57 protein-coding genes (2 of these 57 running past the window's edge) are annotated in these 55,425 nt (G+C 72.3%); 30 read left to right on the plus strand and 27 right to left on the minus strand.

Annotation, left to right across the window (positions count from 1 at the left end):
* Positions 1-860: the 3' portion of an acetate kinase gene (locus STBA_RS09130; RefSeq protein ID WP_077058760.1), read on the plus strand. 367 nt of this gene lie to the left of the window's left edge; the window shows 860 of its 1,227 coding nt (coding positions 368-1,227); its start codon lies off the left edge, out of view; the stop codon is at positions 858-860.
* 95 nt (positions 861-955) lie between these two features.
* Positions 956-2,386: a pyruvate kinase gene (pyk, locus tag STBA_RS09135; RefSeq protein ID WP_077058761.1), complete on the plus strand. Its 1,431-nt coding sequence runs from the start codon at positions 956-958 to the stop codon at positions 2,384-2,386.
* Between the two features lie 65 nt (positions 2,387-2,451).
* On the opposite strand, the gene STBA_RS37690 is transcribed toward pyk, so the two are convergent.
* From STBA_RS37690 to STBA_RS09170, 7 genes are all read right to left on the minus strand, one after another.
* A complete protein-coding gene (locus STBA_RS37690) occupies positions 2,452-3,810 on the minus strand; it encodes a hypothetical protein (protein ID WP_077058762.1) in 1,359 nt (452 codons plus the stop codon).
* Positions 3,800-4,345 carry a DUF6114 domain-containing protein gene (locus STBA_RS09145; protein ID WP_077058763.1) on the minus strand — a complete coding sequence of 182 codons (546 nt, stop codon included), beginning with the start codon at positions 4,343-4,345 and terminating at the stop codon, positions 3,800-3,802. The genes STBA_RS37690 and STBA_RS09145 overlap by 11 nt, the downstream gene beginning before the upstream one ends.
* 105 nt (positions 4,346-4,450) lie before the next feature.
* Positions 4,451-5,065 carry a DUF6230 family protein gene (locus STBA_RS09150; RefSeq protein ID WP_077058764.1) on the minus strand — a complete coding sequence of 205 codons (615 nt, stop codon included), beginning with the start codon at positions 5,063-5,065 and terminating at the stop codon, positions 4,451-4,453.
* A 462-nt stretch (positions 5,066-5,527) separates the two neighbouring features.
* Entirely contained in the window at positions 5,528-6,511 is a 984-nt protein-coding gene (locus STBA_RS09155) for a tetratricopeptide repeat protein (RefSeq protein WP_077058765.1), read from the minus strand.
* A 67-nt stretch (positions 6,512-6,578) separates the two neighbouring features.
* Positions 6,579-8,279, minus strand: a complete 1,701-nt coding sequence (locus tag STBA_RS09160; protein WP_077058766.1) for a methylmalonyl-CoA mutase family protein — start codon at positions 8,277-8,279, stop codon at positions 6,579-6,581.
* Positions 8,280-8,391: 112 nt separating this feature from the next.
* On the minus strand, positions 8,392-8,727 hold the full coding sequence (locus STBA_RS09165) for a DUF3817 domain-containing protein (RefSeq protein WP_077058767.1): 336 nt from the start codon (positions 8,725-8,727) through the stop codon (positions 8,392-8,394).
* Positions 8,728-8,745: 18 nt separating this feature from the next.
* Positions 8,746-9,291 carry a MarR family transcriptional regulator gene (locus STBA_RS09170; protein WP_077058768.1) on the minus strand — a complete coding sequence of 182 codons (546 nt, stop codon included), beginning with the start codon at positions 9,289-9,291 and terminating at the stop codon, positions 8,746-8,748.
* Positions 9,292-9,383: 92 nt separating this feature from the next.
* Between STBA_RS09170 and STBA_RS09175 the strand changes: the two genes are divergently transcribed.
* On the plus strand, positions 9,384-10,406 hold the full coding sequence (locus STBA_RS09175; protein WP_077058769.1) for a glycoside hydrolase family 6 protein: 1,023 nt from the start codon (positions 9,384-9,386) through the stop codon (positions 10,404-10,406).
* Between the two features lie 29 nt (positions 10,407-10,435).
* Here STBA_RS09175 and STBA_RS09180 read toward each other — a convergent pair whose 3' ends face one another.
* The 3 genes from STBA_RS09180 to STBA_RS09190 form a co-directional block, all read right to left on the minus strand.
* Positions 10,436-12,367, minus strand: a complete 1,932-nt coding sequence (locus STBA_RS09180) for a kelch motif-containing protein (protein WP_077058770.1) — start codon at positions 12,365-12,367, stop codon at positions 10,436-10,438.
* Entirely contained in the window at positions 12,364-14,139 is a 1,776-nt protein-coding gene (locus STBA_RS09185; RefSeq protein WP_077058771.1) for a cellulose synthase catalytic subunit, read from the minus strand. Before STBA_RS09185 ends, STBA_RS09180 begins: the two co-directional genes overlap by 4 nt.
* Positions 14,140-14,235: 96 nt before the next feature.
* On the minus strand, positions 14,236-14,580 hold the full coding sequence (locus tag STBA_RS09190) for a DUF3817 domain-containing protein (RefSeq protein WP_077058772.1): 345 nt from the start codon (positions 14,578-14,580) through the stop codon (positions 14,236-14,238).
* Positions 14,581-14,727: 147 nt separating this feature from the next.
* Here STBA_RS09190 and STBA_RS09195 point away from each other — a divergent pair, with 147 nt between their 5' ends.
* A complete protein-coding gene (locus STBA_RS09195; RefSeq protein WP_077058773.1) occupies positions 14,728-15,201 on the plus strand; it encodes a MarR family transcriptional regulator in 474 nt (157 codons plus the stop codon).
* Positions 15,202-15,222: 21 nt separating this feature from the next.
* Here STBA_RS09195 and STBA_RS09200 read toward each other — a convergent pair whose 3' ends face one another.
* Both STBA_RS09200 and STBA_RS09205 read right to left on the minus strand, forming a co-directional pair.
* Positions 15,223-16,701 carry an ATP-binding protein gene (locus tag STBA_RS09200; protein ID WP_077058774.1) on the minus strand — a complete coding sequence of 493 codons (1,479 nt, stop codon included), beginning with the start codon at positions 16,699-16,701 and terminating at the stop codon, positions 15,223-15,225.
* Positions 16,694-17,362: a response regulator transcription factor gene (locus STBA_RS09205; RefSeq protein WP_077058775.1), complete on the minus strand. Its 669-nt coding sequence runs from the start codon at positions 17,360-17,362 to the stop codon at positions 16,694-16,696. Before STBA_RS09205 ends, STBA_RS09200 begins: the two co-directional genes overlap by 8 nt.
* A gap of 120 nt (positions 17,363-17,482) precedes the next feature.
* Here STBA_RS09205 and STBA_RS37695 point away from each other — a divergent pair, with 120 nt between their 5' ends.
* Positions 17,483-18,298, plus strand: coding sequence for a hypothetical protein (locus STBA_RS37695; RefSeq protein ID WP_077058776.1), 816 nt, complete (start codon positions 17,483-17,485; stop codon positions 18,296-18,298).
* Between the two features lie 89 nt (positions 18,299-18,387).
* Here STBA_RS37695 and meaB read toward each other — a convergent pair whose 3' ends face one another.
* Both meaB and STBA_RS09220 read right to left on the minus strand, forming a co-directional pair.
* Positions 18,388-19,362 (minus strand): methylmalonyl Co-A mutase-associated GTPase MeaB, encoded by a 975-nt coding sequence (gene meaB, locus STBA_RS09215; RefSeq protein ID WP_077058777.1) that lies wholly within the window; start codon positions 19,360-19,362, stop codon positions 18,388-18,390.
* A gap of 107 nt (positions 19,363-19,469) precedes the next feature.
* The gene (locus tag STBA_RS09220) at positions 19,470-20,678 is read right to left on the minus strand and encodes an acetyl-CoA C-acetyltransferase (RefSeq protein ID WP_077058778.1); all 1,209 of its coding nucleotides are present in this window, start codon (positions 20,676-20,678) and stop codon (positions 19,470-19,472) included.
* A gap of 137 nt (positions 20,679-20,815) precedes the next feature.
* On the opposite strand from STBA_RS09220, the gene mce reads away from it, so the two are divergent.
* The 7 genes from mce (at position 20,816) to STBA_RS09255 (ending at position 30,015) form a co-directional block, all read left to right on the plus strand.
* The gene (mce, locus tag STBA_RS09225) at positions 20,816-21,268 is read left to right on the plus strand and encodes a methylmalonyl-CoA epimerase (RefSeq protein WP_077058779.1); all 453 of its coding nucleotides are present in this window, start codon (positions 20,816-20,818) and stop codon (positions 21,266-21,268) included.
* Between the two features lie 122 nt (positions 21,269-21,390).
* On the plus strand, positions 21,391-24,699 hold the full coding sequence (locus tag STBA_RS09230; RefSeq protein WP_077058780.1) for a hypothetical protein: 3,309 nt from the start codon (positions 21,391-21,393) through the stop codon (positions 24,697-24,699).
* Positions 24,700-24,925: 226 nt separating this feature from the next.
* Entirely contained in the window at positions 24,926-25,870 is a 945-nt protein-coding gene (locus STBA_RS09235; RefSeq protein ID WP_077058781.1) for a cellulose-binding protein, read from the plus strand.
* A gap of 111 nt (positions 25,871-25,981) precedes the next feature.
* Positions 25,982-26,890: an ATP-binding cassette domain-containing protein gene (locus tag STBA_RS09240; protein WP_077058782.1), complete on the plus strand. Its 909-nt coding sequence runs from the start codon at positions 25,982-25,984 to the stop codon at positions 26,888-26,890.
* A gap of 3 nt (positions 26,891-26,893) precedes the next feature.
* On the plus strand, positions 26,894-27,661 hold the full coding sequence (locus tag STBA_RS09245; protein WP_077058783.1) for an ABC transporter permease: 768 nt from the start codon (positions 26,894-26,896) through the stop codon (positions 27,659-27,661).
* A 108-nt stretch (positions 27,662-27,769) separates the two neighbouring features.
* Entirely contained in the window at positions 27,770-29,128 is a 1,359-nt protein-coding gene (locus tag STBA_RS09250; RefSeq protein ID WP_077058784.1) for an ATP-binding cassette domain-containing protein, read from the plus strand.
* Positions 29,125-30,015: an ABC transporter permease subunit gene (locus tag STBA_RS09255; RefSeq protein WP_077058785.1), complete on the plus strand. Its 891-nt coding sequence runs from the start codon at positions 29,125-29,127 to the stop codon at positions 30,013-30,015. The genes STBA_RS09250 and STBA_RS09255 overlap by 4 nt, the downstream gene beginning before the upstream one ends.
* A gap of 6 nt (positions 30,016-30,021) precedes the next feature.
* On the opposite strand, the gene STBA_RS09260 is transcribed toward STBA_RS09255, so the two are convergent.
* Positions 30,022-30,336: an ATP/GTP-binding protein gene (locus STBA_RS09260; protein WP_077058786.1), complete on the minus strand. Its 315-nt coding sequence runs from the start codon at positions 30,334-30,336 to the stop codon at positions 30,022-30,024.
* 195 nt (positions 30,337-30,531) lie between these two features.
* Here STBA_RS09260 and STBA_RS09265 point away from each other — a divergent pair, with 195 nt between their 5' ends.
* A complete protein-coding gene (locus STBA_RS09265) occupies positions 30,532-31,596 on the plus strand; it encodes an LLM class flavin-dependent oxidoreductase (RefSeq protein ID WP_077063205.1) in 1,065 nt (354 codons plus the stop codon).
* Here the strand turns inward: STBA_RS09265 and STBA_RS09270 are convergent.
* The gene (locus STBA_RS09270) at positions 31,565-31,963 is read right to left on the minus strand and encodes an SCO5389 family protein (protein ID WP_077058787.1); all 399 of its coding nucleotides are present in this window, start codon (positions 31,961-31,963) and stop codon (positions 31,565-31,567) included. The genes STBA_RS09265 and STBA_RS09270 overlap by 32 nt on opposite strands.
* Positions 31,964-32,423: 460 nt before the next feature.
* Between STBA_RS09270 and STBA_RS09275 the strand changes: the two genes are divergently transcribed.
* Positions 32,424-33,194 (plus strand): DUF5753 domain-containing protein, encoded by a 771-nt coding sequence (locus tag STBA_RS09275; RefSeq protein ID WP_079251819.1) that lies wholly within the window; start codon positions 32,424-32,426, stop codon positions 33,192-33,194.
* A 9-nt stretch (positions 33,195-33,203) separates the two neighbouring features.
* Positions 33,204-33,878, plus strand: a complete 675-nt coding sequence (nucS, locus tag STBA_RS09280) for an endonuclease NucS (RefSeq protein ID WP_077058788.1) — start codon at positions 33,204-33,206, stop codon at positions 33,876-33,878.
* 22 nt (positions 33,879-33,900) lie between these two features.
* On the opposite strand, the gene STBA_RS09285 is transcribed toward nucS, so the two are convergent.
* The 3 genes from STBA_RS09285 to STBA_RS09295 form a co-directional block, all read right to left on the minus strand.
* Positions 33,901-36,213, minus strand: coding sequence for a hypothetical protein (locus STBA_RS09285; RefSeq protein WP_077058789.1), 2,313 nt, complete (start codon positions 36,211-36,213; stop codon positions 33,901-33,903).
* Positions 36,214-36,326: 113 nt separating this feature from the next.
* Positions 36,327-36,620: an STAS domain-containing protein gene (locus STBA_RS09290; RefSeq protein ID WP_077058790.1), complete on the minus strand. Its 294-nt coding sequence runs from the start codon at positions 36,618-36,620 to the stop codon at positions 36,327-36,329.
* A 170-nt stretch (positions 36,621-36,790) separates the two neighbouring features.
* Positions 36,791-37,639: a 3-hydroxyacyl-CoA dehydrogenase family protein gene (locus tag STBA_RS09295; protein ID WP_077058791.1), complete on the minus strand. Its 849-nt coding sequence runs from the start codon at positions 37,637-37,639 to the stop codon at positions 36,791-36,793.
* Positions 37,640-37,882: 243 nt separating this feature from the next.
* On the opposite strand from STBA_RS09295, the gene STBA_RS09300 reads away from it, so the two are divergent.
* Complete coding sequence (locus STBA_RS09300; protein ID WP_077058792.1) at positions 37,883-38,908, plus strand: acetylxylan esterase; 1,026 nt, start codon at positions 37,883-37,885, stop codon at positions 38,906-38,908.
* Between the two features lie 403 nt (positions 38,909-39,311).
* Positions 39,312-39,884: a cob(I)yrinic acid a,c-diamide adenosyltransferase gene (locus STBA_RS09305; RefSeq protein WP_077058793.1), complete on the plus strand. Its 573-nt coding sequence runs from the start codon at positions 39,312-39,314 to the stop codon at positions 39,882-39,884.
* 48 nt (positions 39,885-39,932) lie between these two features.
* Here STBA_RS09305 and STBA_RS09310 read toward each other — a convergent pair whose 3' ends face one another.
* The gene (locus STBA_RS09310; RefSeq protein WP_077058794.1) at positions 39,933-40,505 is read right to left on the minus strand and encodes a hypothetical protein; all 573 of its coding nucleotides are present in this window, start codon (positions 40,503-40,505) and stop codon (positions 39,933-39,935) included.
* Positions 40,506-40,659: 154 nt separating this feature from the next.
* On the opposite strand from STBA_RS09310, the gene STBA_RS09315 reads away from it, so the two are divergent.
* The 13 genes from STBA_RS09315 to STBA_RS09375 all read left to right on the plus strand — a co-directional run bounded on the left by STBA_RS09315 (position 40,660) and on the right by STBA_RS09375 (position 48,962).
* Complete coding sequence (locus tag STBA_RS09315) at positions 40,660-41,844, plus strand: histidine kinase (RefSeq protein WP_077058795.1); 1,185 nt, start codon at positions 40,660-40,662, stop codon at positions 41,842-41,844.
* Positions 41,841-42,506 carry a response regulator transcription factor gene (locus STBA_RS09320; protein ID WP_077058796.1) on the plus strand — a complete coding sequence of 222 codons (666 nt, stop codon included), beginning with the start codon at positions 41,841-41,843 and terminating at the stop codon, positions 42,504-42,506. The genes STBA_RS09315 and STBA_RS09320 overlap by 4 nt, the downstream gene beginning before the upstream one ends.
* A gap of 79 nt (positions 42,507-42,585) precedes the next feature.
* The gene (gene gvpO / locus STBA_RS09325; protein ID WP_077058797.1) at positions 42,586-42,870 is read left to right on the plus strand and encodes a gas vesicle protein GvpO; all 285 of its coding nucleotides are present in this window, start codon (positions 42,586-42,588) and stop codon (positions 42,868-42,870) included.
* A gap of 36 nt (positions 42,871-42,906) precedes the next feature.
* Positions 42,907-43,413: a gas vesicle protein GvpJ gene (gene gvpJ, locus STBA_RS09330; RefSeq protein WP_107485010.1), complete on the plus strand. Its 507-nt coding sequence runs from the start codon at positions 42,907-42,909 to the stop codon at positions 43,411-43,413.
* Positions 43,414-43,420: 7 nt separating this feature from the next.
* Positions 43,421-44,173: a GvpL/GvpF family gas vesicle protein gene (locus STBA_RS09335; protein WP_077058798.1), complete on the plus strand. Its 753-nt coding sequence runs from the start codon at positions 43,421-43,423 to the stop codon at positions 44,171-44,173.
* Position 44,174: 1 nt separating this feature from the next.
* Positions 44,175-44,429 carry a gas vesicle protein GvpG gene (locus STBA_RS09340; protein ID WP_077058799.1) on the plus strand — a complete coding sequence of 85 codons (255 nt, stop codon included), beginning with the start codon at positions 44,175-44,177 and terminating at the stop codon, positions 44,427-44,429.
* Positions 44,429-44,845 carry a hypothetical protein gene (locus STBA_RS09345; protein WP_077058800.1) on the plus strand — a complete coding sequence of 139 codons (417 nt, stop codon included), beginning with the start codon at positions 44,429-44,431 and terminating at the stop codon, positions 44,843-44,845. Before STBA_RS09340 ends, STBA_RS09345 begins: the two co-directional genes overlap by 1 nt.
* A 5-nt stretch (positions 44,846-44,850) precedes the next feature.
* Positions 44,851-45,771: an SRPBCC family protein gene (locus STBA_RS09350; protein WP_077058801.1), complete on the plus strand. Its 921-nt coding sequence runs from the start codon at positions 44,851-44,853 to the stop codon at positions 45,769-45,771.
* A gap of 17 nt (positions 45,772-45,788) precedes the next feature.
* Positions 45,789-46,112 (plus strand): gas vesicle protein, encoded by a 324-nt coding sequence (locus STBA_RS09355; RefSeq protein WP_077063206.1) that lies wholly within the window; start codon positions 45,789-45,791, stop codon positions 46,110-46,112.
* Positions 46,109-46,945 (plus strand): GvpL/GvpF family gas vesicle protein, encoded by an 837-nt coding sequence (locus STBA_RS09360; RefSeq protein ID WP_077058802.1) that lies wholly within the window; start codon positions 46,109-46,111, stop codon positions 46,943-46,945. Before STBA_RS09355 ends, STBA_RS09360 begins: the two co-directional genes overlap by 4 nt.
* Positions 46,935-47,162 carry a gas vesicle protein gene (locus STBA_RS09365; RefSeq protein WP_077058803.1) on the plus strand — a complete coding sequence of 76 codons (228 nt, stop codon included), beginning with the start codon at positions 46,935-46,937 and terminating at the stop codon, positions 47,160-47,162. Before STBA_RS09360 ends, STBA_RS09365 begins: the two co-directional genes overlap by 11 nt.
* Positions 47,159-47,440, plus strand: coding sequence for a gas vesicle protein K (locus tag STBA_RS09370; protein ID WP_077058804.1), 282 nt, complete (start codon positions 47,159-47,161; stop codon positions 47,438-47,440). Before STBA_RS09365 ends, STBA_RS09370 begins: the two co-directional genes overlap by 4 nt.
* Positions 47,441-47,705: 265 nt before the next feature.
* On the plus strand, positions 47,706-48,962 hold the full coding sequence (locus STBA_RS09375) for a glycoside hydrolase family 18 protein (RefSeq protein ID WP_077063207.1): 1,257 nt from the start codon (positions 47,706-47,708) through the stop codon (positions 48,960-48,962).
* A gap of 100 nt (positions 48,963-49,062) precedes the next feature.
* Here the strand turns inward: STBA_RS09375 and STBA_RS09380 are convergent, their stop codons facing one another.
* From STBA_RS09380 to STBA_RS09410, 7 genes are all read right to left on the minus strand, one after another.
* Positions 49,063-49,512: a DUF2550 domain-containing protein gene (locus STBA_RS09380; RefSeq protein ID WP_077058805.1), complete on the minus strand. Its 450-nt coding sequence runs from the start codon at positions 49,510-49,512 to the stop codon at positions 49,063-49,065.
* Between the two features lie 71 nt (positions 49,513-49,583).
* Complete coding sequence (locus STBA_RS09385) at positions 49,584-49,967, minus strand: F0F1 ATP synthase subunit epsilon (RefSeq protein WP_077058806.1); 384 nt, start codon at positions 49,965-49,967, stop codon at positions 49,584-49,586.
* Between the two features lie 114 nt (positions 49,968-50,081).
* Positions 50,082-51,524 carry a F0F1 ATP synthase subunit beta gene (gene atpD / locus STBA_RS09390; protein WP_077058807.1) on the minus strand — a complete coding sequence of 481 codons (1,443 nt, stop codon included), beginning with the start codon at positions 51,522-51,524 and terminating at the stop codon, positions 50,082-50,084.
* 2 nt (positions 51,525-51,526) lie between these two features.
* On the minus strand, positions 51,527-52,456 hold the full coding sequence (locus STBA_RS09395) for a F0F1 ATP synthase subunit gamma (RefSeq protein ID WP_077058808.1): 930 nt from the start codon (positions 52,454-52,456) through the stop codon (positions 51,527-51,529).
* Between the two features lie 3 nt (positions 52,457-52,459).
* A complete protein-coding gene (atpA, locus tag STBA_RS09400; protein ID WP_077058809.1) occupies positions 52,460-54,031 on the minus strand; it encodes a F0F1 ATP synthase subunit alpha in 1,572 nt (523 codons plus the stop codon).
* Between the two features lie 95 nt (positions 54,032-54,126).
* Positions 54,127-54,951 (minus strand): F0F1 ATP synthase subunit delta, encoded by an 825-nt coding sequence (locus STBA_RS09405; protein WP_077058810.1) that lies wholly within the window; start codon positions 54,949-54,951, stop codon positions 54,127-54,129.
* Positions 54,952-54,990: 39 nt separating this feature from the next.
* Positions 54,991-55,425, minus strand: partial view of a F0F1 ATP synthase subunit B gene (locus STBA_RS09410; protein WP_171987869.1) — the 3' portion only. It continues 129 nt past the right edge of the window; only the last 435 of its 564 coding nucleotides appear in the window; its start codon lies beyond the right edge, outside the window; the stop codon is at positions 54,991-54,993.

Raw genomic sequence — 55,425 nt, forward strand, 5'->3', positions numbered from 1 at the left:
TCGAACGTCTGGTGCCGCTGGCGCCGCTGCACAACCCGGCGAACATCGCCGGGATCAGGACGGCCATGGCGCTGAACGGGGACGTGCCGCAGGTCGCGGTCTTCGACACGGCGTTCCACACGACGATCCCGGAGCACGCGGCGCGCTACGCGCTCGACGCCAAGACGGCCGAGGAGCACCGCATCCGCAAGTACGGCTTCCACGGCACCTCGCACGCGTACGTGGCGCGGCGCACGGCCGCGCTGCTGGGGCGCGAGCCGTCGGCGGTGAACGTGATCGTGCTGCACCTGGGCAACGGCGCGTCGGCCTCGGCGGTGGCGGGCGGCCGGTGCGTGGAGACGTCGATGGGCCTGACCCCGTTGGAAGGGCTCGTGATGGGTACCCGCTCGGGCGACATCGATCCGGCGGTGGTCTTCCACCTGTCGCGGGTCGCCGGCCTGGCCATGGAGGACATCGACGTGCTGCTGAACCAGCGCTCGGGCCTGATGGGGCTGTGCGGCGACAACGACATGCGGGAAGTGCTGCGGCGCAGGGCGGAGGGGGACGAGGACGCGCGGCTCGCCTTCGACGTCTACATCCACCGGCTGAAGAAGTACATCGGCGCCTACTGCGCGGTGCTCGGCCGGGTCGACGCGGTCGCGTTCACCGCCGGGGTCGGGGAGAACGCGGCACCGGTCAGGTCCGCGGCCGTGGCGGGCCTGGACGGGCTGGGCATCGAGGTGGACGAGTCGGCGAACACCGCGCGGGAGAGCGGCCCCCGGCTGATCTCCCCGGAGTACGCTCGGGTCGCGGTCGCCGTGGTGCCCACGGACGAGGAACTGGAGATCGCGACCCAGGTGTTCGCCCTGGTCGGATCGTGAGGGTCCGGGAGCGTTCGTGGATGCGCGCGAGCACGCTCGGATAGCCTGACCCCGCCGATAATTCAGCTACGGAACAAATCGATAGGATCGCCACCATGCGCCGTTCCAAAATCGTCTGCACCCTGGGCCCCGCCGTCGATTCCTTCGAGCAGCTCAAGGCCCTGATCGACGCGGGCATGAACGTGGCCCGTTTCAACTTCAGCCACGGGTCCCACGAGGAGCACGAGGAGCGGTACCACCGGCTGCGCAAGGCCAGCGAGGACACGGGCCGGCCGGTGGGCGTGCTGGCCGACCTCCAGGGGCCGAAGATCCGGCTGGAAACGTTTGCCAACGGGCCGGTGGAGCTCCAGCGCGGCGACGAGTTCACCATCACCACCGAGGATGTCGCCGGCGACCGGTCGATCTGCGGCACCACCTACAAGGGGCTGCCGGGCGACGTCGCCAAGGGCGAGACCATCCTGATCAACGACGGGAACGTGTCGCTCCAGGTCACCGAGGTCGACGGGCCGCGCGTGCGGACCATCGTCATCGAGGGCGGCGTGATCTCCGACCACAAGGGCATCAACCTGCCGGGCGTCGCGGTGAACGTGCCCGCGCTGTCCGAGAAGGACGTGGAGGACCTGGAGTTCGCGCTGCGGCTCGGCGCCGACATGGTGGCGCTGTCGTTCGTGCGGAACGCGGGCGACGTGCGGGACGTGCACCGCGTGATGGACCGGGTGGGCCGCCGCGTCCCGGTGATCGCCAAGGTGGAGAAGCCGCAGGCGGTCGACAACATGGAGGAGGTCGTCCTGGCCTTCGACGGGGTGATGGTGGCGCGCGGCGACCTCGCGGTCGAATACCCGCTTGAGCGCGTGCCGATGGTGCAGAAGCGGCTGATCGGCCTGTGCCGCAGGAACGCCAAGCCGGTGATCGTGGCGACCCAGATGATGGAGTCGATGATCACCAACTCCCGCCCGACGCGCGCCGAGGCGTCCGACGTGGCGAACGCGATCCTCGACGGCGCCGACGCGGTCATGCTGTCCGCCGAGTCGTCCGTGGGCCGCTATCCGATCGAGACGGTCAAGACCATGTCGAAGATCGTGGTGGCCGCGGAGAGCGAGCTGCTCTCGCGCGGCCTGCTGCCGCTGGTGCCGGGCAAGAAGCCGCGCACCCAGGGCGGGTCCGTGGCCCGCGCCGCGGCCGAGATGGCGGACTTCCTCGACGCGAAGGCGCTGGTGGCGTTCACCCAGTCCGGGGACACCGCGCGGCGCCTTTCGCGGTACCGCGCGGTGCAGCCGATCCTGGCGTTCACCTCCGACATCGGGACCCGCAACCAGCTGACGCTGAGCTGGGGCGTCGAGACGTTCGTCGTGCGGCACGCCAACCACACGGACGAAATGGTGGAGTTGTGCGACGCCCAACTGTCGCGCCTCAACCGCTTCTCCCAGGGCGACACCATGATCATCACGGCCGGTTCCCCTCCCGGCGTGCCGGGCACGACCAACATGGTGCGCGTCCACCACCTCGGTGGACACGGCGGCGTTTAAGGCCGTCGCGCGGCCGGCGCCGGGGGCGGGGACCGGGGGACGCGCGGCTCCCCGGTCCGTGCCCGTCAGGCCGGGGGAACGGTCGGGCCGTCGTGGGTGTGATAGATCTTCATGCCCTGCATGGTCAGCGTGCCGCCGAACTGCCCCGCCTGCGTGACGAACACGTCGGTGAAGTGGACCACCGGCAGATCCAGCGGCGGCTGGTGCTCCGGGTCGAACACGATGGGGATGACGCCGAACAGGTTTCCTTCGAGCCGCTCGGTGTACATGGTGACGGTGCCGTTCCTGAAGGTGGAGTTGGAGCCCTCGGCGGTGCCCACGTGCGTGCGCACGCCCCCCTGGCCGTCCACGATCTGGTGCAGGTTGCCGATGTCCACCTTCTCCGCGGTGAACTTGAGCACCTGCTTGGTGGTGCCGTCCGCGGTGGTGACGTTGACGACGCCGTGGTACTGGAGGCCCGCCAGGGTGAGGTAGGTCGCCTCCAGGTACCAGGGGTCGTTCGGCAGCGTGCGGGGCGTCTGCTCGTCCGTCCCGGCCACGGACTCCTCGACGGGACAGGGGAACGGCTCGCGGCCCGCCGCGTCCGGCGCGAACAGGTCCGCACCCGCCTCTTCGTCGTTCTCGGCTTCGTCCTCGCCCGCCGCGTCCTCCGCGGGCTCCTCCGCGGGCTCCTCCGCGGGCTCCTCCTCGGCCGCCGGCTCTTCCGCGGCCTCTTCCTGCCGCGCCCCGGGGTCCTCGGACGGCTCCTCCGCGGGCTCCGCGGGCTCTTCCGGCTCCTCCGGCTCCTCCGGCTCCTCCGGGGCGACGGGCTCCTCGGGCGGCTCCGTGTCCTCGGGCCGCTCCTCGTCCCGGCGGCCCGGCGTGAGCAGGTCCTCCAGACCGTTGCCCAGGTCCTCAAGGCCCTGCCCGAGCCCGAGCGGGTCCCTGGGGTCGAACTCCCCCGCGGCGGGCTCCTCTTCCGGCTCCGCTTCGGGCTCCTCGGCCGCTTCCTCCGGCTCTGCGGCCCCGTCGGCGGCTCCCGCGTCCCCCACGGCGCCCTCGGCCTCCGCGGTGTCCTGCGCCTCCTCCGGCTCCGGATCAGGCTCCGGTTCCCCGGCCGGCTCCTCCTCGGACTCGGGCTCGGGCTCCTCCGCCGGTTCCTCCGCGGGCTGTTCCGGCTCCTCCGGCTCCTCGCCCGGCTGCTCGCCGTCGGGAACGGCCACGCACGGCCCGCTCTGGAACGGGTTCTCCGGGGGCTGCGGGTCGGCCTTGGCCAACGGCGAGGTGAACCCCATCCCCATCAGCGCCGCCGAGGGCATCGCCGCCAGAGCGATCGCTTTCCCCACCGGCATGTGCAGACGTTGCAGCAGCGTCTTGCGGGGGGCGGCGTGCCGCGGGCCCTCCTCGGCCGCCGCGTCGGCCGGTGCTATGTCGTCAGTCGGCACGGTGTTTCCCCTTCCCCGGGTCCTTCCCGCGCTCGGGTGCGGCCCCCTCGAAACCGGCCAGCGCGCTGCCGGTGCCGGGAGTCGTGGCCGGCGGCTCCCGGTCCCCTGTGTCTTGCTCGTCAGCCGCGGAACGCTGCTCGCCCGGCAGCCACGCGACGCTCATCGCCCCGCCGATCATCCCGAAGAGGAATCCGACGAGAAATCCGCCGAAGTTCGAGACGATCAGGGACACCAGCGCCAGCAGAATCGCCGCGACGCCCGCGAATATCCGCACGTGCGGCTGGAACCATATGGTGAGCCCGAGCAGCATCAGCAGAATCCCGATCACCAGCGACCCCGCACCCGCCGTGGTGGCCATGCGGACGGTGAGATCGCCGAAGGTGACGTTCCGGTACGGGAAGTAGGCGATCGGCAGTCCCGCGATCAGGACGAACAGGCCGGCCCAGAAGGGCCGCCGCCACCGGAAGTACCGGAACGCAAGGCGTCCGCGGGAGAAAAAGGAAACAATGGGCTGACCCTCGGTGTTGATGCTCACGGCACGTACTCCCCAGTGGCGCGATTCAGTGGCGGGACGCACGATACGGCGTTTTCCCTGGGGCAGAGACGGGAGTCCGCTCTGCCCCAGGCACGGCTCATGCCGTCAGAAGCACTCGTCCTTGCCCGCATGCAGACTCAAGCTCAGATCGGTGAGCTCGAACGTGCCTGCGGACGTGGCCCACGCGGTCTGCTCGACATCGGTGAGCACGACGGACTCTGCCTGCTGCCCGAACGAGCCGGGGGTGAACTCCCCTGTCGGGTCGGGTCCTCTCGACTGATCGTCGACGCTGACACCGATGTCGATGTTCGTGAACACGGCCTGCGCGTCCAGTTGCGAGATATCGATGAACAGGTTGTCGGCGATGACCGGGTTGCTCGGGTCGCTGCCCGCCCCGATCTTCAGGGTGACGTCCCCGATGAAGGGCACCGGGACAACGACCGACTGGCAGAGGTTGTTGATCTCGGCGCGCTCGAACGCCGAGACCGCGACCGGCTCCCGTCCGGGTCCCGGCGGATTGACGCTCGCGCCGTACTGTACGAATCCTTCGCCGTACAGCCGGTCGACACTCACTTTGAACTCCTGCCCGGAAACGCTGAACGAAGCGGCCAGCGCGCCCTGGGCCAGGGCGACGCCTATGGCTGCGGTTGCGGCCACGCTCGGCACCATGACCAGACCGAATCGCCGCCATCTGGTGCCGCCGCGAGCCTGTGACTCCATGACTTTCCTCCTTCACGGACGAACATCTCCACACGACCCGGCGACTGTGGTCAGCAGGCGTCCGGCGCCTGGAGAGGAGAAGCGCGTTATCCCCGGACTGCACCCCGGCGACAGCCACTGGCCGCGGTGTACGCGGCTCACTGCGGAACAGGTCCCGCCCGACGGGCGGGAACCCCCCTGCCCCGAGGCCGACACGTGACTCCATCGGCTTGGCCGATCGTGGTGCATCTCACGGGATGACACAAGGGGTTCATTACTTGCCAGTAATACCGATGTGGGAAATCCGTGGAGAACGCCCGGACTTCCGCACGCACGGTGCACACAACAGGTCACCCCACACGCGCACCAAATAGGACGTAACACGCCCGAAATCACCAACAGGAACTACACAATGTGACAGCGGCCGCGTTTACCAAGTTTTGGTAAAGCGCGGCCGCTGTCGCTGGATGAGAGGGCCGCGGCTCAAAAGAGCACGCGCGCGAGCGCGCCGCGGGCGGCGATCACGCGCGGGTCGTCGGGGCCGACGACCTCGAACAGTTCAAGCAGCCGGACCCGCGCCGCGTCCCGGTCCTCACCGAACGTGCGCTGCACCGTGCCGACCAGCCGGCCGAACGCGTCCTCGACGTGCCCGCCGACCAGGTCGAGGTCGGCGACGGCCAGTTGCGCGGCGACGTCCTCGGGGCGGTCCGCGGCGGCCTTGCGCGCCCGGTCCGGGTCCGTGCCCTGAATCCGGTTCAGGAGCTGGGCCTGGGCGAGGCCGAGCTTGGCCTCCACGTTCGCCGGCTCCTCGGCCAGCACGTTCTCGTAGGCCTGGATCGCCCCGCCCAGGTCTCCCCCGTCCAGCGCGGCGTGCGCCGCGGCCAGCGCCGGGTTGGACGGCGGCTCGGGCTCGACCGGCTCCTGGACCTGGCGGTCCGCGGCGGCCTGCGCCGGGTCGACCTGCGTGCCGACGATGCCGAAGCGCTGCTCCGCCGCCTCGATCAGCTGGTCGAGTACCTGCCGCACCTGCGGCTCGGGCGCGGCCCCCTGGAACAGCGGCAGCGCCTGGCCCGCGATCACGGCGAACACCGCGGGGATGCCCTGCACCCCGAATTGCTGGAACAACATCTGGTTGGAGTCGACATCGATCTTGGCAAGGACGAACTGCCCGGCGTACTCCTCGGCCAGCCGCTCCAGGATCGGGCTGAGCTGCTTGCAGGGACCGCACCACTCGGCCCAGAAGTCGATGACGACCGGGACCTCGGTGCTGCGCTGGAGCACCTCCTGCTCGAAGGTCGACTCGTCGACATCGATGACCAGCTGGACGTGGGCTTCCGGCTGCTGCCCGCCCGCCTGGGCCGTGGCCCGCTGAGCGCGGGCCTGCTCCGCCTTCTGCTTGGCCTCTGCGGCCGCCTTCACCGCGGAGAGGTCAACGGCTCCGCTCATGGACATATTGCGTGGCTGCATGAGACCAGTCTCCCCCCTTCCGTGACCGTTCGGGTACGGGCCCCGCGGTGGCGGGGCCCGGAGGGGGCTAAAAGCCGGGCGGCTCGGTCCAAGTGCCCCACTCGTCCCGCAACGTTCCGCAGATTTCCCCCAGGGTCGCCTCCGCGCGCGCCGCACGCAGCATGGGCTCGATCATGTTCCGCCCGGAGCCAGCGGCGTCGAGCAGGCCGCCGAGTGCCGCCCGGACGTCCGCCTCGTCGCGCGCCGCCCGGCGGGCGGCCAGGGCGCGCACCTGCTCCCGTTCGACCTCGTGTCCGACGCGCAGGATCTCCAGCTCACCGGTGACCGAGCCGGTGTGGCAGTTGACGCCGACGACGCGCTTCTCGCCCTTTTCCAGCGCCTGCTGGTAGCGGAACGCGGCCTCGGCGATATGTCCCGTGAACCAGCCCTCCTCGATGCCGCGCAGCAGCCCGGAGGTGACCGGCCCGATCGGGTGCTGCCCGTCGGGCACCGCGCGCCTGCCGCGCTCCAGGATCTGCTCGAAGATCTTTTCGGCCTCGGCCTCGATCCGGTCGGTCAGCTGCTCGACGAACCAGGAGCCGCCGAGCGGATCGGCGACGTTGGTGACGCCGGTCTCCTCCATCAGCACCTGCTGCGTGCGCAACGCGATCTCGGCGGCCCGCTCGCTGGGGAGGGCCAGCGTCTCGTCCAGCGCGTTGGTGTGCAGCGAATTGGTGCCGCCGAGCACCGCGGCCAGCGCCTCCACGGCGGTGCGCACCACATTGTTGTACGGCTGCTGGGCGGTCAGCGAGACGCCCGCGGTCTGGGTGTGGAAGCGCAGCCACTGGGCGCGCTCGCTCGTGGCGCCGTAGACGTCGCGCAGCCAGCGCGCCCAGATGCGGCGGGCGGCGCGGAACTTGGCGATCTCCTCGAAGAAGTCGAGGTGGGCGTCGAAGAAGAACGACAGTCCTGGCGCGAACGTGTCCACGTCCAGGCCGCGACTGAGGCCGAGCTCCACGTAGCCGAAGCCGTCGGCGAGCGTGTAGGCCAGCTCCTGCGCGGCGGTGGACCCGGCCTCGCGGATGTGGTAGCCGGAGACGGACAGCGGCTTGTAGTCGGGGATGCGCGCGGAGCAGAACTCCATCAGGTCGCCGATGAGCCGCAGGTGCGGCTCGGGTGCGAAGAGCCACTCCTTCTGCGCGATGTACTCCTTGAAGATGTCGGTCTGGAGCGTCCCGTTGAGCGTGCCGAGGTCCACCCCCTGCCGCTCCGCGGCCACGACGTACATGCAGAAGACGGGCACGGCCGGCCCGCTGATCGTCATGGAGGTGGTGACCTCGCCGAGCGGAATGCCGCGGAAGAGGACCTCCATGTCGGCCGCGGAGTCGATGGCGACGCCGCAGTGGCCGACCTCGCCGAGCGAGCGCGGGTCGTCCGAGTCGCGGCCCATGAGCGTGGGCATGTCGAACGCGACCGAGAGGCCGCCGCCCCCGGCGTCCAGGATCATGCGGTAGCGCTCGTTGGTCTGCTCCGCGTTCCCGAAGCCGGCGAACTGGCGGATCGTCCACGTCCTGCCCCGGTAGCCGGTGGGGTACAGGCCGCGCGTGAAGGGGAACTCGCCGGGCCAGCCGATGCGCTCGAAGCCCTCGTAGGTGTCGCCGGGACGGGGTCCGTACACGGGCTCAACGGGATCGCCGGAGAGCGTGGAGAAGTCGGCGTCCCGGGTACGGGACGCGTCGAAGCGAGCCTGCCAGCGTAGGCGGCCCGCGGTGATGGCGTCGGAGTCCATACCGCCCAATTTACTTGGACGTCCTAGTAACTGTCGAGTGCAGAGCCCTCCGGAGCCGGAGGGCTGTAGGACTCCGCATTGCGCCGCGGACCGCGGCCTGCGGTCCGCGGCGTTATGCGCCGACGGGCTCGGACTGCTCCTCGTCCTCCAGCAGCGGCTGCACCTCCGCGCTGATCCGCCGCTCGACGACGAACGCGGCGAACGGGATCGTCCCCGACACCAGGACCCACAGCAGCTTGCCGAAGGGCCAGCGGGCCTTGTGGCCGAGGTCGAAGGCGAAGACCAGGTAGATCATGAACAGCAGGCCGTGGGCCTGCGAGACCATGAAGGTGACGTCGTCGCCCGTGTCGAAGCCGTACTTGAAGACCATGCAGGTGCAAAGGACCAGCAGCATCACGGCGGTGACGTAGGCCATGACGCGGTATCGCGTGAGCACACTCCGCTTCATGCGGCCGAGCCTATCCGGTCATTCGGGGCGATCTTCCCCGGCCCCCTCGAAGCCCGCACCGCCCTCGAAGTCGCGGGCCGCGATCCGCAGCGGGCGCAGCAGCGCGAAGATCTCCTCGCACTCCTCGTCGTCGTAGGCGCCGAGTCCGAAGTCGACCGCCATCAGGTCGCGGGTCGCGGCGTCGCACACCGCCCGGCCCTCCTCGGTGATCGACGCCAGGGTGCCGCGGCCGTCGTTGGGGTTCGGCCGCTTGGTCACCAGGCCGGAGCGCACCAGGCGGTCCACCGTGTTGGTGACGGAGGTGGGGTGGACCATCAGCCGCTCGCCGATCTTGGACATCGGCAGCTCGCCCGCCTTGCTGAAGGTGAGCAGGACCAGCGCCTCGTAGCGGGCGAACGTGAGCCCGTAGGGCTTGACCACCGCGTCCACCTCGGCCAGCAGGATCTGGTGGGCCCGCATGATCGAGGTGATCGCCGCCATGGACGGCGCCGGTCCCCAGCGGCGTTTCCAGAGGTCGTCGGCACGGGCGATCGGATCAAAAGGAAGGCTGAGCGGTTTCGGCACGCGGCGACCCTATCGGCCCAGCCGCGGCGAGTGCCGCCGAGCGGTCGGTGGCGCTGCCGGGCGGGCACGTTCCGTCATGACACGATGACGCCATGTACGGCAGTCTTCGCATCCGGCGCCTCGCCGCGGCCGTGATCTGCGCCCTCCTCGCCCTCGGCTGCACCTCCGGCTCCGGCGGCTCCTCCGGCCCCGGCGGGCCCGAGGAGGAGGACCCGTCGCAGGCGGCGGACGCGGGCGCGGAGTTCTGGGTGGACCCCGAGAGCCCGGCCGCGCGGCAGGTGCGGGAGTGGGAGGCGGCGGGCCGGGCCGAGGACGCGGAGCTCCTGCGGCGCATCGCCGACCGCCCGGTGGCGACGTGGCCGCCGGGCGAGGAGGACCCCGCGCCGCGGGTCCGGGCGGTGACCGGGGCGGCCACGGCGCAGGACCGGATGGCGGTGCTGGTGGCCTACAACATTCCGCACCGCGACTGCGGCCAGTACTCGCAGGGCGGCGCGGCGGGCGCGGGGGCCTACCACGGGTGGATCGACTCCTTCGCCGCGGCCATCGGGGACACGTCGGCCACCGTGATCCTGGAGCCGGACGCGGTGCCGCACACGGCGGACGGCTGCACCGACGCGTCGTACGTGCCCGAGCGTTTCGCGCTGCTGGCGCACGCGGTGGACCGGTTGAAGCAGCAGCCGAACACCCGGGTCTACCTCGACGCGGGCAATCCGAGCTGGATCACCGAGCCGGCCCGCCTCGCCGACCCGCTCAGGCAGTCCGGCGTCGAACGGGCGGACGGTTTCGCCGTGAACGTCGCCAACTTCCAGACGCTCCGGGACAGCGCGGCGTACGGGCACCAGCTGTCGGAGCTGCTCGGCGGGGCCCACTTCGTGATCGACACCAGCCGCAACGGGAACGGTCCTTACGAGGGCGGCGAGGAGGCGTGGTGCAACCCGCCGGGCCGGGCGCTCGGCACCCCGCCCACGACGGACACCGGCGACCCCCTGATCGACGCCTACCTGTGGATCAAGCGCCCCGGCGAGTCCGACGGCGAGTGCCGCGGTGGCCCCGCCGCGGGCCGCTGGTGGCCCGACTACGCGCTCGCGCTGGCCCGGGAGTCGGGCACCGGCTGACCGCGCTTCACGCGGTCAGTGGCACGCGGTCACTCGACGACGTGAATCCACGTCGCCTCGGACGGCGTGCCCGCCTCGTCCGTCACGAACAGCATGTACCAGCCGGGCGGGACGAGGGACGTGTCGTCCGGGATGGTGAACGACGCCTCGCCCTCGCCGCGTTCGATCTCCAGCTCGATGGAACGCTGCTCCACGTCGGTGGTGTGGGTGACGGCGCTGGGGCGCATCAGGCGGGCCGTCTCGATCCGGCCCGGCCGCTCGGTGCGGAACGTGACGGTGTCGCCGGGCGCGGCCCGCCGCGGGCCCTCGCCGAGTACGGGGCGCGTCTCCTCCTTGCCGTCGAAGAGGTAAGGCGGGGTGTAGATCTCGATGCGCTTCTCGAACTCGCCCATGCGCGTGTTGTCCGCGTCGCCGAACAGCGGGTCGGAGCCGAACGTCGCGACCCGGCCGTCGGGCAGGAGCAGCGCCTCGGAGTGGTAGTTGCGGCCCACCTTCGGGTCGGCGGCCTGCCGGAACTCGTTCGTCGCCGGGTCGAAGAACTGGGCCCGCAGGATGTCGCTCTCGCCGCGCCCGCGGTAGTCCTCCGAGCCGCCGGAGGTGAAGACGGTGTCGTCCGGCAGGATCACGCTGTTGAGATAGCGGGTGCCCTGCGGCAGGGACGGGCCCTCGCGGTAGCGGGGGTCGTCCTCGGTGAGATCGACGATCGCGGTGCGCTCCGTCGACTTCTCCGACTCGCCCACGCCCCCGCCGCCGAGCACCATGAACCGCTGGTCCTGGGCCGGGGGCAGCAGCAGAGAGGCGGAGGTCTCCAGCTGGTCGGGGTCGCCGATCCCGCCGACCTCCGTGAACGTGTTGTCCTCCAGGTCCCACAGGCCGGGCTCGCGGCCTTCGTCCGCCGGGCCGTAGCCGGCGTTGGAGCCGGTGTAGAAGATCTTGCCGCCCTGGGTGAGGAAGAGGGCGGGGTAGGTGGGGAAGTAGCGTTCCGGGCCTTCGGACCAGGTCTTCGACTCCGGGTCGTAGATCTCGTTGATGCCCGGCACGACCTCGCCGACCTCGTCGAGCCCGGAGACGGTGAGCACCCGGCCGTCGGGCAGCGCGGTGAGCGTCGGGTACCAGCGGGCCTCCGCCATGGACGGCACGGGCACGTAGCGCTCGGCCTCCGGGTCGAACTCGTAAGCCGCGTCGATGCCCTGGAAGTCCTGGTCATCCAGGGTCAGTTCGCCGGCCAGGCCGTAGAAGTTGTCCGCGTCGCGCCCCTTGAGGCCGACGATCTCGTACTGCGCGGAACCGTTGGCGACGCCCTCCTCGCCCTCCTCGGCGGCGACCACGAACACCCGGATCTCGCCCGCTGTGATCCGCACCTCGCCGTCCACGACCTCCTTCCCGGCCCGCGGCACGGTCACCGTGGCCTCGGTGACGTACTCCTGCCCAGAGGGGGAACGCAGCCGCGTGCCCTTCTCGAACTTCCGCTCGACGTCCGGGTTCTCGTTCTTGAGCAGCATCGGGCCGCCCGCGTGCGTCACGGCGTCGCCGAGCACCTCGTAGCGCGCGGTGCCGCCGGCCACCAGCAGGCGGCCGTCCGGCAGTTGGGCGTGCCCGGCGCAGAACAGGTCCTCGGGGGTGGGCACCTCGGAGAACTCGTTCGTCTCCGGGTCCCACAGGACCGTCTGGAAGGTCCCGGCGTCGAACTCCTCCTCGACGTTGCCCGAGCCCGCGATCAGCAGCACCTTGCCGGTGCGCAGCAGCGCGGCGTGGATGGCGTTCGTGCGGAACTCCTCGGGCACGTCCACGACGTCCCAGGAGCCGTACTGCGCCTGGTACTCGGGCCTGGATATGCGGTACTCGTGCAGGCGGTCCTGCGCGAAGCTCAGCGCGGCCGGCACGTTGAACGCGGCGAGCAGCAGGGTGGCGCCGGTGCCGACGGCGGTCTTCTTCATCCGGTCGCTGGGGCGGTACCTCATGCGTCAACTCCCACGGGTCGTTGCGGAGCGGTGTCGTCGGTGGGTTCGGGGGCGCCGGGCTCGCCTGCGCCCGGTGGCCCGGCCGCGGCGGGCCGCGCGGAGCCGGCGGCGCGGCGCAGCTCCAGGCGCCAGACGGCCACGGGGGCCAGACAGATGACGAGGGCGAGCAGCGCCCAGGTGCGCATCGCGGCGTGGGTGTGCCCCTCGGCGAAGGAGAAGAGGAACGCGCAGGCGATGACGCCTGCCCAGAAGAAGTGCAGCCGGAACGTGGCCGGCCGGTCGGGGCTCACCTCGCCGCCCTTGGGGGTGACGACGAAGGAGGAGCGGCGGCGCAGCAGGGCGTCGAGCAGGGAACGGGCGTAGACCGGCGCGGAGAGCGCGGACATGAGCATGCCTGCGGCACCCGAGGAGCCGGCCGGTTCGTGCGGGGAGACGTTGTGCCGCCGGTTCCACATGTACAGGCCGATCTGGAGGGCGGCGACGTCGCTGTAGAGCATCATCCACACCGAGGAGGCGACCTGCGTACCGGAGGCGCCGAGGGTGAGGTAGAGGGCGCAGCCGAGCGCGCCGAGGACCCAGGTGATCGCGGCCATCGGGTAGAAGGCCAGCATCAGCGAGTAGGCGAACGTGGCGCCGGCCGGGTGGCGGCGCGGGCCGCGGCCGTACTGGCGCAGGATGGTGTCGTAGGTGCCGCGGGACCAGCGCAGTTGCTGGGAGAAGAAGTCGGTCCAGCTGGAGGGGCCCTCGCCGACGGCGAGCACGTCGGGGGTGTAGACCGAGCGCCAGCGGTTGCCGGTGTCGGGGTTGACGGCGCGGTGGAGTTCGAAGCCGGTGGCCATGTCCTCGGTGACGGAGTCGACGAGGCCGCCGATGCCGCGGAGGGCCGAGATGCGGACGGCGTTGTTGGTACCGACGAACATGGCGGAGCCGTAGCGGTTGCCCGCGCGCTGGATCAGGGCGTGGAAGAGGAACTGCTGGCTCTCGGCGGCCTTGGTGACGGGGGTCAGGTAGTTCCCGTACACCTGCGGCCCGACGACGAACGCGACCTCGGGATCGCGGAAGTAGCCCAGCATCCGTTCCAGGTAGCCGGGCAGCGGCACGTGGTCGGTGTCCACGGAGGCGAAGAAGTCGTACTCGTCGCCGTGGGCGGCCAGCCAGGCGTTGTAGTTGCCGTGTTTGGTGCGGGCCCGGTGGGGACCGCTCGGCCGGTTCCACTCGGGGACGCCGTGCCGGGTGAAGTGCCGCACGCCCAGCTCCGCGCACAGCTCGCGGGCGGCGGGGTCGTCACCCTCGTCGAGCAGCCAGACGTCCAGCGGTCCTGGGTGCCTGAGCCGGGCGGCCCCCTCCAGGGTCGCCCGCACCATGGCCAGCGGCTCCTTGCCGGGCACGAAGGTGGTGAGGAACGCGACGCGGGTGCCGGTCTCGGCGACGACGGGCACGGGGTCGCGGGCGACCAGGGTGGCGTGCGCGATGGAGACGACGTTGACGAGGCGGAACAGCTCGATGAGCCCGATGCAGCCGAGCATGACGGCGTCCGCGGCGAGCAGCCACCAGGGCGCGTGGTCGCGGTCGGTCCAGTGGCTCGGCCAGACCAGCCAGATCAGCAGCACCGCGGACAGCAGCGGCGCGAGCGTCATCAGCAGGGTGGCGCGTATTCGGTGCGGCTCACGGGAGATCAGCGTCCGGTAGCGGACCCGGTAGCCGGGCTCCGGCTCGGCGAGGGGCCCGGCAAGGCAGCTGAACGTCTCGTAGTCGTACGCCGCAAGCCGCACGGCACCCTCCTCAGGACGAAAGCCTCAAAGCCGACATATCAACGACACGTCAGGCCACAGGCCCTGTCGACCCGAGGGGGGCCGAGTGAGGGAAGGTCAGGCGTTGATGACGCCCTCGCGCCGCGCCCGGTCGGCGATCACCGCGTCGTCCTGCGCCCGGCGCAGGCTCCGCTCGGCGAAGAAACCGCCGGCGGGCAGCACGGACATCAGGAAGTACCAGGCGGCGGTCTTCAGCGGCCACTTCGTGCGGTTCCAGGCGTCGGCCCAGAACAGCACGTACACGACGAAGAGGAGGCCGTGCACCGCACCCATGACGGGCACGGCGTTAAAGTCCGTGGTCCGCTTCAGCACGGAGCAGAGCAGCAGCACCAGGAAGGAGACCGCTTCTGGGGCGGACACCAGACGGAGCCGGCGCAGGGCGGAGACGGTCTTGAGGTCCATGGGAATCCGCTTTCCGGGAACGGGAACGGGAACGGGAACGGGAACGGGAACGGGGTGAACGTGAATGAATGCACAACCCCCGCCATTGTCGCAAGCCGTGAAACGATCATTCCGGCCGGGTCACCGCGGTTGGTTACAGTTCACCGCATGGACACCGACACCGGGACCCGCTGGCTCACGGACGCGGAACAGCGTGCGTGGCGCACGCATCTTGAGGTCACCAAGCTCCTCATGCACCAGCTCGAACGGGACCTCCAGCCGTTCGGACTGACCATGAACGATTACGAGATTCTGGTGAACCTCTCGGAGTCCGACGACCGCCGCATGCGGATGAGCGACCTGGCGGCGGCCACCCTCCAGTCCAAGAGCAGACTGTCCCACCAGATCACCCGCATGGAGAAGGCCGGCCTCGTGCGCCGGGAGAACTGCGACTCCGACAAGCGCGGCCTGTTCGCCGTGCTCACCGAGCAGGGCTGGACCACCATGCTCGAGGTCGCCCCGCACCACGTGGCGTCCGTGCGCCGCCACCTCCTCGACCTGCTCGGCGCCGAGGACCTGGCCACCCTGCACCGTCTCCTCGCACCCGTCGCCGAGCACCTGCACGCCCAGCGCGGGCGGTAGCGCCCGGCGTCCGGGCACGCGTCAGGCCATGGCGGGCAGGCGCAGCACGAACAGCGCCCCGCCCTCCGGCGCGTCCCCGACCGTCAGCGAACCGCCGTGCCGCGCGGCCACGTCCCGCGCGATGGCCAGGCCGAGCCCGGCCCCGCCGTCGTCGCGGCTGCGCGCGTCGTCCAGACGTACGAACCGCTGGAAGATCCGCTCGCGGTCGCCGGCGGGCACCCCCGCCCCGTCGTCCGCGACCTCCACCACGGCGTCCCCGCCCTCGCGCCGCACCGACACCCGCACCAGACCGGCCGCGTGACGCTGCGCATTGTCCACCAGGTTGCCCAGCACCCGGGCCAGCTGGCCGCGCGAGCCCTGGACGTCCACCTCCGCCAGCTCGGCCGGGCGCACCGGGTGCGGGTCGGCGGCGGGCCGCTGCTCCAGCTCCTCGGTGACCAGGCCCGCCAGGCCCACCTCGCCCGGCTGCGGCCGTTCGCCCGCGTCCAGCCTGGCCAGCAGCAGCAGGTCGGCGGCCAGGGCCTGGAGCCGGACGGTGTCCTTCACCGCGCCGGGGACGTCCAGCAGTTCGGGGTGGGCCTCCCCCACCTCCAGCTGGGTGCGCAGGCTGGCGATGGGGCTGCGCAGCTCGTGCGAGGCGTCGGCGACGAAGCGCCGCTGCCGCTCGACCGCCGTCTCCAGCGCGGCGAGCGTCTCGTTCGTCGTCACGGCCAGGCGGCCGATCTCGTCCTGCGCCGGCGGCTCCGGAACGCGGCGGGACAGGTCCGTGGAGCGCGTGATCGCCGCCATCTCCCGGCGGATGCCCTCGACCGGGCCGAGCGCGCGGCGCGTGACCAACCAGGTGACGACGCCGACGACGCCGAGCAGCAGCGGCACCGCCACCAGCATGGAGGTGCGGATGCTGTCGATGGCCGCCTGCTCCACGTCGAGCGGCGAGCCCGCGTAGACGATGGCCTCCTCGCCGCGCGGGGTGGTCACCTCGACCTCGGCGAACAGGTAGTCGCGGCGCTCGCCGTTCATCACCGCCCAGCCGTTGCCGTGCTGGACGTCGTTGTCGACCTCGCTGGGCCGGAGGCCGTCCTGGTCCTCCGGCTCCTCGGTGTCGTCGTCATCGTCATCGTCGTCATCGTCGTCGTCGCGGTCGCCTTCCTCGCCCTGCGGGGCGGACGGCGTGGGCTCCGGCGACGGCGGGTGCGACACGTCGAGCCGGTCGCTGCCGGTACCGCCGATCTCCTCCAGGCCATCGCTTTTCGCACGGGTCAGGCCGGTGCCCCGGTCCACGACCTGCACCGGCTCGGGACTGTCCAGGTCGAGGTCCCTGAAATCGGTGTCCGTGGCCAGCTGCTCGGCGACCATGCGGCCGGTCAGCTCGGCATCGTCGGCGACCTGCTCGTCCAGATTCTCCCGGAGCAGCGCGAGCATCATCAGCCCCGCCGCCACCAGCGCCACGGCCACGACCGCGGTGGCGCCGAACGCCGCCTTCGACCTGACGCTAGCCACGGGGAGCCACCAGCCGGTACCCGGCGCCGCGCACGGTGACGATCAGCCCGGGGCCGATCTTCCTGCGCAGGGCGCTGATGTAGACCTCGACGATGTTCGGATCGCCGTCGTAGGCGAAGTCCCAGCCGTGCTCCAGGATCTCGGCCTTGGAGACGACCTCCCCCTGGCGGCCCGCCAGATACTCGAGCACCGTGAACTCCTTCGCCGTCAGGGCCACTTCAAGACCCGCCCGGGACACGCGCCGGGCGGCGCGGTCCACGACGAGATCGCCCACGCGCAGCTCGGGCGAGGCGCCCCGGCCGCCGCGCCGCCGCAGCAGCGCGCGGACCCTGGCCACCAGGACCACGTAGGAGAACGGCTTGGTCAGGTAGTCGTCGGCGCCCGTGTCCAGACCCTCCGCCTCGTCGTACTCGCCGTCCTTGGCGGTGAGCATCAGGATCGGCGTCTCGTCTCCCATGGCCCGCAGGGCGGCACAGATGCGGTAGCCGTTCATGCCGGGCAGCATGATGTCGAGAATGAGCAGGTCGTAGGACCCCTCGGTGGCCCGGTGCAGGCCGTCGGTGCCCGTGTGGGCCACATCCACGGCGAAGCCCTCGGCCGTCAGCCCCTGGGCGAGCGACCTGGCCAGTCGCTTCTCGTCCTCCACAATCAGCACGCGCATGGAGCAAGCTTGGCAAACCGTTCCTGAAGAAGTCTTCAGGTGCCTTCAGGTCCCCTTCAGCAAGGATCAGGCATCGTCGTTCCCGTTGGCAGGAACCAGGACCACGGGGAGGAAACCCTCATGAAGCGCAACATTCTCATCGCCATCGTCGCCGCCGGTGCAGTCGTCGGCGGGGGCACCCTGGCCGGCGCCGCGATGGGCGGGGGCGGGGACGACAGCGAGCAGACGTCCAACACGCTGGAGGAGATCTCGGTCGCGGACGCCGGCAGCGACACCACCGCGGGCGGCGCGGGCAGCGACGATGACGGCAGCGCGGGCGGCGGCTCGGCCGCCGAGCGGGCGGTCGGCACCGCCGTCGCCGAGCGGCCCGGCGTGGTGACCGAGATCGAGCTGGACGACGATGACGACGACGACCGGGACCGCGGCTGGGAGGTCGAGATCTTCGGCGAGGACGACCAGTGGTACAAGGTCCTGGTCAGCGAGGACGGCGCAGAGGTCCTCGGCAGCCGCGCCACGGACGGCGACGACGACGACGATGACGACGATGACCAGGCGGCGGCCACGAGCCTGCGTTCGGGCAACGCCGAGGTCGACGCGCTGGCCGCGATCCGCCTGGCCGAGGAGCAGACCTCGGGCGCCCTGCGCGAGGCGAACGTCGACGACGGCCACTGGGAGCTGGAGCTGCGCGGCGACGACGGCGCGGAGCACGAGCTGAGCATCAACCTCGCGACGGGCGACATCACCGACCGCGAGCGGGACGATGACGACGACCGCGACGACCGGGACGACGACCGCGGTGACGACGACCGCGATGACCGGGACGACGACAACGACGACCGCGACGACCGCGACGACCGCGATGACCGGGACGACGACAACGACGACCGCGACGACCGCGACGACGACCGCGGTGACGACGACGCGGACGACCGCTGAGGCCACCCGCCGCCCCGTGCGGCGGGACGGCGAACGCCCCCTGGAGGCCCCGGCCCTTCAGGGGGCGTTCGTCCGTGCGGGGGCGCCCCTCACGCCTCGCCGGTGAGGCCCGCCACCAGCTCGTCCGCCGCCGCGTAGGGATCGAGGGCGCCCGCGGTGATCCGTTCCGCGAGGGCGGTCAGGCGCCGGTCGCCGCGCAGATCGGCCATCCGCTCCCGCAGGGCGGCGACCGCGATCGCCTCCACCTCGCGCGCCGCCCGGCGCACGCGGCGCTCGGCGAGGGCGCCGCCCGCGGACAGCCAGGCACGGTGTTTCTCCAGCGCCTCGACGACCTCGTCCAGGCCCTCGCCGCGCGCCGCGACCGTGCGGACCACCGGCGGGCGCCAGTCGCCGGGGGCGCGGGCCTCGCCGAGACCGAGCATGTGATTGAGCTCGCGGACGGTGGCCGCGGCGCCGTCCCGGTCCGCCTTGTTGACGACGAAGACGTCGCCGACCTCCAGGATGCCCGCCTTCGCGGCCTGCACCCCGTCGCCCATCCCGGGCGCGACCAGCACCGCCGTCGTGTCGGCCTGGGCGGCGATCTCCACCTCCGACTGGCCCACGCCGACCGTCTCCACCAGCACCACGTCGCAGCCCGCGGCGTCCAGCACGCGCACCGCCTGCGGTGCGGCCCTCGCCAGGCCGCCCAGGTGGCCGCGGGTCGCCATCGAACGGATGTAGACGCCGGGATCGCAGGCGTGCTCGCCCATCCGGATGCGGTCGCCGAGCAGCGCGCCCCCGGAGAACGGCGAGGACGGGTCGACCGCGAGCACCCCGACCCGCTTCCCCGCCCGCCGGAAGGCGGAGACCAGGGCCGAGGTGGACGTCGACTTGCCGACACCGGGCGAGCCGGTGATGCCCACGACGTAGGCATGGCCGGTGTGCGGCGCCAGCGCGGCCATGACCTCCCGCAGCTGCGGCGAGCCGCCCTCCACCAGGGAGATCAGCCGGGCCACCGCCCGCGGCCCGCCCGCCCTGGCCCGCGCCACCAGCTCACCCACGTCGGCGGTCGTCGCCCTCGCCACACGTGCTCCCTTCCCGTGTTCCTCGTCGCCGGGCCCGTCCGCTCCGCTCGCGCCCCGCTCGGGGCGCGCTCGGGCCCGGCAGGCGGCCGGTCACCGAGCGGAGCCGGTCAGGCCGCCGGCACCCGCAGAATCAGCGCGTCGCCCTGGCCGCCGCCGCCGCACAGCGCCGCCGCGCCCGTCCCGCCGCCGCGGCGCCGCAGCTCCAGGGCCAGATGCAGCGCGAGCCGGGCGCCCGACATACCGATCGGGTGACCGAGCGCGATGGCCCCACCGTTCACATTCACTCGTTCGTGGCTTACCCCGAGGTCCTTCATTGACTGCACGGCCACCGCGGCGAACGCCTCGTTGATCTCGATGAGGTCCAGGTCCGCGACCGTCAGGCCGGCCTTGCCGAGGGCCTGCCCGATCGCGTTGGCCGGCTGGGACTGGAGCGAGTTGTCCGGGCCGGCCACATTCCCGTGGGGGCCGATTTCGGCCAGCCAGGAAAGCCCGAGCTGCTCCGCCCTGGCCCGCGACATGACCACCACGGCCGCCGCGCCGTCGGAGATCTGCGAGGACGAACCGGCGGTGATGGTCCCGTCCTTGTCGAACGCGGGGCGCAGCGCGGCCAGGGACTCCACGGTGGTCTCCGGCCGGATGCCCTCGTCCAGGGCGAACGGCACCGGGTCGCCCTTGCGCTGCGGGATCGCCACCGGGGCGATCTCGGCGTCGAAGATCCCGTTCTTCTGAGCGGCGGCGGCCCGCTGGTGGGACAGGGCGGCGACGGCGTCCTGCTCCTCGCGCGTGATGGCCAGGCGGGTGTTGTACCGCTCGGTGGAAGCACCCATCGCGATGCCCTCGAACGGGTCGGTCAGCCCGTCGTGCGCCATGGCGTCCAGCATCTCGATCGCGCCGTACTTGAACCCGGCGCGCGACTTCGGCAGCAGGTGGGGCGCGTTCGTCATGGACTCCTGGCCGCCGGCCACCACCACGTCGAACTCCCCGGCCCTGATCAGCTGGTCGGCCAGCGCGATGGCGTCCAGGCCGGAGAGACAGACCTTGTTCACGGTCAGCGCGGGCACGGTCATCGGGATGCCCGCCCGCACGGCGGCCTGCCGCGCGGGGATCTGCCCGGTGCCCGCCTGGATCACCTGCCCCATGATCACGTACTGCACCTGCTCACCGGTGACCCCGGCCCGCTCCAGAGCGGCCCGGATGGCGAAGCCGCCGAGCTCGGCGCCGGAAAAGGGCTTGAGCGCGCCGAGCAGGCGGCCCATCGGCGTTCTCGCACCGGCGACGATCACGGACGTGGCGCCGCTGCCGCTGCTGGATGTCATGGTGCGCTCCTCGGAAATATGGGGAGTGAACGATGGTTCACACACAATGTACAGAGCGTGACGCACCGGGTCACCGGCGCGTGTCTGTGACGGTGCGCACGTTGCGTGCGTCACGTCAAAGGCGGTGGGATGGGGGAATGTTGACGCGCATCGATCACATCGGGATCGCCTGTACCGACCTTGACGCCACCGTCGAGTTCTATCGCGCCACCTACGGCTTCGAGGTCTTCCACACCGAGATCAACGAGGAGCAGGGCGTGCGTGAGGCCATGCTCAGGATCAACGGCACCGACGACGGGGGCTCGTCCTACCTCCAGCTGATCGAGCCGACCAGGGAGGATTCGGCCGTCGGCAAATGGCTGAAGAAGAACGGTGAGGGCGTGCACCACATCGCGTTCGGCACCGCCGACGTGGACGCCGACTCCGAAGCGATCCGCGGCAAGGGCATCCGGGTGCTCTACGACGAGCCGCGCCGCGGTTCCATGGACTCGCGGATCACATTCCTCCACCCGAAGGACTGTCACGGCGTCCTCACCGAACTCGTCACCTCCGCCGCCCCGCACGCCCAGGGGGAGCCCGAGGGCCACTGACGCACGCTGCCCCGGCCGGTAGAGTGGCCGAGCCGGGGCTGTGGGCGCATTCACTCGTCCCGTCGTTCGGCCGATGACCGGATCTTGCAGTGCCACGACCAGGGGACGGATGGGACCGCGCAGTGCGGGGCTACGACGCCTACCAGGCTTCAGACCACCTCTCGCAATTCGAAGCCGAGATGGAGCGGCTGAAGAAGGAGCGGGAGAAGGCCGTCGACCATGCCGACGATCTCGGCTACCAGGTCGAGGTGTTGCGCGCGAAGCTGCACGAGGTGCGCCGGGCGCTCTCCCTGCGCCCCGTCTACGGTGACGCCACCGCCCACGCCGAACAGATCCTGCGGTCCGCCCAGCACCAGGCGGACCAGATGCGCGTCGAGGCCGAACGCGAGCTGAGGGAGGCCCGCGCCAGGTCCCAGCGGGTCCTTCAGGAGCAGTCCGAGCAGCGCGCCCGCATGGAGGCGGAGCTGCACGCCGAGGCCGTCGGCCGCCGGCGGCGCCTCGACGAGGAGCTGGCCCAGCGCCGTTCCACCGTCGAGTCCCACGTCAACGAGAACGTCGCCTGGGCCGAGCAGGTCCGCGCCCGCAGCGAGTCGCAGGCCCGCCGGCTGATCGAGGAGACCAGGGCCGAGGCCGAGCGGACCGTCGGCCAGGCCAGGGCCGAGGCGCTGCGCCTGACCGAGGAGGCTCGGCAGCGGAGCGCCGCGGAGGCCGAGGCCGCCAGGGCCGAGGCGGACGAGCTGCTGCGCCGCGCCAGGGCGGACGCCGAGCGGCTGCTCGGCGCCGCGTCCGCGCAGGCGCAGGAGGCCACCGAGCACGCGGAGCGGCTGCGCAGCTCCACGGCGCAGGACGCGGAGACCGGGCGCAAGGAGGCCGCCGCGCTGGTCCGCAAGGCCGAGGAGCGCGCCGAGGAGGCCCAGGCCGGGCTGCGCACGGCGCGCGAGGAGGCCGAGCGGCTGGTCACCGAGGCCACCGCGGAGGCCGAGAAGCGGCGCGGCGCCGCCGAGTCGGAGTACGAGCAGCGCACCGCGACCGCCAAGGCCGAGGTCGCCCGCATGGTCGGCGAGGCCACCCGCGACGCGGACAGCCGCAGGGCCGAGGCGCGGCACGCGCTCGAAGAAGCCCGTGCCGAGGCCGAACGGGTGGTCGCGGAGGCCGCAGAGGAGGCCCGTTCCAAATCGGCCGAGGAGTACGCGGCCCAGCTGGCCGAGGCGGCGCGGACCGCAGAGGAAGTGCTGAGCAAGGCCGCCGAGGAGGCGCAGGCCACGAAGAAGGCCGCCACCGAGGAGGCCGAGCGGCTGCGCGCCGAGGCGGAGGCCGAGGCGGACCGGCTGCGCGCCGAGGCGCACGACGTGGCGGAGCAGCTCAAGGGCACCGCGCAGGACGACACCAAGGAGTACCGCGCCAAGACCGTCGAGCTCCAGGAGGAGGCGCGGCGGCTGCGCAGCGAGGCGGAGCAGCTGCGCGCCGAGGCCGCGGAGGAGGGCGAGCGGGTTCGCGCGGACGCGCGGCGGGAGTCCGTTGCCCAGATCGAGCAGGCCGCGGCCAGCGCGGAGGAGCTGCTCGCGCAGGCGAGGAGCGACGCGGAGGAGCTGCGCTCGGCGGCGACGGCCGAGAGCGAACGGGTCCGCACCGAGGCGATCGAGCGCGCCACCACCCTGCGGAACCAGGCGGAGCAGGCGCTGCGCAAGGCCCGCACCGACGCCGAGGCGCAGCGCGAGGAGGCGGCCGGCCAGGCGGAGCGGGTCACGCAGGAGGCCGAGGACGCCGGGCGGCGGCTGCGCACGGAGGCCAGGGAGGCGGCGCGGGCCGAGCGCGAGGCCGCGGCGGCCGATCTGGAGCGGCTGCGCGCGGAGGCCGAGCAGCGGGTCACGGCGGCCGAGGAGGCGCTGGCCGAGGCGCGCGAGGAGGCGGGCCGCCTGCGCACGGAGGCCGCCGCGGAGACGGACCGGCTGCGCGCGGAGTCCGCGGAGCGGATCAGGGCGCTCACCGAGCAGGCCGAGCAGGCCGCGGTGCAGTTGCGGGACGAGGCCGTCACGGATGCGGCCAGGGCCAGGGCCGAGGGCGAGGAGGTCGCGGTCCGGCTGCGGGGCGAGGCCATCGCGGAAGGCGACCGGCTGCGCGACGAGGCACGGCAGGCCGCGGACCGGGTGCGCGCCGACGCGGAAGCGGCGGCCGAGCGCACCGCGGCCGAGGCCGCGCAGGCGCTGTCGGCGGCGCGCGAGGAGGCGGCGCGGCTGCACGCCGAGGCCGATACCACGCTCACGGAGGCACGGGACGCGGCGCACCGGGAGCGGGCCCAGGCGCGGGAGCGGAGCGAGGAGTTGCTCGCCTCGGCGCAGGCGCGCGTCGACGACGCGGAGCGGCGGGCGGAGACGCTGGTCGCGGCGGCCGAGCACAAGGCGCAGCAGGTGCGGGACTCGGTGGCCGGGCTGCGCGAGACGGCCGAGGCGGAGATCGCGACGCACCGCGCGGAGGCGGAGCGGGAGGCGGCCCGGGTGCTGCGGGAGTCCGCCGAAGAGAAGGAGGCGGCCTCCGCGCTGGCCGAACGGACGGTCAAGGAGGCCATCGCCGAGGCCGATCGGCTGCGGTCGGGCGCGGAGGAGGCGGCCGAGCGCACGCGGTCGGAGGCCGACACCGTCCTGGACCGGGCGCGCCGGGAGGCGTCGCGCAAGCGCAGCGACGCGGCGGCGCAGGCGGACGAGTTGCTGGCGAAGGCTCAGGAGGAGGCGCTGCGCATGGCGTCGGCCTCGGAGGAGCAGTCGGACCGGATGGTCGCCGCGGCCCGCAAGGAGTCGAGCCGGCTGATCGCGGAGGCGCAGGAGACCGGCAGCGAGCTGGTGGAGACCTCCCGCAGGGACGCCAACCAGCTGCTCGAGGAGGCCCGCCGGGACGCCACGGCCGTCAGGGAACGGTCCGAGGAGCTGCGGACGCGCGTCGAGTCCGAGGTCGAGGAGCTGCACGACCGGGCCAGGCGGGAGTCCGCCGAGCTGGCGCGCGCCGCCGGTGAGCGGGTCGACAAGCTGATGAAGGCGGCGGAGGAGCAGCGCGCCGAGGCCAGGTCGGCGGCGGAGAAGCTGTCCGCCGAGGCCAACGCGGAAGCGAGCAAGGTGCGGATCGCCGCGGTGAAGAAGGCGGAGGCTCTGCTCAAGGACGCCGAGCAGCAGCGTACGAAGGTGCTGCGCGAGACCCAGTCGATGCGTTCCGAGGCCGAGCGGGAGGCCAAGCGCCTGGTGGACGAGGGCAAGCGGGAGTTGGAGAAGCTCTCCCGCCGCCGTGCGGACATCAATGCCGAAATCTCCCGCGTGCAGGATGTGTTGGAGGCCCTGGAGTCCTTCGAGGCGCCCAAGCCCGGTGGCAAGGGCGGCGGCAAGGGTGCGGTCTCCGCCGGCGCCGGCGGATCACGTTCCGGCGGCAAACGGCCCGGCGGCTAACGGAGTCGGGCCAATCACCTGAACACTCGATTGAGCGGAAGGGGCGAACATTCTCCACGGAGAAGGCGCATCCGCTCGAAGACACGCCGGTTCGCCCCCTAGGATGATGGCCCCGAGGGCATGGACCCGTCTGCACAAAGGCTTTAGGAGCTCGACCTCGAAGCGCTGAACGCCCAGGCCCGACATTCCATCAACTCACTCACCCGTCTGATTCGACAGGAACCCCATGAGCGACACTTCCTCCCCCTTCGGCTTCGAGCTCGTGCGGCGCGGCTACGACCGCGGGCAGGTGGACGACCGCATCTCGAAGCTCGTCGCCGACCGTGACAGCGCACTTGCTCGTATCACCTCTCTGGAGAAGCGGATCGAGGAGCTCCACCTCGAAACGCAGAACGCCCAGGCGGCCGTTACCGATTCCGAGCCGTCATACGCGGGTCTTGGCGCCCGGGTCGAAAAGATCCTCCGCCTCGCCGAGGAAGAGGCGAAGGATCTGCGCGAGGAGGCCCGGCGGGCCGCCGAGCAGCACCGCGAGCTGGCCGAGGGGGCGGCCCAGCAGGTGCGCAACGACGCCGAGGCGTACGCGGCGGAGCGCAAGGCCAAGGCCGAGGAAGAGGGCTCCCGCATCGTCGAGAAGGCGCAGGGCGAGGCCGCGGCCACCCGTGCCGAGGCCGACAAGGACGCCCTGGCCAAGCGCGAGGAGGCGGACGCCCTCTTCGAGGACACTCGCGCCAAGGCCGCCCAGGCCGCCGCGGACTTCGAGACCAACCTGGCCAAGCGGCGCGAGCAGTCCGAGCGCGACCTGGCCTCGCGTCAGGCCAAGGCCGAGAAGCGGCTGGCGGAGATCGAGCACCGCGCCGAGCAGCTGCGTCTTGAGGCCGAGAAGCTGCGCACCGACGCCGAGCGCCGGGCCCGCCAGACGGTGGAGACCGCGCAGCGGCAGTCCGAGGACATCGTGGCGGACGCCAACGCGAAGGCCGACCGCATCCGCAGCGAGTCCGAGCGGGAGCTGGCGGCGCTGACCAACCGCCGCGACAGCATCAACGCGCAGCTGACGAACGTGCGCGAGATGCTGGCCACGCTGACCGGCGCCCAGGTCGCGGCGGCGACGCTCGGCGACGACGACGGCGACGAGGGCGTCACCAAGGGCGTGCCCGCTCAGCAGTCCCGCTGAGCAGTTCCACCGAGCGGTCCCCGGCCTGCCGGGCCGGGGCACTCACCCCAACGGCGCAGGGGCCGCCGCCTGGACGGGCGGCGGCCCCGGCGGCGTTCTAGCGTCGGTTCCATGATCGAGCTGTCTGAGCTGACCAAGCGGTACGGCGGGAAGACGGCCGTGGAGGGGCTGACCTTCGCGGTGCGCCCCGGTGTGGTCACCGGCTTCCTGGGCCCGAACGGCGCGGGCAAGTCGACGACGATGCGGATGATCCTGGGTCTCGACCGGCCCACGAGCGGCGACGTCCGTATCGACGGGAAACGGTACGACCAGCTGCCGGAGCCGCTGACGTACATCGGGGCCCTGCTGGAGGCCAGGTCGGTGCACCCGGGCCGGACGGCGTACCACCATCTGCTGTGCCTGGCGCAGAGCAACGGCGTGCCCGAGCGGCGCATCGGCGAAGTGCTCGATCTGGTGGGCCTTTCCGGCGTGGCGAGGAAGCGGCCGAAGGGTTTCTCGCTGGGGATGGGGCAGCGGCTCGGCATCGCGAGCGCGCTGCTCGGCGATCCCAGGATCCTGATGTTCGACGAGCCGGTGAACGGCCTCGACCCCGAGGGCATTCACTGGATACGCAATCTGATGAAGCAATTGGCGTCGGACGGCCGCACGGTGTTTGTCTCCAGTCATCTCATGAGCGAAATGGCGCTGACCGCCGACCACTTGGTGGTGATCGGCCAGGGCAGGCTGCTGGCCGACACCTCGATGGCGCGGTTCATCGAGGAGAATTCCCGTCCCTACGTCCAGGTGCGGTCGTCCGATCCGGAGCGGCTGCGCGTTTCGCTGGCCGACGCCGGGCTGCGGCCCGTGCCGCAGCCGGACGGCGGGTTCGAGGTGGAGGGCGTGCCGGCCGCGCGGGTCGGCGAAATCGCCGCGGCGAACGGCCTGGTGCTGCACGAGCTGTCCCGGCGGCAGGCGTCGCTGGAGGAGGCGTTCATGCGGCTGACGCACGGGTCCGTCGAGTACCAGGCACGGGAGGGCTGAGCGATGGCGCACACCGGCTGGGTGCTGACCTCGGAGTGGACCAAGATCCGTTCGGTGCGTTCCACGCTGTGGACGCTGGCCGCCGCCCTGGTGGTGACGGTGGCGCTCGGCATGCTGATCAGCTTCCTGGTCCGGCAGAGCTACGACGATCTGTCGCGCGAGGAACGCCTGACGTTCGACCCGACGTTCATCAGCTTCGCGGGTACGTCGCTCGGGCAGCTCGCCATGATCGCGTTCGGGATTCTCGTGGTGTCCAACGAGTACAGCACCGGCATGATCCGCGCCTCGCTGACGGCCGTGCCGCAGCGCGGCGTGCTGATGGGCGCCAAGCTGGTGATCGCGACCGCGCTGGCGCTGCTGGTGGGGATGCTGACGAGCTTCCTCACGTTCTTCCTCGGCCAGGCGATGCTGGGCGACCACCGTACGGACCTCGGCGAGCCCGGGGTGCTGCGCGCGGTGTTCGGCGGCGGGCTCTACATGGGGCTGATCGCCCTGTTCGCCATGGGGGTCACGTGGATGCTGCGCAGTCCGATGCTGTCGTTCGGGGTGCTCATCCCGTTCTTCTTCATGATTTCCAGCATTCTGGCCAACGTCGAGGCGACGGAGAAGATCGGCGATTACCTGCCGGATCAGGCGGGGTCGCGGATCATGGCGGTGATCGACGACGGTGAGCGTCCCTACGGCCCGTGGACCGGCCTGCTGATCATGCTGGCCTGGGTGGCCGCCTCGCTGCTGGCCGGATACGTCGTCCTCAAGCGGCGGGATGCCTGAGCCGTCCCGGACGGCGGCGTGGCCGCCCCCGCCGCCGATAATGACGAACAGCCGATAGTGTCTTACCTCCATTGGGGGGATGAGTTTCGGCTGTGACGGGTGAAAGAGATGATCGAGGCAGTCGGCCTGACAAAGAGCTACGGCTCGAAGACGGCCGTGTACAACCTGAGCTTTTCGGTCCAACCGGGCAAAGTGACCGGGTTCCTCGGGCCGAACGGCGCGGGGAAGTCGACCACCATGCGCATGATCCTGGGCCTTGACCAGCCCACGGCGGGCGCGGTGACCATCGGCGGCTACACGTACCGGCAGCTGCCGAACGCGCCACGGCAGGTGGGCGCGCTGCTGGACGCGAACGCGAAGCACGGCGGGCGCAGTGCGCGGGCGCACCTGCTGAGCCTGGCGCAGCTGTCCGGCATCCCGGCCCGGCGGGTCGACGAGGTGCTGGGCGTGGTGGGCCTCCAGGACGTGGCGAAGCGGCGCTCGAAGGGCTTCTCGCTGGGGATGGGCCAGCGGCTCGGCATCGCCGCCGCGCTGCTGGGCGACCCGCACGTGCTGCTGTTCGACGAGCCGGTGAACGGTCTCGACCCGGAGGGCATCCTCTGGGTCCGCAACCTGATGCGGCGGCTCGCCGCCGAGGGCCGCACGATTTTCGTCTCCAGCCATCTCATGAGCGAAATGGCGCAGACTGCGGACCACTTGATCGTGATCGGCCGCGGCCAGCTGATGGCCGACCTGCCGGTGGCGGACTTCATCCGGCAGAACTCGACCGGTTTCGCCCGGGTCAGGACCGCCGAGGACACGGCGGAGCCACGCGAGAAGCTGGTGCACGCGCTGGCCGAGGCCGGCGGCCAGGTGCTCCAGGAGCAGGACGGCGCGCTGAAGGTCGTCGGCCTCGGGCTGCCGCACATCAGCGACCTGGCCCACGAGGCCGGGGCGCGGCTGTGGGAGCTGTCGCCGCACACCGCCTCCCTGGAGGAGGCGTACATGCGCATGACGCAGGGCGCCGTGGACTTCCGGTCGACGGCGGACCAGCGCAGCGGCCTCACCCAGCAGGCCCCGGCCGCGGCATGGCAACCGCAGCAGGCGGCGCCCCCCGTTCCGCAGCAGGTGCCCGCGGGCGCCACGATGGCGCTCGGCGTCCCGGCGCAGCAGCCACCGCCCGGCGCGACCATGGCGCTCGGCGTCCCGGCACAGCAGCCACCGCCCGGCGCGACCATGGCGCTCGGCGTCCCGGCACAGCAGCCGGCCGCACCCCCACAGCAACAACCCCCCGGCACCATGACCCTCGGCACCCCCGTCCAACCCCCCGCCACACCCCCACAGCAACAACCCCCCGGCACCATGACCCTCGGCACCCCCGTCCAACCGCCGGCCGCGCAGCCCGCTGCACAGCAGCAGCCGCCGCAGCCGCCGCAGCCGCCGCAGCCGCAGCCGTCCGCCCCGTCCAGCTCCGAGGATGCCCGATGACCGCCCCGGCCCAGATGCCGCCCCCGCCGCCCGCCCCCGGCTACGCCTCGCCGATTCCGGTGGTGCGCACACACCTCGGGCACGCGCTCGCCTCGGAGTGGACCAAGATCAAGTCGGTCCGCTCCACCGTGTGGACCCTCGTCCTGATGTTCGTCGTCACCGTCGGCATCGGGCTGCTCTTCGCCGTCGCCCTCGCCAGTGACGACTACGTCGGCTGGCCGCTGCTCGCGGGCGGCTTCTTCGGCGTGATGCTCGGTCAGTTGTGCATCATGACCCTGGGCGTGCTCGTCATCTCCTCCGAGTACGGCACCGGCATGATGCGCACGACCCTCACCGCCTGCCCGCACCGCGGGCGCGTGCTGCTGGCCAAGACGGTGGTCTTCTTCTCCCTCGCGTTCGTCATGACGCTCGTGGCGACCACGCTGACCAGCCTGATCCACTCCTCCCTCCTCGGTGACCAGGACATCCCGCACTACGCGGTGCAGGACCCGTACATGGAGGGCTCGATCGAGAACGGCGAGCTCGTCGCCACCGCGGGCCACTGGATGGGGGCGACCGTCGGCGCGTCTCTGTACGTCTCGCTGCTCGGCGTGCTCGGCCTGGCCCTCGGCGCGCTCCTGCGGCACTCCGCCGGGGCGATCACCACGCTGATCGGGCTGGTCCTGCTGCCGTTGATCGCCGCGATGTTCATGGTCGGCGACAGCATGGAGACGGCCCGCGAAAAGCTGATCGAGTATTCCCTGCTGAACGGGCTCGCGTCGCTCTACCGGCTGCCGATGGAGGGCGATGACACGGCCACCGGCTGGCCGCTGCTCGGCATGCTCGCCGGCATCACGGTGGCGGCCCTCATCGGCGCCTACGCGCGCCTGACGTCGACGGACGCCTGAGGCCGCTCAGTAGCGTGGGGCGTTCCGCGAGCGCAGGGGGCGTGCGCCTCTGCGGTCACGGGCGTTCCAGCATGGGCCGTGCCAGTGCCTGCGGTCGTCGACGGCGCCCGCCCGCGGCCAGGTGACGACGTGCGGCACGCCGGGCGGGATCTCCTGGTCGCAGCCGGGGCACCGGTAGTGCTTGGCCGCCGCGCCGCCCGTTATGGGCCGGACGACCCACTCCTCGCCCTGCCACAGGTCGGACCGCTCGATGCCGTAGTCGGCCCCGCGGGCGCCGGGCGGCGGCCCCGCGGCGCGCGGGCGGTTACGACGAGGGGACACGGATACACCTCGGAGGTCCGACGGCAAGCTGTTTTTTGAGTCTACGCGTCGGCCCATCCCGGCCACCTGCCTGATCATCCGAAGAAATTGCCGCTGGCCCGTGCCTCCGGCACGTGTCCTGCGTTAGTGCCCACGAAAGAACGGGGCAGGCACACCCCGACGACCACGGTGAGAGGGGCCACGGCAATGGGGCCGATGCGGATTGGGACATTTGTGCTGGCTGGTCAGTACCCGGGGCAGAGCGACCGCGAAGCACTGCAACGGGCGCTGCGGACCGCGGAGGTGGCCGACGAGGTCGGTCTCGACTCCGTCTGGCTGGCCGAGCACCACTTCGTTCCGTACGGCGTCATCCCGTCCGCGACCACCCTGGCCGGTCTCCTCCTCGGCCGCACCGGCCGCATCGGCATCGGCACGGCCATCAGCGTACTGACCACCGCGCACCCCGTCGCCCTGGGCGAGCAGGCCGCGCTGCTGCACATGGCCTCGGGCGGGCGCTTCACGCTCGGCGTCGGGCGCGGCGGGCCGTGGGTCGACCTGGAGGTCTTCGGCGGCGGCGTCGAGGCGCTGGAAAGCGGCTTCCCCGAGTCGCTCGACCTGCTGCTGCGCTGGCTGAACGAGCCGCAGGTCGGCGCGGAAGGCAACCGTTACCGCTTCCGCGAGGTGCCGGTGGTACCCAGACCCGCGGACGCCCCGCCGGTGATCGTGGCCTGCACCTCCCCCGCCACCGTCGAACTGGCCGCGCGGCACGGCCTGCCGATGCTGCTCGGCATGCACACCGGGGACCAGGAGAAGGCGGAGATGGTCGCGCTGTGGCGCAAGGCCGCCCAGGACGCGGGGCAGTGCCCGGACGCCGACCACGTGTCGGTCGGCGTGTGCCAGGTCGCGGACAGCCATACGGAGGCGGTCGAGGTGCTGCGCCGCGCGCTGCCCGGCTGGCTGCGCCGGGGCCTGACGGCCCACCGCACCGTGGACGACCGGCCGCGTTCGATGCGCGATCCCCTGGCGTACACGGAGCTGCTGTGCGAGCTGCACCCCGTGGGGCCGCCGCAGCTGTGCGCGGACCGGCTGGCCGCGACGGCGGAGCGGACCGGGATCACGCGCTTCGCGCTGCTCGCCGAGGGCTCGGGCGAGCTGGTGGCCACCGAGACGAATGTGCGGCGGATCGCGGACGACGTGCTGCCGCTCCTGCCCGAGGCAGTGGCCGGAGCGGCGGCACGCCCGCGTGCCGTCAGCAGTCGCGCAGTTCGGGCGACTGGTTGAGGATCTGACCCCGGATCGAGGTGAACCGGGTGAGGGGTGCGTCGGACGACGTGGAGGCGTCGAGCGGGAAGACTGCCACCCGGTGGCAGTTCTGGAACGCGAGCCGGACGCCGAAGTGCCTTTCCAGGGCGCCCCGGATGGCGTTGCTCGCCAGGGCGCGCAGCAGCTGCCCGCGGGCCTGTTCGTCCGGCGGCGGGGTGGTGTTGTCGGCGAAGGCGCCGCCGTCCACCTTGAGCCGGGCCACCAGGTTGCTGATCATGTCCCAGGCGTAGGGCAGGGATGTTCGGACGCAGTCGACGAACTCTGCTTCGTCGACATCGCCTCGCTCGGCCTGATCGAGCAGTGCCGGTGAGACGTCGAGCGACATGGGATTCTCCTCTCGCGACCCCTGACCGGGGGTCTGGCGGACGGGCCGGAGAGCACCGCTGCCGAGCAGGACGCCGCGCGCGGCGGCACAATGCGAACGACGGTGACGCCCCCTTGGCACACGGTAAGCCGCCTGGCCCGTGCATGTCAGCGGAACGGGCACATATCTGGCCAATGCTCAATCCCGCCAATCCCACGCATAACGCTGACCCCGTGACCTTCCGCCCGTTACGCCGCGAGCCCCGCCGCCGAGTCGCCGAGCCGCCGTGGGACTTTCGTGCCATGGCGTTTCCTTCCGGGTGGCGTTTGCGCCGAACTCTCTTCAGTCCGGCCGATATGCACCTACTGTGACCGGCCTGTAGCTGGCGGGGACCCCGATCGGGAAGGTGTGCGCATGCCGGCAAGGAAACCGACCCGGGGGCGGGACAAGCCGTCGGCACGGCTCATGCTCGCCCAGGAGCTTGGCCGGCTGCGCCACGAGGCGGGCTGGTCGCTGCGCCGGCTCGCCGACAAGCTGGGCTGGGACCACACACCTGTACAAGCTGGAGAAGGGCGAGGGCCTCGGCGGGCCCGACGTCATCGCGGCCCTCGACTCCGCGTACGGGACCACGCCGCACCTGATGATGCTGTGGGAGCTGGCACGGGACGACGCCGCGCGGGAGAAGTACCGCGGCTATCTGCGCCTTGAGGCGCGGGCGCGCACGATCCACCAGTACGCGGTCGGCGTGGTGCCGCGGCTGCTCCAGACCGAGGAGTACACGCGGGAGCTGCTGCGCATGGCGCACCCGCGCGAGGCGGACCTGGAGGCGCGGGTCAGGGCGCGGCTGGCACGGCAGCTCGTCCTCACCGCGGAGAACCCCACCGACTTCCGCGCCGTGCTCGACGAGGCGGTGCTGCGCCGCCCGCTGACCGACCGGGGCGCGTGGCGGCGCCAGCTCGGCCATCTGGCGGAGATGGCCGCCCGTACGAACGTCACGCTGCACGTGCTGCCGTTCTCCGCCGGGCTGCACGGGCTGACGCACACGGAGATGGCCATGCTGTGGCTGCCCGCGGGGCGTACGGAGGTGTACACGGAGTCGGGCTGCTCGGGCGAACTCATCCGCGAGCAGCGGGAGATCGAGCGCCTGCGGACGGTCTACGACCGGGTGCGCGACCTGGCGATGCCCCCGGCCGCCACCCTCGCGTTCCTGGAACGCCTGAGGGCGGACGTGCACTGCGCGGGTCCCGTCTAGGCTGGCCTCATGCGTCTCGTCATCGCCCGCTGCTCGGTCGACTACGCCGGCCGGCTCACCGCCCATCTGCCCCTGGCACCACGGCTGATCCTCGTCAAGGCGGACCAGTCCGTCTCGGTACACGCCGACGACCGGGCCTACAAGCCCCTCAACTGGATGTCGCCGCCGTGCACGTTGAAGGAGAGCGAGGGAGAGGACGGCACCCCGGTCTGGACGGTGCAGAACAAGGGCGGCGAGAAGCTGATCATCACGATGGCCGAGGTCCTGCACGACTCCTCGCACGAGCTGGGCGTGGACCCGGGGCTGATCAAGGACGGCGTCGAGGCGCACCTCCAGGAGCTGCTGGCGGACCGCATGGAGACGCTGGGCGACGGCTGGTCGCTGATCCGGCGCGAGTACCCGACGGCGATCGGCCCCGTGGACATCCTGGGGCGGGACGCGGCGGGCGGGACCGTCGCGGTCGAGATCAAGCGGCGCGGCGAGATCGACGGCGTCGAGCAGCTGACCCGCTATCTGGAGCTGCTGAACCGCGATTCGCTGCTCGCCCCGGTGCAGGGCGTGTTCGCGGCCCAGGAGATCAAGCCGCAGGCCCGCACCCTGGCCACCGACCGCGGCATTCGCTGCGTCACGCTGGACTACGACGCGCTCCGCGGCGTCGAGGACGACAAGCTGCGCCTGTTCTGAGGCGCGGGCCGGACGGGCGGCGTCAGCCGACGCCGCCCACCGCCTTCGAGGCTGTCGGCGCGGGGTCGCCGGTGGAGGTCGGCGTCCCGCCGCCGCCCGCGGCGCCCTGGTCGGCGCCGCCTTCGGGGCCCTCGGCCGTGCCGTCATCGGCACCGCCGTCGCCGCCCTCCACGGCGCCCTCATCCGTGCCGCCCCCGGGGCCCTCGTCCGTGCCCTCATCGGCACCGCCCTCGCCGCCCTCCACAGCACCCCCCTCGTCCGCGCCGCCCCCTGGGCCCTCGGCCGCGCCCTCATCCGCGCCGCCCTCCTGTCCTCCCCCGTCGCCCGGCGGGGTGGGGTCCTCGGTGGGGGTGCCGCCCGGCGTGCCCGGGTCGCTCGGGGTGTCCTCTTCCGTGGGGTCGGGCGCCGGCTCCTCGGTGACGGGCGGCGGCGTGACGTCCTCGGCCGTGGGCGCCGACGGGGTGGCGGAGGGCGTCGGGCTCTCCTCGTCCTTCGGGGAACGGCCCGTCGGCCGCTCCGACGGAGAGGTCTCCTCCTCGGACGGGCCCTCGTCGTCGAGGCCGGCCGGTCTGGTGCGTTCGCCGTCCTCGGAACCGGATTCGCCGGAGCCGCCCGAGAGGCCGAACGCCACGACCGTGCCGAGCACCGCGAGCAGCGCGGTGCCCGCCGCGGCGGCCACGGCGTTGCGGCGCGGCCCCGGGCCGCGGCGGGCGGAGCCCGCCTGCCGCGGGATGACCTGGGTGGCGGGCTCCGTCCCGCCGGGCGGGCCCGGCGGCAGCCCGGCGGCCGGAACGGGCAGCGGCAGCGCGGCAGTCGGCACGCCGTCGGGCGGCGTCGTGGTACGCCCCGAGCCCAGGTCGTCCACGAGCGCGAGCGCGCGGCGGCCGACGACGGTACCCCCGGTGTCCGAGAGCACGCTGCGCAGCGCGGTCGACGCCTCCAGCTCGGTGCGGGCGTGGTCCAGCTGCCCCTGGATGACCGCGAGCACGCCGAGTTCATGGTGGAAGTACGCCTGCTGCGCGACCTCCCCGGCCGCGCGGGCGGCCTCCTGGCCGCTGCGCAGGACCCGCTCCCACTGGCTCCAGCGCAGCGCGGCGCCCAGCCGCGGGGCCGCGGCGCGGGCCAGCGCGGCCACGGCCGCGTCGTGCCCGGCGCGCTGCGCCGCGTGGACGGCGGCGAGGAGCGCCTCCGTCTCCGCGGCGGCCTCCTGCGTGGTGGCGGACTCGCCGAGCCACCATGCGTAGTGCTGCGCGACGGCGAGCAGGCGGTCGGCCGACCCCTCGCCGTAGCCGGCCGCGAGCAGTTCCGCGTGGATGCCGTGGGCGAGGCGGTGGCGGGTGCCGACGGCGGTGAGCAGGCCGTCGGTCACCAGCTCCGCGTGCTCGTCTGCGGCGGCGGGGAAGCCGGTGAGGGCGGGCAGCCGGGCGGGTCCTGGCACGTCGCCGCCGAGGGCGACGGCGTAGCGCAGGATCTCCTTCGCGCCCTGGGGCAGCGCCCGCGTGAGAGTGGGCACGAGGGTCGCGGCGTTGGGCAGCGGGACCGGCGTCCCCGGCGTGCGGCGCCGCAGCAGTGCCGCGGCCTGCACGAAGCGCAGCGGCAACCCCTCCGTCTCGAACCACAGGTCGGCGGCCCAGTCGGTCTCGGCCTCGTCCAGGGGGCGGCCGATGCCGAGTTCGAGCAGCTCGAGCGAGGCCGTGCGGCTGAGGCCGGCGAGGTCGACCTCCTCCAGGCGCGCCTCGCCGGTGGGCAGGGGCACGCCCGCCCTGGCGGCGATGAGGAACGCGCACTCCGGGGTCGCGTCGAGCAGGTCTTCGAGCGCGGCGCCGCCGGACTCGACGTCGTCGAGGACGACGACGGCGCCGATCTGCCGCAGTGCGGCGGCGAGTTCGGGCGGGCCGGGGCGGTGGGCGGGGGTGTGGTGCACGGCGGCGTACAGCTCGTGCATCAGGTCGGCCGTGGTCCGCCGGCAGCCGCTCAGCCGGATGACGCCGTCGGGGGCCAGCCCCGCGCAGTCCCGCGCGACGGCGTCGAGCAGCGCGGTGCGGCCGCCGCCGGCCGGGCCCGAGAGATGGACGGACCGGCCGCGGGCCAGGAGGCGGTAGAGCCGGTGCCGTTCCTCGTCGCGTTCGAGCAGGGGCGCGGCCTGCGCCGCGCCGTCCGCCCCGCCGCCGTCCGCGGGCGCGCGCCGGGGCACGATGGGGCGGCGGCCCGGTGGGCAGGACTCGATCTCGCTGCCGTCCACGGGGTTGATGGTGAGCAGAAAGTCACCCGCGACCAGCTCGACGGTCCGCGCCGAACCGTCGTCGGCTCCCCCTGCGGGGTGCGTGAGGTCCATGGTCAGTGTCTTCCGGGAGCGGTGCGGCCAGGCCGCCTGTGGGGCCAACGCTACCGTCGTGATCCGTGTGCCTCATGGCCGGTGCCGTGCAACCCGTCGGCAGATTCCGGGGATTACGGGGCAATCGTGAGGATTCGGTGGAGCCGGGTGGCCACCAGTACGCGCTGCACGTGCGGCGGCACGTCGCGCAGCACCAGGCGTCTGCCGCACCGGCCCGCCCGCCGGTGCACGCCCATGATGACGCCGAGGCCCGTGGCATCGCAGGAGTCGAGGTGCTTCAGGTCGAGCACCAGGTCTCCCTGCCCCGCGTCAACGGCGCGGTGGAGCGCCATTCTGGCGTCTGCCGCGCTGCGCACGTCCAGACGGCCGCCGACGACCAGCTCCGCGTGGTCGCCCTTGATCTGCATATACGCTCCCCGCTCCCCTGGGACGGCCGGTCGGTGACAGATGTCAACCAATGTCAATGACTGATAAATGTGACAGCTTCCTGGGCCAGGAGTTGCTGTCTGTGTTCAAACCGATACCGAAATCACCCGTGGAGGTGATCGAGTCGTGATCGGTGGGGTGCCCGGCGGGCTCAGTGGCGGTAGAAACCCCGCCCGCTCTTGCGGCCGATATCCCCCGCGTCGACCATGCGGCGCATCAGCTCGGGAGCGACGAACTTGCCGTCCTGCGTTTCGGTGTGGATGTTCTGCGCGGCGTGCAGCAGGACGTCGACGCCGGTGAGGTCGGCGGTCTCCAGCGGCCCCATGGCATGCCCGAAGCCCAGGCGGCAGGCCGCGTCGATATCCTCCGCGGTGGCCACGCCCGACTCGTACAGCCGGACCGCCTCCATCAGCAGGGCGGAGATCAGACGGGTCGTCACGAAACCGGCCACGTCCCGTTCGACCACGATGCACGTCTTGCCGGTGGACTCGGCGAACTCCCTGGCGGTGGCCAGGGTTGCGTCACTGGTCCGGTGGCCGCGGACCAGTTCGCACAGCGCCATCAGGGGCACCGGCGAGAAGAAGTGCGTGCCGATCACGCGCTCGGGGTGTGCGGTGGCGGCGGCGAGCTTGGTGATGGGGATGGCGGAGGTGTTGGAGGCCAGCACCGTGTGCTCCCCCACCAGGCCGTCGAGGGTCCGCAGCAGGTCCTGCTTGACGTCGAGCCGCTCGAAGACGGCCTCCACGACGATGTCCGCGTCGGCCGCGGCGTCCAGGTCCGTGGTCGTGGCGATCCGCGCGAGGGCGGCCCTGGCCTCGTCCTCCGACAGCTTGTCCTTGGCCACGAATCTCGCAAGGGAGGTCTCGATGCCGCTCCTGGCACGGGCGAGCGCGGCGTCGGTGACGTCCCGCAGGGTCACGTCCCACCCCGCCGCGGCGGCGACCTGGGCGATGCCTGACCCCATGAGTCCTGCCCCGATGACGGCGAGCTTCCTGGCCACGTTGATCTCCTTTGATGCGTGCCCGGCCGGGAACCTCAGACCCTAGCGAGAGCGGGGCGTTCGTGGGCGCAGAAGAGACGCGCGTCACGGTGTGACCCCCGCCCCACGGCGCGCGGTGACAGGTCGCCGCGCGCCGGAGCGCCAACGGCTCGCGCGGGCCGGAGCGTTGAGGGGTCGCGCGCGGGCGCCCGAGCGCGGTGGCACCCTGGGAGACCCGACGGACGAGGGGCGGGCGGCGGACCGATGGTGAACGAGACGGATGCGGTCCGGCGGGCCGCCGCGCTGCGGCACGGTTTTGCGTTCGACCCCCGGCACGGATACGACCTGCCGGCGCTGCGGGCCGTCGGGGCGCCGGCGACGCCGGACGGTTTCGACGCCTTCTGGCGTGCGCGGCACGCGGCGGCGCGCGCGGTCGAGGCCGCGCCGGTCGTGGGCCCGCGCGAACGCCGGGCGGCGGGGTTCGACGTGCACCCCGTCCGTTACACCTCGGTCGGCGGCCGGCGCATCGGGGGCTGGCTGACGCTGCCCTCCGACGGCCGCGTGACCCGCGGTTGCGTGGCCGCGCACGGCTATGGCGGGCTCGCGGCGCCCGAGCCCGCGCTGCCGCCGCCCGGCGCGGCGACGATCTGGCCCTGCCTGCGCGGCCTCGGCGCGCGCAGCCGCTTCCCCGACGTTCCCGAGGCGCCGGACGCACATGTGCTGCACGGGATCGAGGGGCGGGAGACCTACGTGCACGGGGCGTGCGCCGCCGATGTGTGGTGCGCGGCCTCCGCCCTGCTGACGCTGGTCCCGGCCGCCGCCGGGCGGCTGGACTTCGTCGGCGTCAGCTTCGGCGGCGGCATCGGGGCGCTCGCGCTGCCCTGGGACGAACGGTTCCACGGGGCCGCGTTGACGGTGCCGAGCTTCGGCAACCACCCGCTGCGGCTGACGCTGCCGTGCACCGGCAGCGGCGAGGCGGTGCGCGCCCGGCACGCGCGCGACCCGGCGGTGGCCGGGGTGCTGCGGTACTTCGACGCAGCCGTGGCGGCCTCGCGGATCGCGGTGCCGGTGCTGGTGGCGGCGGCGCTGTTCGACCCGGCGGTGCCGCCGCCCGGCCAGTTTGCGGTGCACAACGCGCTGGGCGGCCCGGCAAAGCTGTTCGTGCTGACGGCCGGTCACTTCGACTATCCGGCGCTCGACGCGGAGACGGCGGCGCTGCGCGCGGCGCAACACCGCTTTCTCGGCGGCGGGGACGCGCGTCCTCAGCCGGCGGCGGGGCGGCGGGCGTAGTCGCGGACCTCGGGGCTCAGCAGGGTCTCGGCGGGGTGAGCTTCTCCAGCATCGGCCGGGCGGTCTCCGCCACGGACCACGCGTCGAGCGCGCACCGGCCCGCGGTGCGGTACACAGCGCCCAGGAGTTCGCGCCCGCCGTCAACGCGGTCAGCCTGCCCGCCATGCTGCTCTCCGGCATCCTGCTGCCCATGAGCCTCGCGCCCGGCTGGTGCTCGACGCCCTCTCGCGCGCCGTCCCGTTCCGCTACCTCGTGGAAGGCGTGCGGGCGGCGTTCCTCGACGGCTGCGGGAGCACGCTGCTCGTCGGCCCGCTGGTCACCGCCGGGCTGATGGCGCTGTCCCTGGCGCTGGGCACCCGGCTGTTCTCGACGGCCGGTGCCGGACAGCCTCTAAGCTCACCGCATGGTCAACCTCACGCGGATCTACACCCGTACCGGAGACACCGGTACGACGGCGCTCGGCGACATGAGCCGCACGGCCAAGACCGACCTGCGGATCGCCGCCTACGCCGATACGAACGAGGCCAACGCCGTCATCGGCACGGCGCTGGCCCTCGGCCGGCTCCCCGACGAGGTCAGCACCGTGCTGATCCGGGTACAGAACGACCTGTTCGACGTCGGAGCCGACCTCGCCACCCCCGTGGTGCCCGACCCCGAACACCCGCCGCTGCGCGTTCTTCAGACCTACATCGACCGGCTGGAAGCCGACTGCGACCGCTTTCTGGCCGATCTTGAAAAGCTCCGCAGCTTCATCCTGCCCGGCGGCACCCCGGGAGCGGCCCTCCTGCACCAGGCGTGCACCGTGGTCCGCCGGGCGGAACGCGCCACCTGGGCGGCACTCGAAGAGCACGGCGACACGATGAACCAACTCACCGCCACGTACCTCAACCGCCTGTCCGACCTGCTGTTCATCCTGGCCAGGACGGCCAACAAGGAGGTCGGGGACGTGCTGTGGGTCCCCGGCGAGAACCGCTAGGCACGACCTGGGCGGGCCCCTGCGCCCCCGGGCGCGCGTCGGCGCGGCTCAGCTGTGTTCGACCGCGCGCTCCGGGTCGCGCTCCGGCGCCGGGGCTTTTTTCGGCCACAGCGTGTAGCTCAGCGCGATCAGCGCATGAATGCCGAGCACCCGCAGCGCCGTGCCCTGCCAGGTGCGCAGCGGACCGGTGCGGTCCCCGTCGTCGATCGCCCAGATCATGCCCTGGAGCACCGCCAGCCCGATCAGCACGCCGACCAGCGTCATCGTCCAGATCCGCCACTCGTGCCTGGCCCGCGCCATCCCGTGGCGCGGCGGCTTCGCCGGCCGCGGCGCCCCGCCGAACCGATGCGCCGCATGCCCGTCCGCCCAGCGGACCACGTAGTGCCCGTAGGCGACGGTGAAGCCGAGGTACAGGGCGGCCAGGCCGTGCGCGGCCGAGGGATCGACGCCGCGCCGCAGGTCGATCGCCGTCGCGGTCAGCAGCAGCACGTCGATCAGCGGCACGCACAGCAGCAGCGCCCCGCCGAGCCGCGGCCTGCGCAGCAGATAGCGAACGGCGAGGCCGCCGCCGAGCACGACCCAGAAGCCGATCTCGGCGGCAACGATCAGAGTGACGATCACAGCGGGCTCCTCCCCGAGGTTCGCCCTCAAGGCTCGCGTGCCCCGCGCCCCGTTCCATCGCCCCCCGCGACGATTCGCCGCACGGCGACTGCATCGTTCGATGTACGCCGCCCGACGGTGCCCGCCGGGCGCCCCCACGTGCTGTGATGGAGCCATGCTCAGCCCGCCCCGCCCGCACCGCGACGACGTGCTGATCGCGGTGGCGGGCCTGGCCGGCGGGCTGGTCGCCGTCGCCTTCGGCCTCTACACCTTCCGCGTCAACGACCCCCACGGCCCCGAGGTCATGGCCGGTCTGCTGCTGACGTGCGCAGCCGAGCTGCTGCGGCGCATCGCGCCCGGGCGCGCGCTGGCGCTCGGCGGCGCGGGGGTGGTCATCGACCTGCTGACGGGCGGGCTGCTCGCGGTCATCGTCATGTTCAGCGACCTCGTGTACGCGGCGGCGCTCTACGGCAGGGACCGCCTCGCCCGGTCCGTCGTCACGGGCAGCGTCGTCCTCACCGTGGCCATCACCGTCGGCACCCTCGCCTGGCTGCGCAAACCCGAGGCGCTGCTGCTCGGCGCGGTGTCCGCCGGCCTCACCGTCGCCCCGGCCTGGACCGGTCTGATCATCCGCAATCACCGCGACGCCGCGGCCGCGGAGCGGCTGCGCGCCGAACAGACCGCGCTGCTCGCCGAGATGGACCGGGTCCAGGCCGTGGCCGCGGAACGTTCCCGGATGGCCCGCGAACTGCACGACCGCGTCGCCAACCACCTGTCGGCCATCGCGATCCACTCCACCGCCGCACTCTCGCTGGGCGAGCCCGCCGCCACCCGCGAGGCGCTGTCGGTGATCAGGGAGAACAGCACCCAGGGCCTGACCGAGATGCGCCGCCTGATCGGGCTGCTGCGCGAGGCGGGCGGCGGCCAGGCCGTCGAGGCGTCGCCGAGCCTCGACGGCCTCGACGCGCTGCTGCGCGAGGCCGCCAGGAACGGGGCGGCCGGCGGGCTGCGCTTCAGCCGCCGCGACGAACGGCCGCCGGACGCGGCCAGGCCGCCCGCGCCGGTCGAGCTGGCCGCGTACCGCATCGTCCAGGAGTCGCTGACCAACGCGGTCAAGCACGCCGCGCCCGGCGAGGTCACGGTGACCCTCCGGCAGGACGCACAGGCCCTGCGGATCACCGTCACCAGCCCGTTCCACGAACGGACCCCCGCCCGCGCGCCCGGCTCCCGGGCCGGCCTGGTCGGCATGCGGGAACGGGTGGACCTGCTCGGCGGCACCTTCGAGGCCGGACCCGCCGCCCCCGCGTCCTGGCGGGTCGAGGCCGCACTTCCGCTCCGGGAAAGGACCCCGCAGTCATGACCATCCGGGTGCTCGTCGCCGAGGACCAGGCGGCCGTCCGCCAGGGTCTCGTGCTCATCCTGCGCAGCGCCCCCGGCATCGAGGTCGCGGGCGAGGCCGCCGACGGCGAGGAGGCCGTCCGGCTCGCCCGCGAACTCCGCCCCGATCTGGTGCTGATGGACCTCTCGATGCCGCGCCTCGACGGCGTCTCCGCCACCGGCAGGATCACCGGCGAGGGGCTCGCGGAGGTCCTGGTGCTGACGACGTTCGACTTCGACGAGTACGTCTTCGGCGCACTGCGCGCCGGGGCCGGGGGCTTCCTGCTGAAGGACAGCGACGCCGCCGCCCTGATCGACGCCGTGCGCACCGTCGCCGCGGGCGAAGGGCTGATCGCCCCTGCGGTGACCCGCCGCCTCCTCACCGAGTTCGCCCGCAGCAGGCCCGCCCCGCCGCGGACCCCCGCCGCGGACCCCGCACGTTTGTCCGGCCTCACCCCGCGCGAACGCGAGGTGCTCGCCCGGATCGGCGAGGGACTGTCCAACGCCGAGATCGCCGACCGCCTCGCGATGGCGGAGGCCACGGTGAAGACGCACGTCAGCCGCATCCTCGGCAAGCTCGGCCTGCGCAGCCGCGTCCAGGCCGCGGTGCTCGCGCAGGAACTCGGCCTGAGCCGCGAGTCCTGACCCGCCGTCGGCACAGCCGCCGTCCCCGAACGGTCGTCTCCAGCGGGTGCCCGGCGCGCGGTCGGCGAAGACTGGGGCCATGCCAGACGCAGCCGAGAAGTCATCCCGGGTCCGCGGCCCGGTCGGGGCGGCCCGCCGGGCCAGCCGCCGGCTCGCCCGCCTCACGGGACACCCGGTCGACGGGGTGTCCGCGGTGACCCGCGCGGAACACGGGTGGCACGTCAACGTGGACGTCGTCGAAGTGCCCCGCATCCCCGACACCACCAGCCTGATGGCCACCTACGAGGTCAAGATCGACGAGGAAGGCCGCCTGCTGGAGTACCGCAGAGTGCGCCGCTACCGGCGCTGCGCCACCGTCGACTGACGCCACGGCGCCCGCCGGACGAAGGAGAAGCGCCTCATGACCGTCACCCCCACTTACCGCGACGACGTGGCCTGTGTGCCGAGGGCCGGAACGCTCTATGACGTCGTCGACATCATCCTCGACCGCGGCATGGTGATCGACATCTTCGTCCGGGTCTCCCTGGTCGGCATCGAGATCCTGAAGATCGACGTCCGCGTCGTGATCGCCAGCATCGACACCTACCTCCGCTTCGCCGAGGTCTGCGACAGCCTCTGTTCCGAGGAGGACCCGCACAGCCGCCGCCTGGGCGACCTCATCGGCGGCGGCGGGCCGGCCAGGGCGGCGGTGGGCGGCAGCCTCAAGAAGGCCACGCAGAGCGTCGGCCGCAAGGCGAAGAACGTGCTGACCGGCGGCGAGGACGACGACGGCCGCGGCCGCGGCCGCAGCGAGGACGAGGGTCGCGGGAACGACCGCGGCGTGCGCCGGTCCGGCGGCGGGGCCGGCGGCGGCAAGGGCGGGAAGCGGCATGGCGGTTCCGCGCGCCACGGCGGGGACGAGGGCTGAGGCCGTGATGACCGACCACCCCGTCTACGTCTACGGCGTGATCCGCGCCGACCACCCGTTCCCCGCCGGATGCACCGGGATCGGCGCGCCACCGGCCCCGGCTCGCACGCTGCGCGCCGGGGCGCTCGCGGCCGTGGTGAGCGCCGCGCCGGACGAACTCCTCGCCCGCCGCCGCGACCTGCTGGCGCACCAGAACCTGCTGCTCGCGCTTGCCGAGGAGGGCCCGGTGCTGCCGATGCGGTTCGGCGTGGTGGCGCCGGAGGAGTCCGCCGTCGCCGACCAGCTCACCCGTTTTGAGGCCCGTTATCTCGACACGCTCGCCCGCCTCGCGGGCCGCCTGGAGATGAACCTCAAGGTGTTCCCCGCCGAGGAGGCTCTCCCCGAGCTGCTCCGCGCCGACCCCGCGCTCCGCAGGCTGCGCGAGGCGGCCAGGCGCCGGCCCGGCTACGAGGCGAGCCTGCGCCTCGGCGAGGCGGTGGCCGGTGCCCTGACCGCCGCCGCCACGCGCGCCGCCGGCCTGGTGACACGGCGGGTGGCGCCGTTCGCCGAGGCGGCGGTGCCCGGCCCCGAGGTGCCGGGCTGCGTGCGGAACACCTCGTTCCTCGTGCCCCGCGGCGCACTTGACGCGTTCAGGGCCGCGGCATCGGCCGGTATGGAACCCGCCGCACGCGCCGATGTGCGGCTGACCGGACCGCTGCCGTGCTTCAGCTTCGTGCCCGCCGAGGGCCGGGCGGCCACCGCCGCGGCGGGGAGGGCGTGACGTGGGACTGCTGTCCGGGCTGCTCCTGCTGCCCCTGGCCCCAGCCCGCGGCGCGGGCTGGCTCGCGGAGCGCGTCGCCGACGCCGCGGAACGCGAGGCGGCCGACCCGGCGCCGGTGCGCGCCCGCCTCGCGGCGCTGCACCGGGCGCTCGCCGACGGCGAGATCGGCCTCGACGCGTTCGAGGCCGAGGAGGAACGCCTGCTGCGCCTGCTCCAGCCGGACCCACCGAACGGCCCACCGAACGGAAGTAGCTGATGAACGAAGCAAGCAAGGCCGCCTTCGCCGCGGGCATCGCCGGCGGCTACCTGATGGGCCGCAGGAAACGGGCGAAGATCGCGTTCGCCGTGGCGACGTACGTCGTCGGCCGCCGCTTCCCGCTCGGCCCGCGGAAGCTGGCCGGCGAAGGCGTGCGCAAGCTGCGCGAACACCCGCAGTTCTCCGAGGTCGGCGGCCGCCTCGGCAACCGGCTCGCGGAAGCCGGCCGGACGGTCGCCTCCGGCGCGGTCGGCCGCCGCATCGAGTCGCTCACCGAGGCGGTGGAGGGGCGCGTACAGGCGCTCGACGAGCCGGAGAACGCCGGACCCGAGTCGGAGTCCGGGGACGAGGCGCGGCGGCCGGCGAAGAAGAACGGGAAGGCGGAACGTTCCGCCGTCGGCGCCGAGCGGGAGTGAAGGGCATGGAGAAGAAGACACAGCCCGGGTCCGACGGCCTGGCCGAGGGCCTGGAACGGCTCGGGACGGCCCTCATCGGCCTCGTCGAGGCCCAGGCCAAGCGCCTCGCGGACACCGCCGGGCAGAAGATCACCGACCTCGCCGGGCGCGTCGGGGAGTCGGCCGCACCCGCCGCCGCGGTGCCGAAGGCCGGGGCGGCGCTGGCCGGGCAGGGCGCCAAGCAGGCCAAGGACCGCGCCGTGGGCACGGCCAAGAAGGCCGTCGGCAAGGGCGGCGGGGATTCCGACGGCGGCGGGGGCGGGGGCGGCGAAGGCGGCAAGAGCCCCGATGCCAAGGTCACCAGCATCATCGAGACGATCGACGTCGGCGTTCCGCTGCGCGACTGCTACAACCACTGGACCAGCTACGACAACTTCAGCGACTTCATGAAAGGCGTGCAGAGCGTCGACCGCTCCGACGACACGACGAGCGAGTGGAAGCTGAAGATCGGCCCGTCCAACCGCTCCTGGAAGGCGACCGTCCAGGAACAGATCCCGGACCAGCGCATCGAGTGGCGTTCCGAGGGCGGCAAGGGCAGCACCCGCGGCGTCGTCACGTTCCACGAGGTGGCCCGCAATCTCACCCGCATCGTCGTGGTCGTCGAGTACTACCCGGCCGGATTCTTCGAGAAGACCGCCAATCTCTGGCGTGCGCAGGGCCGTCGACTGCGTCTGGACCTCAAGCAGTTCCAGCGGTACGTGACGCTGGTCGCCGAGGAGGCGCCCCCCGGCTGGCGCGGCGAGGTGCGGGACGGCGAGGTGGTACGCGGCCCCGACGAGGAGGAGAACGGGAACGGGGACGACGACGAGGATCTGGACGACGAAGACGAAGACGACGAGGACGACGAAGACGACGAAGACGACGACGAGGAGCGTGACGAACGGTGAGCGGCGCGCTCGAACCCCTGACGGCCTGCGAGCCGATCGACCCGTGCCCGCCCCGCGCGGCAAACCTCGCCGACATCCTGGAGCGGGTGCTCGACAAGGGCATCGTCATCGCCGGCGACATCAAGATCAATCTGCTCGACATCGAGCTGCTGACGATCCGCCTGCGGCTGTTCATCTCCTCCGTCGACACCGCCAAGAAGGCGGGCATCGACTGGTGGGAGTCCGAACCCGCCCTGTCCTCGCGCGCCGCGCGGGACGCGCTCGCCGAGGAGAACGCCCGGCTGCGGGAGCGCCTCACGGCGCTGGAGGACCGTTCGCGGGAACGGGAGGAGGACCGGTGAACGGCGGCGCCGTCCGCGTGTTCGCCGTCTGCGGCGGGGCGGCCACCCCGGCCCTCGCGGCCCTCGCGGGTCTGCGCGGGCACGCCGAGGGAACGGCCGTCCGCTGCCTGCGAGTCGGCGCGCTCGCCGCCGTCGTCCAGGACGTGCCCGCCGCGCAGTTCACGGCCGATGCGCTGCGCACGCACCTGTCCGACCGGGCCACGCTGGAACGGTATGCCCGCGCCCACCACGAGGTGGTGGCCGCCGTGGCCGCGGCGGGCCCCGCCGTTCCCGTTCCGCTGACCACGCTGTACGCGGACGAGGCACGGGCGCGGGCGGCCATCGCCCGCGAGAGCGCCCGGTTCCTCACGGTCCTCGACCGGGTGCGGGGCCGCGCCGAGTGGGGCGTGAAGGTGTTCGCGGTCGGCCCCGCGCCCGGCCCCGACGGCACGCCGGGCACACCCCCGCGGTCCGGACGCGCCTACCTCGACCGGCTCAGGGACCGGCAGCGCGGCCGCGAGGCGCACCGGGATGCGGTCCGGGCGGCCGTCGACCGCATCGATGCCACGCTGCGCGCGACGTCCGCCGCCGCCAGGCGGCTGCGCACGCACGGCACCGACCTCACCGGCGAGGCGCAGCCGCAGGTACTGAACGCGGCCTACCTCGTCGATGCGGACCGGTGCGACGAGCTGACCAGAGCCGTCGCGGCACTGCGCGCCGACCCGGAGTTCGGCACGCTGGTGCGCATCGAGACCACGGGCCCGTGGGCCCCGTACTCGTTCGCCGACGAGACCGACGAGACCGACGAGGCCGAAGACGCCGACCGGGGCGGAGTCGATGACGATGACGCGTGAACCGGTGCCGTGGCACGGTGCGGAGAGTGCCGCCGGGCCGCTCGGGGTGCCGTTGGTCGATCTGTTGGACCGGGTGCTCGCCACCGGCGTCGTGATCAGCGGTGATCTCGTCATCGCCATCGCCGAGGTGCCGCTGGTCCGGCTCTCGCTGCACGCGCTGCTGTCCTCGGTCAGCGACCGGGTGCCCGCCCCCTGGGGCGATGGCGGTCCGCTGTGACGGGCCCCGCCCGCGTCAACCTCGACGCCGACACGGTGGGCCGGGATCTGGCCGCGCTGGTGCTGACGGTGGTGGAGCTGCTGCGCCAGCTGACCGAGCGGCAGGCACTGCGCCGCGTGGACGCCGGGGAGCTGACGGACGAACAAGTGGAGCGGGTGGGCACGACGCTGATGCTCCTCGACGAGCGGATGGTGCAGCTCAGGGAGCACTTCGGGCTCGGCCCCGAGGACCTCAACCTCGATCTGGGCCCGCTGGGTTCCCTGCTGCCGCGCGACTGACACCCGGCCCTCGCGCGCCGGGAACGGGGGCGGAACACCCGCCCGGCGCACGCCCGTCGTGGTCCCAGGACCGCCACGACACCTTTGGTACAGACCTATTGACCTGTGGTCCAGACCTCTCTACGCTCACGGCATCTGCGGTGAGCACGCCATGACAATCGACAGCGGGCTCCTGGGGCGGCGCAGATCCTTTCGTCCCGTCCGACCGACTTGAGGAGCTCCCTTGAGATCCGCAAGAACCGCGACCCCGGCAGGGCGCGGCGGCCTGAAAACCAAGATCCTCACGGGGATCGCCGCCCTCGCCCTCCCCCTCACCGGCATCGTGGCCCTCACCGGTCCCGCCCAGGCCACCCCCGACGCCCACACCGCCGCGGCCCCCGCCGCGGCCGACACCACCGCGGCGCCGAGCAACCACGTCAACCTCGGCTACTTCGCCGAGTGGGGCGTCTACGACCGGGGCTACCACGTCAAGGACATCGTGGACTCCGGCACCGCCGACGAAATCACCCACATCAACTACGCGTTCGGCAACGTCCAGAACGGCGAGTGCACCGTCGGCGACTCCTACGCCGCCTACGACCGCGCCTACACGGCCGCCGAAAGCGTCAGCGGCGTCGCCGACACCTGGGAGCCGGGCGCGCTGCGCGGCAACTTCAACCAGCTCCGCCAGCTGAAGGAGCAGTACCCGGACATCCAGGTGCTGTGGTCCTTCGGCGGCTGGACCTGGTCGGGCGGCTTCGCCCAGGCCATGCAGGACCCGCAGCGCTTCGCGCAGTCCTGTTACGACCTGGTCAACGACCCGCGCTGGGCCGGTGTCTTCGACGGCATCGACCTCGACTGGGAGTACCCCAACGCCTGCGGCCTCACCTGCGACAGCAGCGGGCCCGAGGTCTTCGAGGAGATGATGCAGGCGTTCCGCGGTGCGTTCGGCGACCAGCTCGTCACCGCGGCGATCACCGCCGACGCCTCGGACGGCGGCAAGATCGACGCCGCCGACTACGCCGGAGGCGCCCAGTACGCCGACTACCTCGCGGTGATGACGTACGACTTCTTCGGCGCGTTCAATGCGACCGGCCCAACCGCCCCGCACTCGCCGCTGACGACGTACGACGGCATCCCGCAGCAGGGCTTCGACAGCCAGTCGGCCATAGAGAAGCTCGTCGCCCAGGGCGTCCCACCGGAGAAACTGCTGCTCGGCATCGGCTTCTACGGCCGCGGCTGGAACGGCGTCACCCAGTCGGAACCCGGCGGCACCGCCACCGGCGCCGCGCCGGGCACCTACGAGGCGGGCATCGAGGACTACAAGGTCCTCGCCGGCCGCTGCCCCGCCAACGGCACCGTCGCGGGCACCGCCTACGCGCACTGCGGCAACGAGTGGTGGAGCTACGACACCCCGGAGACCATCGCGGGGAAGATGGACTGGGCCACGAACGCGGGCCTCGGCGGCGCGTTCTTCTGGGAGCTGTCGGGCGACACCGCCGACGGCGAGCTGGTCCGCGCCATCAGTACCGGGCTGGGCTGATCTCCCTCATCACCCGGCTCCGTACGGCCGGGCAGGCGGACCGCCCCCGCCTGCCCGGTCTTTCTCGTTCGCCCTCCCGCCGGACCGCGGCGGGAGGGCGTCACGCGACGTTGACGCGCTGGCCGGGCGGCGCCGCCTCGAGCCAGGCGAGAAAACCCGTCAGCGCGTCCTCGCTCATCGCCAGCTCCACGTCGAAGCCGTCGTGACGGCAGCTGAGCACCACCGCACCCGGCAGCAGGGCCAGCTCCTCCTCGCCGTGCGGATGACGGCGCTCGCGGACCTGGATGCGGTCCCGCTGGAGGGAGCGCCGCGGACGCGGTGCGTAGGAGAAGACGCGGAACCATTCGACCTGGTCCCCGTTGTAGCGCGCCACCCCGTAGAGCCAGCCTTTGCCCTGCGACTGGTCCACGCGCGGCGGCGCGAAGCGCGCGCTACAGTCGAACGTGCCGCCGGGCCGCTGGATCAGCCGCCGCCGCACGCCGAAGCCGAGCAGGCCGAGGACGACGACGGCGAGGAGCGCGCCGCCCACCACAAGCAGTGCGAGGACCATCTCTACCGACCTCCTCGCCTCGTGGTGTGCCTACGCGCCTGGTGCAAAGTCCCCTGAGTCGTCCGTGCCCGTCAGCGTCCCGCCGTCGCGGCCCGGAGCCGGACGTCGGCGCGGCGCTCGGCCGATGCGTCCGCCTCCGCACGGGCCTGCTCCAGCGCCCGCTCCGCGCGGTCGACGTCGATCTCGTCCGCCAGCTCGGCGATCTCGGCGAGCAGCGACAGCTTACCGTCCGTGTACGAAATGAAACCGCCGTGCACCGCGGCCACGACCGTGCCCTCGCCGGTCTCACCCGTCGTGCGGACGGTGACCGGGCCCGACTGGAGGACGGCGAGCAGCGGCTGGTGGCCGGGCATGATGCCGATGTCACCCGAGACCGTGCGCGCGACGACGCGGCTGGCCCGGCCGGACCATACCTGCCGGTCCGCGGCGACCAACTCGACGTGCAGCTCAGCCACGATGGCTCCTCATCCCTTTAGTACCTGGCTTTCCGAAGAATAGTTGGCGTGCCCTGTCACGCGCGGGGCGGGGTCGTGGAAACCCCGCCCCGGACGAGTACCGCAGGCGGTGCGTCAGGAAACGCCCAGCTGCTTGGCCTTGGCCTTCAGGTCGTCGAGGCCACCGCACATGAAGAACGCCTGCTCGGGGAAGTGGTCGTACTCCCCGTCCGCGATCGCGTTGAACGCGGCGATCGACTCGTCCAGCGGCACGTCGGACCCGTCGAGACCGGTGAACTGCTTCGCCGCGTGCGTGTTCTGCGACAGGAAGCGCTCGATCCGGCGGGCCCGGCTGACCGTGAGCTTGTCCTCCTCGCCCAGCTCGTCCATGCCGAGAATCGCGATGATGTCCTGGAGATCCTTGTACTTCTGGAGAATCCCCTTGACGCGGGACGCGCACTCGTAGTGGTCCTGCGAGACGTAGCGCGGGTCCAGGATGCGGGAGGTCGAGTCCAGCGGGTCGACCGCCGGGTAGATGCCCTTCTCGGAGATGGGCCGGGAGAGCACCGTGGTGGCGTCCAGGTGGGCGAACGTCGTCGCGGGCGCCGGGTCGGTGAGGTCGTCCGCCGGCACGTAGATCGCCTGCATCGAGGTGATGGAGTGACCACGAGTCGAAGTGATGCGCTCCTGGAGCACACCCATCTCGTCCGCCAGGTTCGGCTGGTAGCCCACCGCGGAGGGCATGCGGCCCAGCAGCGTGGACACCTCGGAACCGGCCTGGGTGAAGCGGAAGATGTTGTCGATGAAGAACAGCACGTCCTGCTTCTGCACATCGCGGAAGTACTCCGCCATGGTCAGGCCGGCCAGCGCGACCCGCAGGCGGGTGCCCGGCGGCTCGTCCATCTGACCGAAGACGAGCGCGGTCTGCGGGAGAACGCCCGACTCCTCCATCTCGTCGATCAGGTCGTTGCCCTCACGCGTGCGCTCGCCGACGCCGGCAAACACGGAGACGCCCTCGTGCAGCTTCGCCACACGCATGATCATTTCCTGGATGAGCACGGTCTTGCCCACGCCCGCGCCGCCGAACAGGCCGATCTTGCCGCCCTTGACGTACGGGGTGAGCAGGTCGATGACCTTCAGACCGGTCTCGAACATCTCGGTCTTCGACTCGAGCTGGTCGAACGGCGGGGCCTGGCGGTGGATCTCCCACCGGTCGGTGATCTCCGACTCGGCCTCGGGCTCGTTCAGGATGCGGCCCAGGGTGTCGAACACGCGGCCCTTGGTCACGTCACCGACCGGCACGGTGATGCCCTTGCCCGTGTCGACGACCGGCGCCTGGCGCACCAGGCCGTCGTTCGCGCCCAGGGCGATCGTACGCACCAGGCCCTCGCCCAGGTGCTGCGCGACCTCAAGGGTCAGGGTCTTGGTCTGCCCGGCGTTGGCCGGGTCGGCGATCTCGACGTGCAGGGCGTTGTAGATCTCCGGCATCTGGTCGACGGGGAACTCCACGTCGACGACCGGACCCCTCACACCGGAGATGCGGCCCGTCGCGGTGGCCGCTTCAGCAGCAGTGGTCATGATTAGCGTTCACTTCCCGCGGTCGCGTCGGCCAGAGCGCTCGCGCCACCGACGATCTCGGAGATTTCCTGGGTGATTTCGGACTGGCGGGCCGCGTTGGCAAGGCGCCCGAGTGACTTGATCATGTCCTCCGCGTTGTCCGTCGCCGACTTCATGGCGCGCCGGGTGGCCGCGTGCTTGGAAGCGGCGGCCTGGAGCAGCGCGTTGTAGATGCGGCTCTCGACGTAACGCGGCAGGAGCGCGTCCAGCACCTGCTCCGCCGACGGCTCGAAGTCGTACAGCGGCTGCACGTCGCGGCCCTTGGCGAAGGTCTCGGCGGACTCCTCGGCCGACTTGTCCAGCGTGAGCGGCAGCAGCCTGCGCTCGCGCGGCGTCTGCGTCATCATCGACTCGAACTCGGTGAAGGCAATGTGGATCTCGTCCACGCCGCCCTCGCCCGCGTCCCGCTCGATGGCCTCGATCAGGGGCGCCGCCACGGCCTTGGCGTCGGCGTACGTCGGATTGTCGGTGAACCCGGTCCAGGACTGGGCGACGGCCCGCTCCCTGAAGGTGTAGTACGAGACGCCCTTGCGGCCGACGACGTACGTGTCCACCTCCAGGCCCCGCGCGACCAGCTCGCTGGTCAGGTGCTCACCCGCCTTGATCGCATTGCTGTTGTACGCTCCGGCCAGACCGCGGTCGGAGGTGATCAGCAGCACGGCGGCCCGCCGGGGCCGGTCGGCCTCGGTGGTCAGCGAGTGCTTGACGTCCGAGCCCTGCGCCACGGCCGAGACCGCGACGGTCAGCTCGTCCGCGTACGGCTTGGAGGCCGCCACCCTGCGCTGCGCCTTGACGATGCGCGAGGCGGCGATCATCTCCATCGCCCGCGTGATCTTCTTGGTGGCGGTGACGGACTTGATCCGGCGCTTGTACACCCGAAGCTGAGCGCCCATGGATCAGCCCTCGCCCAGCAGCTTGCCGTCCGACGTCTGGAACTGCTGCTTGAACTTGTTCACCGCGGAGCCCACGGCCTGGACGGTGTCGTCCGACATCTTGCCGCCCTCGCGGATGCTGGTCATGAGGTCCTTGTGCTCACGGCCCAGGTAGTCAAGCAGCTCCCGCTCGAAGCGGCGGATGTCGGATACCGGGATCTCGTCCATCAGGCCGTTGGTACCGGACCAGATGGAGACGACCTGGTTCTCCGTGGAGAACGGGCTGTACTGCTCCTGCTTCAGCAGCTCCACCATGCGCTGGCCGCGGGCCAGGGCGGACTTGGACGCGGCGTCCAGGTCGGAGCCGAAGGCGGCGAACGCCTCCAGCTCGCGGTACTGCGCCAGGTCCACGCGCAGCGAGCCGGTGATCTGCCGCACCGCCTTGTGCTGGGCGGAGCCGCCGACGCGGGAGACGGAGATACCGACGTTCAGCGCCGGGCGCTGGCCCGCGTTGAACAGGTCGGACTCCAGGAAGCACTGGCCGTCGGTGATGGAGATGACGTTCGTCGGGATGAACGCGGAGACGTCGTTGGCCTTGGTCTCCACGATCGGCAGGCCGGTCATCGAGCCGCCGCCCATGTCGTCCGACAGCTTCGCGCAGCGCTCAAGCAGCCGGGAGTGCAGGTAGAAAACGTCGCCCGGGTACGCCTCGCGGCCCGGCGGGCGGCGCAGCAGCAGGGAGACCGCGCGGTAGGCGTCGGCCTGCTTCGACAGGTCGTCGAAGATGATCAGCACGTGCTTGCTGTCGTACATCCAGTGCTGGCCGATGGCCGAGCCGGTGTACGGGGCGATGTACTTGAAGCCGGCCGGGTCGGAGGCCGGAGCCGCCACGATAGTGGTGTACTCCAGGGCGCCCGCCTCCTCCAGCGCGCCGCGCACGGACGCGATGGTGGAGCCCTTCTGGCCGATCGCCACGTAGATGCAGCGGACCTGCTTGTTCGGGTCGCCGGAACGCCAGTTGTCGCGCTGGTTGATGATCGTGTCCACCGCGAGGGCCGTTTTGCCCGTCTGCCGGTCGCCGATGATCAGCTGACGCTGGCCGCGGCCGATGGGCGTCATGGTGTCGACGGCCTTGTAGCCGGTCTCCATCGGCTCGTGCACCGACTTGCGCTGCATCACCGACGGGGCCTGGAGCTCCAGGGCGCGGCGGCCCGTGGTCTCGATGTCCCCCAGGCCGTCGATCGGGTTGCCCAGCGGGTCGACGACCCGGCCGAGGTAGCCGTCACCGACGCCGACGGAGAGCACCTCGCCGGTGCGGCGCACCGGCTGGCCCTCCTCGATGCCGCTGAACTCACCGAGAACGACGACGCCGATCTCCCGCTCCTCCAGGTTGAGGGCGAGGCCGAGGGTGCCGTCCTCGAACTTCAGCAGCTCGTTCGCCATGGCCGAGGGCAGCCCCTCGACACGCGCGATGCCGTCACCGGCAACGCTGACCGTCCCGACCTCTTCCCGCGAGGCCGCGTCCGGCTTGTACGACTGGACAAAGTTCTCCAGCGCGTCCCGGATCTCATCCGGCCGGATCGTGAGCTCCGCCATCTGGGTTCCCTGCTCTCCTTGTTGGGCCCGTAAGTTTGTCCATTACGGCCCAACCCGGGCCGCTTGTCCTGCTTCTTGAGTTGGTCGCGCCGCCGTCAGCCGGCCATCCGGCGATTCACCTCGTCGAGGCGGTCGGCAACGGTGCCGTGGATGACCTCGTCACCGATCCTGACCGAGATCCCGCCGAGGACCGCCGGGTCGACGTCGAGATTCAGCTGGATCTGCCGACCGTACAGCCGGGCCAGGGCATCGCCGAGGCGCTGCCGCTGCCGGTCATCGAGCGGCACCGCGGAGGTGACGACAGCCACCGAACGCTCCCGCCTGGCAGCCGCCAGGACGCTCAGCGCCTCGAGCCCTGCTTCCAGGCTACGTCCCCGCGGGCGTTCCACGAGCCGGATGACGAGACGCTCGGTGACCGGGCGTGCACGTCCGCCGAGCAGGTCGCGGATCAGGGCGGCCTTGGCGATGCCGCCCGCGGCCGAATCGTCCCTACCGCTCAGCGCGGCGCGGAGCTGGGGCGCGGTGGCGATGATCCGGCCGAACCGGAACAGCTCGTCCTCCACCGCGTCCAGGCTGCCGTCCCGCTCCGCCGCGATCAGGTCGGCCGTGTCGGCCAGCCCTTCCACGGCGTCCACCAGGTCGCGCGAGGCGGACCAGCGGGACCTGACCATTCCGGAGACCAGGTCGACGGCCTCGCCGCCGACCTGTCCGCCCAGCAGGCGGCCGACCAGGTCGGCCTTGCCCTCGCCGGGCTGCGCCGGGTCGGTGAGCACCCTGCGCAGCGACGTCTCACGGTCGAGCAGCGCGGTGACGGCCGCGAGGTCGGCGGCGAGCGCCACGGCGTCGACGGCGGTGTTGTCGACCAGCGCGTCAAGCCGCTCTCGCGCGGCGTCCAGCGCCTCGCGACTCGCTCCCATCATGGCGTCACGCTCCCCTGTTCGCTCGTGGCGTTGCGGCCGTCATCGTCCCGCCTCGGAGGACTCGGAGGGAACGGACCGGCCGGCCTGCTCCTCCAGGTCGTCGAGGAAGCGGTCGATCGTGCGGCTCTGCCGGGCGTGGTCCTCCAGGGACTCCCCGACCAGCCGCCCGGCCAGCTCGATGGCGAGCTTGCCGACGTCCTGGCGCAGCAGCTCCGCGGCCTGCTTGCGGTCGGCCGCGATCTGGGCGTGGCCCGCGGCGATGAGCTCTTCACGCTGCCGCTGACCCTCCTCGCGCATTTCGGCGATGAGCGAGGCACCCTGCTCCTGCGCCTCCTGACGCATCCGGGCGGCCTCGTGGCGCGCCTCGGCGAGCTGTTCCTTGTAGCTCTCCAGCGTCTGCCGAGCCTCGGCCTGAGCCGCCTCGGCCTTCTCCATGCCGCCCTCGATCGCCTCCCGTCGCTCATCGAGCGCCTT

The sequence above is a fragment of the Streptomyces sp. MP131-18 genome, assembly GCF_001984575.1.
GTDB lineage: Bacteria > Actinomycetota > Actinomycetes > Streptomycetales > Streptomycetaceae > Streptomyces > Streptomyces johnsoniae.

Coding starts and splice junctions, on each gene's coding strand:
- STBA_RS09320 (WP_077058796.1), top strand. CDS start 41,841: ATGACCATCCGGGTGCTCGTCGCCGAGGACCAGGCGGCCGTCCGCCAG.
- STBA_RS09235 (WP_077058781.1), top strand. CDS start 24,926: ATGAGCGACACTTCCTCCCCCTTCGGCTTCGAGCTCGTGCGGCGCGGC.
- STBA_RS09245 (WP_077058783.1), top strand. CDS start 26,894: ATGGCGCACACCGGCTGGGTGCTGACCTCGGAGTGGACCAAGATCCGT.
- STBA_RS09175 (WP_077058769.1), top strand. CDS start 9,384: ATGTACGGCAGTCTTCGCATCCGGCGCCTCGCCGCGGCCGTGATCTGC.
- STBA_RS09180 (WP_077058770.1), bottom strand. CDS start 12,367: ATGAGGTACCGCCCCAGCGACCGGATGAAGAAGACCGCCGTCGGCACC.
- STBA_RS09405 (WP_077058810.1), bottom strand. CDS start 54,951: ATGATGGGAGCGAGTCGCGAGGCGCTGGACGCCGCGCGAGAGCGGCTT.
- STBA_RS09270 (WP_077058787.1), bottom strand. CDS start 31,963: ATGTCGCTCGACGTCTCACCGGCACTGCTCGATCAGGCCGAGCGAGGC.
- STBA_RS09155 (WP_077058765.1), bottom strand. CDS start 6,511: ATGCAGCCACGCAATATGTCCATGAGCGGAGCCGTTGACCTCTCCGCG.
- STBA_RS09380 (WP_077058805.1), bottom strand. CDS start 49,512: ATGGTCCTCGCACTGCTTGTGGTGGGCGGCGCGCTCCTCGCCGTCGTC.
- STBA_RS09265 (WP_077063205.1), top strand. CDS start 30,532: ATGCGGATTGGGACATTTGTGCTGGCTGGTCAGTACCCGGGGCAGAGC.
- gvpO (WP_077058797.1), top strand. CDS start 42,586: ATGCCAGACGCAGCCGAGAAGTCATCCCGGGTCCGCGGCCCGGTCGGG.
- STBA_RS37695 (WP_077058776.1), top strand. CDS start 17,483: ATGAAGCGCAACATTCTCATCGCCATCGTCGCCGCCGGTGCAGTCGTC.
- nucS (WP_077058788.1), top strand. CDS start 33,204: ATGCGTCTCGTCATCGCCCGCTGCTCGGTCGACTACGCCGGCCGGCTC.
- STBA_RS09305 (WP_077058793.1), top strand. CDS start 39,312: ATGGTCAACCTCACGCGGATCTACACCCGTACCGGAGACACCGGTACG.
- pyk (WP_077058761.1), top strand. CDS start 956: ATGCGCCGTTCCAAAATCGTCTGCACCCTGGGCCCCGCCGTCGATTCC.
- STBA_RS09150 (WP_077058764.1), bottom strand. CDS start 5,065: ATGGAGTCACAGGCTCGCGGCGGCACCAGATGGCGGCGATTCGGTCTG.
- STBA_RS09195 (WP_077058773.1), top strand. CDS start 14,728: ATGGACACCGACACCGGGACCCGCTGGCTCACGGACGCGGAACAGCGT.
- STBA_RS09365 (WP_077058803.1), top strand. CDS start 46,935: ATGACGCGTGAACCGGTGCCGTGGCACGGTGCGGAGAGTGCCGCCGGG.
- STBA_RS09190 (WP_077058772.1), bottom strand. CDS start 14,580: ATGGACCTCAAGACCGTCTCCGCCCTGCGCCGGCTCCGTCTGGTGTCC.
- STBA_RS09315 (WP_077058795.1), top strand. CDS start 40,660: ATGCTCAGCCCGCCCCGCCCGCACCGCGACGACGTGCTGATCGCGGTG.
- gvpJ (WP_107485010.1), top strand. CDS start 42,907: ATGACCGTCACCCCCACTTACCGCGACGACGTGGCCTGTGTGCCGAGG.
- STBA_RS09285 (WP_077058789.1), bottom strand. CDS start 36,213: ATGGACCTCACGCACCCCGCAGGGGGAGCCGACGACGGTTCGGCGCGG.
- STBA_RS09345 (WP_077058800.1), top strand. CDS start 44,429: ATGAACGAAGCAAGCAAGGCCGCCTTCGCCGCGGGCATCGCCGGCGGC.
- STBA_RS09335 (WP_077058798.1), top strand. CDS start 43,421: ATGACCGACCACCCCGTCTACGTCTACGGCGTGATCCGCGCCGACCAC.
- STBA_RS09300 (WP_077058792.1), top strand. CDS start 37,883: ATGGTGAACGAGACGGATGCGGTCCGGCGGGCCGCCGCGCTGCGGCAC.
- STBA_RS09220 (WP_077058778.1), bottom strand. CDS start 20,678: ATGACATCCAGCAGCGGCAGCGGCGCCACGTCCGTGATCGTCGCCGGT.
- STBA_RS09160 (WP_077058766.1), bottom strand. CDS start 8,279: ATGGACTCCGACGCCATCACCGCGGGCCGCCTACGCTGGCAGGCTCGC.
- mce (WP_077058779.1), top strand. CDS start 20,816: ATGTTGACGCGCATCGATCACATCGGGATCGCCTGTACCGACCTTGAC.
- atpD (WP_077058807.1), bottom strand. CDS start 51,524: ATGACCACTGCTGCTGAAGCGGCCACCGCGACGGGCCGCATCTCCGGT.
- STBA_RS09255 (WP_077058785.1), top strand. CDS start 29,125: ATGACCGCCCCGGCCCAGATGCCGCCCCCGCCGCCCGCCCCCGGCTAC.
- STBA_RS09250 (WP_077058784.1), top strand. CDS start 27,770: ATGATCGAGGCAGTCGGCCTGACAAAGAGCTACGGCTCGAAGACGGCC.
- STBA_RS09240 (WP_077058782.1), top strand. CDS start 25,982: ATGATCGAGCTGTCTGAGCTGACCAAGCGGTACGGCGGGAAGACGGCC.
- STBA_RS09395 (WP_077058808.1), bottom strand. CDS start 52,456: ATGGGCGCTCAGCTTCGGGTGTACAAGCGCCGGATCAAGTCCGTCACC.
- atpA (WP_077058809.1), bottom strand. CDS start 54,031: ATGGCGGAGCTCACGATCCGGCCGGATGAGATCCGGGACGCGCTGGAG.
- STBA_RS09205 (WP_077058775.1), bottom strand. CDS start 17,362: ATGCGCGTGCTGATTGTGGAGGACGAGAAGCGACTGGCCAGGTCGCTC.
- STBA_RS09165 (WP_077058767.1), bottom strand. CDS start 8,727: ATGAAGCGGAGTGTGCTCACGCGATACCGCGTCATGGCCTACGTCACC.
- STBA_RS09350 (WP_077058801.1), top strand. CDS start 44,851: ATGGAGAAGAAGACACAGCCCGGGTCCGACGGCCTGGCCGAGGGCCTG.
- STBA_RS09290 (WP_077058790.1), bottom strand. CDS start 36,620: ATGCAGATCAAGGGCGACCACGCGGAGCTGGTCGTCGGCGGCCGTCTG.